48 protein-coding genes (2 of these 48 running past the window's edge) are annotated in these 57,671 nt (G+C 39.0%); 2 read left to right on the top strand and 46 right to left on the bottom strand.

What is annotated here, in order from left to right:
* Positions 1-1,705: the 5' portion of a heavy metal translocating P-type ATPase gene (locus VPAR_RS02890; protein ID WP_012864097.1), read on the bottom strand. Its footprint begins 470 nt before the window's first position; the window shows 1,705 of its 2,175 coding nt (coding positions 1-1,705); the start codon lies at positions 1,703-1,705; the stop codon falls past the left edge of the window.
* 411 nt (positions 1,706-2,116) lie between these two features.
* Here VPAR_RS02890 and VPAR_RS02885 point away from each other — a divergent pair, with 411 nt between their 5' ends.
* The gene (locus tag VPAR_RS02885) at positions 2,117-2,779 is read left to right on the top strand and encodes a YigZ family protein (RefSeq protein ID WP_012864096.1); all 663 of its coding nucleotides are present in this window, start codon (positions 2,117-2,119) and stop codon (positions 2,777-2,779) included.
* A gap of 14 nt (positions 2,780-2,793) precedes the next feature.
* Here VPAR_RS02885 and VPAR_RS02880 read toward each other — a convergent pair whose 3' ends face one another.
* Positions 2,794-2,979, bottom strand: a complete 186-nt coding sequence (locus tag VPAR_RS02880) for a hypothetical protein (protein ID WP_004695548.1) — start codon at positions 2,977-2,979, stop codon at positions 2,794-2,796.
* Between the two features lie 195 nt (positions 2,980-3,174).
* Here VPAR_RS02880 and VPAR_RS02875 point away from each other — a divergent pair, with 195 nt between their 5' ends.
* Positions 3,175-4,065: a LysR family transcriptional regulator gene (locus tag VPAR_RS02875; RefSeq protein WP_012864095.1), complete on the top strand. Its 891-nt coding sequence runs from the start codon at positions 3,175-3,177 to the stop codon at positions 4,063-4,065.
* 188 nt (positions 4,066-4,253) lie between these two features.
* Here VPAR_RS02875 and VPAR_RS02870 read toward each other — a convergent pair whose 3' ends face one another.
* From VPAR_RS02870 to VPAR_RS02655, 44 genes are all read right to left on the bottom strand, one after another.
* Positions 4,254-5,204: a dihydroorotate dehydrogenase gene (locus VPAR_RS02870; RefSeq protein WP_012864094.1), complete on the bottom strand. Its 951-nt coding sequence runs from the start codon at positions 5,202-5,204 to the stop codon at positions 4,254-4,256.
* Positions 5,204-5,971: a dihydroorotate dehydrogenase electron transfer subunit gene (locus VPAR_RS02865; protein ID WP_012864093.1), complete on the bottom strand. Its 768-nt coding sequence runs from the start codon at positions 5,969-5,971 to the stop codon at positions 5,204-5,206. Before VPAR_RS02865 ends, VPAR_RS02870 begins: the two co-directional genes overlap by 1 nt.
* Positions 5,972-5,975: 4 nt before the next feature.
* Positions 5,976-9,176, bottom strand: a complete 3,201-nt coding sequence (carB, locus tag VPAR_RS02860) for a carbamoyl-phosphate synthase large subunit (RefSeq protein ID WP_012864092.1) — start codon at positions 9,174-9,176, stop codon at positions 5,976-5,978.
* 1 nt (position 9,177) lies between these two features.
* The gene (gene carA / locus VPAR_RS02855) at positions 9,178-10,245 is read right to left on the bottom strand and encodes a glutamine-hydrolyzing carbamoyl-phosphate synthase small subunit (RefSeq protein ID WP_008715755.1); all 1,068 of its coding nucleotides are present in this window, start codon (positions 10,243-10,245) and stop codon (positions 9,178-9,180) included.
* A complete protein-coding gene (locus tag VPAR_RS02850) occupies positions 10,245-11,531 on the bottom strand; it encodes a dihydroorotase (protein ID WP_012864091.1) in 1,287 nt (428 codons plus the stop codon). Before VPAR_RS02850 ends, carA begins: the two co-directional genes overlap by 1 nt.
* A complete protein-coding gene (locus VPAR_RS02845; RefSeq protein ID WP_012864090.1) occupies positions 11,515-12,465 on the bottom strand; it encodes an aspartate carbamoyltransferase catalytic subunit in 951 nt (316 codons plus the stop codon). The genes VPAR_RS02850 and VPAR_RS02845 overlap by 17 nt, the downstream gene beginning before the upstream one ends.
* A 352-nt stretch (positions 12,466-12,817) precedes the next feature.
* Complete coding sequence (locus VPAR_RS02840; protein WP_012864089.1) at positions 12,818-15,865, bottom strand: ATPase; 3,048 nt, start codon at positions 15,863-15,865, stop codon at positions 12,818-12,820.
* A 12-nt stretch (positions 15,866-15,877) separates the two neighbouring features.
* Complete coding sequence (gene whiA, locus VPAR_RS02835; RefSeq protein WP_012864088.1) at positions 15,878-16,825, bottom strand: DNA-binding protein WhiA; 948 nt, start codon at positions 16,823-16,825, stop codon at positions 15,878-15,880.
* Between the two features lie 15 nt (positions 16,826-16,840).
* The gene (locus tag VPAR_RS02830; protein ID WP_012864087.1) at positions 16,841-18,190 is read right to left on the bottom strand and encodes a gluconeogenesis factor YvcK family protein; all 1,350 of its coding nucleotides are present in this window, start codon (positions 18,188-18,190) and stop codon (positions 16,841-16,843) included.
* A 12-nt stretch (positions 18,191-18,202) separates the two neighbouring features.
* The gene (gene rapZ / locus VPAR_RS02825) at positions 18,203-19,117 is read right to left on the bottom strand and encodes an RNase adapter RapZ (RefSeq protein WP_012864086.1); all 915 of its coding nucleotides are present in this window, start codon (positions 19,115-19,117) and stop codon (positions 18,203-18,205) included.
* A 12-nt stretch (positions 19,118-19,129) separates the two neighbouring features.
* Positions 19,130-19,942, bottom strand: coding sequence for a Cof-type HAD-IIB family hydrolase (locus tag VPAR_RS02820; RefSeq protein ID WP_012864085.1), 813 nt, complete (start codon positions 19,940-19,942; stop codon positions 19,130-19,132).
* Positions 19,943-20,218: 276 nt separating this feature from the next.
* Positions 20,219-21,424, bottom strand: a complete 1,206-nt coding sequence (locus tag VPAR_RS02815; RefSeq protein ID WP_012864084.1) for a putative porin — start codon at positions 21,422-21,424, stop codon at positions 20,219-20,221.
* 560 nt (positions 21,425-21,984) lie between these two features.
* Entirely contained in the window at positions 21,985-23,190 is a 1,206-nt protein-coding gene (locus VPAR_RS02810; protein WP_012864083.1) for a putative porin, read from the bottom strand.
* A 607-nt stretch (positions 23,191-23,797) separates the two neighbouring features.
* Positions 23,798-25,060: an S-layer homology domain-containing protein gene (locus tag VPAR_RS02805; protein WP_012864082.1), complete on the bottom strand. Its 1,263-nt coding sequence runs from the start codon at positions 25,058-25,060 to the stop codon at positions 23,798-23,800.
* Between the two features lie 577 nt (positions 25,061-25,637).
* Entirely contained in the window at positions 25,638-26,222 is a 585-nt protein-coding gene (lepB, locus tag VPAR_RS02800; RefSeq protein ID WP_012864081.1) for a signal peptidase I, read from the bottom strand.
* Between the two features lie 9 nt (positions 26,223-26,231).
* Positions 26,232-27,101: a YitT family protein gene (locus VPAR_RS02795; protein WP_012864080.1), complete on the bottom strand. Its 870-nt coding sequence runs from the start codon at positions 27,099-27,101 to the stop codon at positions 26,232-26,234.
* Positions 27,091-27,618 carry a RuvC family protein gene (locus tag VPAR_RS02790; protein WP_012864079.1) on the bottom strand — a complete coding sequence of 176 codons (528 nt, stop codon included), beginning with the start codon at positions 27,616-27,618 and terminating at the stop codon, positions 27,091-27,093. Before VPAR_RS02790 ends, VPAR_RS02795 begins: the two co-directional genes overlap by 11 nt.
* Positions 27,619-27,744: 126 nt before the next feature.
* Positions 27,745-28,950 (bottom strand): DUF3084 family protein, encoded by a 1,206-nt coding sequence (locus VPAR_RS02785; protein WP_012864078.1) that lies wholly within the window; start codon positions 28,948-28,950, stop codon positions 27,745-27,747.
* A 33-nt stretch (positions 28,951-28,983) separates the two neighbouring features.
* Entirely contained in the window at positions 28,984-30,075 is a 1,092-nt protein-coding gene (locus VPAR_RS02780; protein ID WP_012864077.1) for an LptF/LptG family permease, read from the bottom strand.
* Between the two features lie 8 nt (positions 30,076-30,083).
* Positions 30,084-30,803: an LPS export ABC transporter ATP-binding protein gene (gene lptB, locus VPAR_RS02775; RefSeq protein WP_012864076.1), complete on the bottom strand. Its 720-nt coding sequence runs from the start codon at positions 30,801-30,803 to the stop codon at positions 30,084-30,086.
* A 9-nt stretch (positions 30,804-30,812) separates the two neighbouring features.
* The gene (locus tag VPAR_RS02770) at positions 30,813-31,535 is read right to left on the bottom strand and encodes an LptA/OstA family protein (protein WP_004698437.1); all 723 of its coding nucleotides are present in this window, start codon (positions 31,533-31,535) and stop codon (positions 30,813-30,815) included.
* A gap of 12 nt (positions 31,536-31,547) precedes the next feature.
* A complete protein-coding gene (lptC, locus tag VPAR_RS02765) occupies positions 31,548-32,084 on the bottom strand; it encodes an LPS export ABC transporter periplasmic protein LptC (protein WP_004698432.1) in 537 nt (178 codons plus the stop codon).
* Positions 32,071-33,003 (bottom strand): lysophospholipid acyltransferase family protein, encoded by a 933-nt coding sequence (locus tag VPAR_RS02760; RefSeq protein WP_004698446.1) that lies wholly within the window; start codon positions 33,001-33,003, stop codon positions 32,071-32,073. Before VPAR_RS02760 ends, lptC begins: the two co-directional genes overlap by 14 nt.
* A 14-nt stretch (positions 33,004-33,017) precedes the next feature.
* On the bottom strand, positions 33,018-33,539 hold the full coding sequence (locus VPAR_RS02755) for a KdsC family phosphatase (RefSeq protein ID WP_012864074.1): 522 nt from the start codon (positions 33,537-33,539) through the stop codon (positions 33,018-33,020).
* The gene (locus VPAR_RS02750; protein WP_004695498.1) at positions 33,539-34,510 is read right to left on the bottom strand and encodes a KpsF/GutQ family sugar-phosphate isomerase; all 972 of its coding nucleotides are present in this window, start codon (positions 34,508-34,510) and stop codon (positions 33,539-33,541) included. Before VPAR_RS02750 ends, VPAR_RS02755 begins: the two co-directional genes overlap by 1 nt.
* Positions 34,511-34,521: 11 nt before the next feature.
* Positions 34,522-35,340, bottom strand: coding sequence for a 3-deoxy-8-phosphooctulonate synthase (kdsA, locus tag VPAR_RS02745; RefSeq protein WP_012864073.1), 819 nt, complete (start codon positions 35,338-35,340; stop codon positions 34,522-34,524).
* Positions 35,341-36,072: a 3-deoxy-manno-octulosonate cytidylyltransferase gene (gene kdsB, locus VPAR_RS02740; RefSeq protein ID WP_004698512.1), complete on the bottom strand. Its 732-nt coding sequence runs from the start codon at positions 36,070-36,072 to the stop codon at positions 35,341-35,343.
* Between the two features lie 44 nt (positions 36,073-36,116).
* A complete protein-coding gene (gene lpxK, locus VPAR_RS02735; RefSeq protein ID WP_004695492.1) occupies positions 36,117-37,229 on the bottom strand; it encodes a tetraacyldisaccharide 4'-kinase in 1,113 nt (370 codons plus the stop codon).
* Between the two features lie 54 nt (positions 37,230-37,283).
* Positions 37,284-38,588 (bottom strand): 3-deoxy-D-manno-octulosonic acid transferase, encoded by a 1,305-nt coding sequence (locus tag VPAR_RS02730; protein ID WP_012864072.1) that lies wholly within the window; start codon positions 38,586-38,588, stop codon positions 37,284-37,286.
* Between the two features lie 2 nt (positions 38,589-38,590).
* A complete protein-coding gene (locus tag VPAR_RS02725) occupies positions 38,591-40,321 on the bottom strand; it encodes an ABC transporter ATP-binding protein (protein WP_012864071.1) in 1,731 nt (576 codons plus the stop codon).
* Positions 40,314-41,456, bottom strand: coding sequence for a lipid-A-disaccharide synthase (lpxB, locus tag VPAR_RS02720; protein WP_012864070.1), 1,143 nt, complete (start codon positions 41,454-41,456; stop codon positions 40,314-40,316). The genes VPAR_RS02725 and lpxB overlap by 8 nt, the downstream gene beginning before the upstream one ends.
* A complete protein-coding gene (locus VPAR_RS02715) occupies positions 41,456-42,292 on the bottom strand; it encodes an LpxI family protein (protein ID WP_012864069.1) in 837 nt (278 codons plus the stop codon). The genes lpxB and VPAR_RS02715 overlap by 1 nt, the downstream gene beginning before the upstream one ends.
* A gap of 321 nt (positions 42,293-42,613) precedes the next feature.
* Positions 42,614-43,426 carry an acyl-ACP--UDP-N-acetylglucosamine O-acyltransferase gene (lpxA, locus tag VPAR_RS02710; protein WP_004695481.1) on the bottom strand — a complete coding sequence of 271 codons (813 nt, stop codon included), beginning with the start codon at positions 43,424-43,426 and terminating at the stop codon, positions 42,614-42,616.
* Between the two features lie 20 nt (positions 43,427-43,446).
* Entirely contained in the window at positions 43,447-43,872 is a 426-nt protein-coding gene (fabZ, locus tag VPAR_RS02705; protein ID WP_004695477.1) for a 3-hydroxyacyl-ACP dehydratase FabZ, read from the bottom strand.
* Positions 43,869-44,708 carry a UDP-3-O-acyl-N-acetylglucosamine deacetylase gene (lpxC, locus tag VPAR_RS02700; protein ID WP_012864067.1) on the bottom strand — a complete coding sequence of 280 codons (840 nt, stop codon included), beginning with the start codon at positions 44,706-44,708 and terminating at the stop codon, positions 43,869-43,871. The genes fabZ and lpxC overlap by 4 nt, the downstream gene beginning before the upstream one ends.
* Before the next feature lie 263 nt (positions 44,709-44,971).
* On the bottom strand, positions 44,972-45,874 hold the full coding sequence (locus tag VPAR_RS02695) for a lysophospholipid acyltransferase family protein (protein WP_012864066.1): 903 nt from the start codon (positions 45,872-45,874) through the stop codon (positions 44,972-44,974).
* Positions 45,875-45,880: 6 nt separating this feature from the next.
* Positions 45,881-46,912, bottom strand: a complete 1,032-nt coding sequence (lpxD, locus tag VPAR_RS02690) for a UDP-3-O-(3-hydroxymyristoyl)glucosamine N-acyltransferase (RefSeq protein WP_012864065.1) — start codon at positions 46,910-46,912, stop codon at positions 45,881-45,883.
* Positions 46,913-46,942: 30 nt separating this feature from the next.
* On the bottom strand, positions 46,943-47,470 hold the full coding sequence (locus VPAR_RS02685; RefSeq protein ID WP_012864064.1) for an OmpH/Skp family outer membrane protein: 528 nt from the start codon (positions 47,468-47,470) through the stop codon (positions 46,943-46,945).
* A gap of 11 nt (positions 47,471-47,481) precedes the next feature.
* Positions 47,482-48,453, bottom strand: coding sequence for a coiled-coil domain-containing protein (locus VPAR_RS02680; protein WP_012864063.1), 972 nt, complete (start codon positions 48,451-48,453; stop codon positions 47,482-47,484).
* Positions 48,454-48,482: 29 nt separating this feature from the next.
* Positions 48,483-48,971: an OmpH/Skp family outer membrane protein gene (locus VPAR_RS02675; RefSeq protein WP_004695463.1), complete on the bottom strand. Its 489-nt coding sequence runs from the start codon at positions 48,969-48,971 to the stop codon at positions 48,483-48,485.
* 106 nt (positions 48,972-49,077) lie between these two features.
* Positions 49,078-51,246, bottom strand: coding sequence for a BamA/OMP85 family outer membrane protein (locus tag VPAR_RS02670; RefSeq protein ID WP_012864062.1), 2,169 nt, complete (start codon positions 51,244-51,246; stop codon positions 49,078-49,080).
* Between the two features lie 176 nt (positions 51,247-51,422).
* Complete coding sequence (locus tag VPAR_RS02665; protein ID WP_012864061.1) at positions 51,423-55,712, bottom strand: translocation/assembly module TamB domain-containing protein; 4,290 nt, start codon at positions 55,710-55,712, stop codon at positions 51,423-51,425.
* A 178-nt stretch (positions 55,713-55,890) separates the two neighbouring features.
* Entirely contained in the window at positions 55,891-57,351 is a 1,461-nt protein-coding gene (locus VPAR_RS02660; RefSeq protein ID WP_012864060.1) for a TolC family protein, read from the bottom strand.
* Positions 57,352-57,393: 42 nt separating this feature from the next.
* Positions 57,394-57,671 carry the final stretch of an MlaD family protein gene (locus VPAR_RS02655; protein WP_012864059.1) on the bottom strand. It continues 982 nt past the right edge of the window, so 278 of the gene's 1,260 nt are visible here — the last part of the coding sequence; its start codon lies beyond the right edge, outside the window — the gene reads right to left on this strand; it ends in the stop codon at positions 57,394-57,396.

Below are 57,671 nucleotides of genomic sequence, written 5' to 3'. Positions count from 1 at the left end.
ATACATCAATACCTTGAGCATGTAACTCTTTTACAACCTCGATAGTTTCTGGACGTAATTCGTCTTCTACAGCCCACAAAGCACTAACAACGCCATCTACAGCTAGAACAGATACGGAAGCACCTTGTTCTTCAAATTGTAAAATATCTTCTTGAACCGCCGTTAAATCATAACCTAGTTCATTCATCCAACGACTGTGCCCAAGTTGTACGGATACGCCTTGGTATGCACCTTGTAACCCTTTACCTGGTACATCAGCAAAACTTTCAAGTTCAACAGCTTTACCTTTATAGCCATGATCTTCACCATAGTAAACCATGGCCTTTGCAATCGGATGAGATGTACCACTTTCAAGAGCCATCATAATAGACATATTAGTACTTTCATCACCATTATAATTTTTAAAAGCCGTCACATCCAATACACCCTGTGTAAGGGTACCGGTTTTATCCATAACAATGGCATCGAGTTTACCCGCTTTTTCAAGATATTCTGCACTCTTGATGAGCACACCGTGTTCCGCACCAAGGCCAGACCCAACCATGATAGATGTTGGTGTAGCAAGGCCAAGCGCACAAGGACATGCGATAACCAGTACCGCTGTTGCATTAATGAGAGCAACGTTAATAGAATCTCCCATAATGAAGTACCACACAAGACCTGTCAAAACAGCAAGGCCAATAACGGTCGGTACAAAATATTGAGCCACGATATCTGCAATACGTTGAATACTAGCCTTGGAGGTTTGTGCCTCTTCTACAACCTTGATAATTTGAGACAACATCGTATCGGAACCGATACGCTTGGCTTCCATGGTAAAAGCACCACTTAGGTTTATAGTAGCACCAATAACTTCAGAACCAACTTGTTTTTCTACCGGTAAGCTTTCACCGGTCAGCATAGCCTCATCTACTGTGGAATATCCCTCAGTAATCGTGCCATCAACAGGGATTTTTTCACCTGCACGAACTTGTAAAATATCACCGGCTACCACCTTAGATGTAGGGATATCAATAAATTCTCCATCACGCAACACATGAGCCGTTGCAGGTTGTAAGGCAATCAATTTTTGAAGTGCTTCGGAGGTACGCCCTTTTGCAATCTCTTCTAAAAGTTTACCAAGAAGGATAAAAGTAATGAGCCACGCAGAGGTTTCAAAATATATTCCATGAGGGCCTAATTCAGGGTGAAATTGCCAGTTATAGATACTGAATAGATAAGCTACCGTCGTGCCCATTACTACGAGTACATCCATCGTAAGCGCCCCATTTTTCACTGCACTCCAGGCGCTCTTATAGAACATAAGACCAGGACCGAACTGAGCAATAGTAGCAAGAACAAACTCTACCCATACAGGCAATGCCTGAATACCAAATCGATGTAAGGTCATATTAATCATCATCGGTACTGCCATACAGGCGGCAATAATAAGTCGTATAATATGAGGTTTTAAGTTAACCTTTTCTATTTCTTGCTTTGTTTCGTCTGCTTCTGTAGCACCAAAACCAATATTCGTAATGGCATCAATAATCTGTTGTGAATCTATAGTAGCGCCATCTTTATATTCAACGCTCCCCTTTCGAGTTAAGAGGTTGACCTTAACAGATTCTACGCCCTCGACTTTAGAAACAACGTTTTCAACGCGTTTTACACAGGCTGCACAGTGCATACCTGTAATATCAAATTCTTGTTTTTTTACGCTCATATTCATAGGCCTTTCTACTCTGTAGATACATATATCTTATCTTACAACTTACTATATTATTACAAATCCGTACTATATTTTGTATCTATATACTTAAATACACGTCTAAACATCGGTCTATAAAAATGATATATACCCTATTGTAAATAAAATAGCCATAAACAGGTTCACTAAGAATGTTTAATATACTCTAAAACTTCAATATTGAACATATTTCATGAGTAACTACTCATATATCTATATTTAATAATAACATAAATTCTCATTACGTCAATATCCTACCAAATATAGGGTGGTATTTCTTTTTTATAAGGGAATTAACCGCTTTTACCTATACATAGCCTTCATAAATAGATTATAATAAAGTGATGATGAATAAACATAAACTTTGATTCCAAAGGAGGTGAATATATGTCTGAATCAATAAGCCCTACGGTGGAATTTATTTCTCTAGCAAAAGAATTTCGCCATGAATATGTTGTTGAAAAATCACGGTTTATAACAACTGTATATCCTTGCAAGACTGAAGAGGAAGCCCAAACCTTTATAAGCCGCATCAATAAAGAATTCTGGGATGCGCGCCATAACTGTACAGCCTATGCATTAGGCCCACAGCAAGAACAACAACGATCTTCCGATAATGGAGAACCATCAGGTACAGCAGGTAAACCAATGCTAGAAGTACTCAAAAAGACTGGCATTACCAATGTAGCCGTCGTCGTAACGCGTTATTTTGGAGGTATTAAATTGGGCGCTGGTGGCTTGATTCGGGCCTATTCACACTCTGTTGCGGAAACCTTACGTCTTGCCCCTAAAGAACTACATACAACACGAACCCGAGTACAAGCAAAGATTGACTATTCGCTGTATGGAGCAGTAGAAAGATATGCCCAAGACGAAAAATTACATTATGAAGCAAGCTTTGGTGAATATGTAGACATTACAATTCTAATACCACCTACTGATGTAGAGCACATACAAAAAGAGCTCCAAGACATAAGTCATGGAGCTGCTACTTGTACTGTATTAGATTCTATTGAGGTGGTACTACCACTAGATAAATCATCTAGTTAGTAGATTCCAAACTTTTAATTGCCGTTATTAACTAAACCGGCTATGCCTTGACCGAGTTCACGACGTTTTTCCTTAGTCATAGGATAAGGCCATACTCGTTCTAATTGTTTTTTCCGGCTAATTTTATTACGAGCCGTCATTAATCTACGTGCTTCCCAATTACGAATTGCTTGACCTAAGGTTCTTTTTACCACGCCCATAGTAGTACCTGCTTTCTTAACTCTTGTTGTATATCAAAATTTGTGATAAGTATAGAAAGATAATTTAAAACTCAATTTACTTTCTATTACTTTGTTGAATTTAGTATATATAGCATTTTATTAAATGTGAAATGACCGTTACTTAGTTCGTTATAATTTTTATTTATCATATTATGTGTATAATAGGGAGATTCTATGGATACATCTTACTACCACAATTTTATTACCCTTGTTCAAACGGGCAATATGACACAGGCCGCAGAGATTCTTCATATTACACAACCAGCGTTAAGTAAGCAGTTGAAATATTTAGAGGCTGAATTTGGGGCTCAATTAATCAACATTAAACGCGGCCAACGAGGATCAAACTTACAATTAACAGATGCTGGTAAAATCTTCTACGAAAAAGCGCAACAACTCTGCTCTATTGAAGAATCTACATATAATGCTGTACAACAATTGAATTCACGCATTGAAGGTACTTTACGTATTGCGACGTCTGCATCTCGTTCAACGCCAATCGTACAGCAATATTTACCAGCTTTTTCCATGAAATATCCATCTGTCCATTTTGAAATTTATGAAGGACTTATGACAAATGTAGTGACCCAACTCATCAATGGTAGCGCCGAATTAGGTATCGCCAATATTCAAATGGTAGATGTCGATAAATTCGATATCCTGCTTACCCAAGAAGAGCATTTATACGCTATTTTCCGTCGTGATGTATTCTGGACAGATCGTGAGCATGATACCATCACGTGGGAAGACATAAAAAAATGTCCTCTATCCCTTTCTGGTGGCTCTGTTCGAATGATTATGCAGTCTAGCTTAACAGATATGGAGCAACTTAATGCAGTAGCTATAACTACAACAAAAAGCTCAGCTATTGAGTGGGCCTCTTCTGGTCGTACAGTTTCTTTAGTCCCAATGGACGCTAAGGAACTTATTAATCATCGCAAAATGGCTCGCATCAAATTGCCAGAATTCTCGGGAGATTTCAAAAAAGCTTTTATCACACTTAAAGGCCATGCACTTTCCCCAGTAGCACAGCAATTTATTGACTTTTACAAAGCCTATGTATAATCATATTTGTACATACTATTACCATAATATGACATTAACAGCTCATATGATTGGTACCTATTTGATTATAGATGCCAATACAATACATAAGAAAAGACCTAGTACAATTTGTACTAGGTCTTTTTGTATCAGATTTTACATTACGGCAAAGCTTATGGTTGCTTAAGTTCACCGTAGATAAGATTGTGTTAAGCTTGATGAACAGCACCTACAATATCAGTGATGCTGTTAAGATTATGTTGTTCTACATATTCGCTCATTTCACGGGCAATACGTGAAATTGCTGTTGGATCTACCATCGTAGCTGTACCAACTTGAACAGCTTGCGCCCCTGCCATCATAAATTCGATAGCATCTGTGCCAGTCATGATACCACCAAGACCAATAATAGGAATAGTTACCCCTTTATAAACTTGATGAACCATGCGAAGAGCCACGGGCTTTACGGCTGGGCCAGATAATCCACCATAAATATTCCCCAATACAGGTTTACGACGGTGAATATCTATAGCCATGCCCAACAAGGTATTAATGAGACTTACTCCATTACCACCACCGGCCTCAACAGCCTTTGCGATTTCTACAATGTCTGTTACATTTGGTGAAAGTTTTACAATAACGGGCTTATCTGTTACTTTACGAACCGCTTTTGTTACCTGTTCTACTACCTTTGGATCTATACCAAAAGCCATGCCTTCACATTCTACATTTGGGCAAGATACATTAACTTCAAGGCCTGCAATACCATCTACAGATAGTGTCTCTGCCATCCACGCAAATTCCTCTACCGTACCAGCAGACATATTCGCTAGCAATGGTACATCATATTTCTCAAGATCCGGTAGAATTTTCCTAACAAAATGTTCAGCCCCAGGATTTTCAAGGCCAATGCAGTTCAATACGCCAGATGGTGTTTCTGCAATGCGAGTGCCAGGATTACCATGACGACCTTTAGGTGTTAAGCCTTTTACAGAAATAGCACCTACTTCATTACTAAGGTCTAAATAACCAGCATACTCAGGGCCATTACCAAAGGTGCCAGATGCAGCAATAATAGGATTTTTCATCTTAATTCCGCAGTAATCAATAGCAAGCTTTGGATTTGGCGTAACAGTGTTATTTAAATCGCGTTCACGCATTAAAAGAACACCTCCTCAGCTGGGAATACAGGACCATCCTTACAAACCTTATAACGTTTGCCACCGGCACCATCACAAGCGCAACCTAAGCAACCGCCCGTACCACATCCCATGCGCTCTTCTAAAGATACTTGGCATGGCACATCGAGTTCTTTAGCCACTTGTGCTACGCCTTTCATCATAGGCATAGGACCACAAGTCATAACAGAAGTAAACGAATTAGCATTAATTAGGTCAGGCATGATTGCTGTAGGGAAGCCTTTTGTACCTACGCTACCATCATCAGTAGTGATGTGGACTTGAACAGGCGTATCTTTAAATAAATCAGCCCAGAAGGTTTCACTTTCATTTCTAAAACCAAGAATAACTTGTGCTTCTTCACCTTTTTGCAAATGAGAGGCGATACATAGCATCGGTGCAATACCAACGCCACCGCCAACGAGAAGCATATTCTTAGATGTTACAAATGGTTCTCCCAAAGGACCTAAGCAATCTAGAGTATCGCCAGGAACGAGACGTGTCATAATTTCAGTCCCCTTGCCTACAACGCGATACAAAAGGGTAATCGTACCCTTTCGGGCATCAAATCCAGCATAGCTAATAGGACGGCGCAATAATGGCGCCGTAGAGTCCGCTACGCGAACATTACAAAACTGTCCTATCTTTGCTTCTGCTGCCTGTTTTGGTGCGTGAATATCCATAATCCACACATCAGAGCCTATTTGCTCATTGCGAACGACTTCGCCCTGTTCTACATAGCCACTCATGGTTTTACTCCAATTCAAAATCTTGTAATGCTTCTACAGTGTAGTTCGCATCATCTTTACGATTCGCCACAACACGCAATACTTCCCGTGCTGTATCGAGACTTGTTAAGCATGGTGTACCCATTTCTACAGCAAGACGGCGCAATTGGAATCCTTCGCGTTCAGGTCGTTTCCCTGCAGTCAATGTATTAAGTACAAGATCGACTTTGTCTTGACGAATGTGGTCAGCACAGTTATCATCACCTTCGGAGATTTTGTTAACTACCTTGCAGTCAACGCCATGTTCTTTGAAGTATTTACCTGTACCACCAGTTGCTTCAATATGATAGCCCAAATCAATAAAGCCTTTTGCTAATTGACTAGCCTCCTCTTTATCGCGGTCTGCAACAGTCATAAGGATTGTACCATCCTCTGGGATACGCATGTTGGCACCATTGATAGCTTTAAATAGTGCTTCAGAATACGTGCGGCCAATACCCATAACTTCACCAGTAGACTTCATTTCAGGTCCAAGAGCGATTTCTACAAGACCCATTTTAGAGAAGGAGAATACAGGTGCTTTTACAGCTACATATGGTTTATTAGGTACAAGACCAAGTGGTAAGCCTAAGTCTTTTAAGCTTTCACCAAGGGCAATGCGTGTTGCACATTCTACCATATTGATACCTGTAACCTTAGAAATGAATGGTACAGTACGGCTAGAACGAGGGTTAACTTCAATAACGTTAAGTTCACCATCAGCCACGATATATTGAATATTAAGTACACCTTTAACATTAAGGCCTACTGCAATACGACGTGTATAATCAACGATTTGATCAATCAATTCTTGGCTCAAATGTTGAGCTGGATAAACGGCCATGGAGTCACCAGAGTGAACACCGGCGCGTTCGATTTGTTCCATAATACCAGGGATACATACATCGGTACCGTCGGAAATAGCGTCAACCTCTACCTCCATACCAACCATATAACGGTCGATAAGAACAGGATGCTCCTTAGATGCTACTACGGCTTCCTTCATGTATACATCAAGCTCTTTATCGTTGTATACGATTTCCATCGCACGACCGCCCAATACATAAGAAGGGCGAACGATTAATGGGTATTTCAACTTTTTAGCTGCTTCTTGTGCTTCTTCATCAGAGGTTACCAGAGCACCTACTGGGCGAGGGATACCAAGTTTCGCCAACAATTCATCAAAGCGTTCACGGTCTTCCGCCATATCGATGCTATCTACGGATGTACCGAGGATTTTGACGCCACGTTCTGCCAATGGGCCTGCCAAATTGATAGCCGTTTGACCACCAAATTGAGCAATGACGCCCGCTGGCTGTTCTTTATTGATGATTTCCATAACATCGTCCACAGTCAATGGCTCAAAGTATAAAGAGTCAGAAATATCAAAGTCTGTAGACACTGTTTCTGGGTTGTTATTAATCATAATAGATTGATAACCCGCTTTACGAAGGGCCCATGAGGAATGTACGGAGCAGTAGTCAAACTCTACGCCTTGACCAATACGAATCGGGCCAGAACCAAGTACCACTACGGATTTTTCGCCTAGTGGTTTAACTTCGTCTTCTTGTGCATAAGCACTGTAATAGTACGGTGTTTTAGATTCGAATTCAGCCGCACATGTATCTACGTATTTATATGTTGGAAGAATATTCCATTCTTTACGTTTTGCACGAACATCTTCTACAGTTGTATTAGCATAACGAGCGATAACAGAATCAGTGAAGGAATAACGTTTTGCTTTGCGCAATACATCCTCTGTTAAACCTTGCTCAGCCAATGCTTTTTCCACAGTAACAATGTTTTTAATTTTTTCAATAAAGAATGTATCAATTTTTGTAATATAGTGGATTTTTTCTACACTAATTCCCTTACGAAGTGCTTCTGCTACAACATAGATACGTTCATCATCTACTAAATGTAAACGTTCGATCAATTGTTCCATAGACTCATGAGCGATTTTCTTAAGCTCAATATGGTCTAAACCAATTTCCAAGGAACGAATTGCTTTGAGCAAGGAGCCTTCCAAAGAACGGTCGATGGCCATAACTTCGCCAGTGGCTTTCATTTGTGTGCCCAAGGTACGATCTGCCAAGTTGAATTTTTCAAAAGGCCAGCGTGGAAACTTAGTTACTACATAGTCAAGAGTCGGCTCAAAGCATGCTTTAGTTTCACCGGTTACAGCATTTGTAATTTGATCCAATGTCATGCCTACTGCAATTTTTGCTGCTACTTTCGCAATTGGGTACCCAGTTGCCTTAGATGCCAATGCAGAGGAACGAGATACGCGAGGGTTTACTTCGATAACAATATATTCGTTGCTATTTGGATTCAAAGCGTATTGTACGTTACAACCGCCTTCGATTTTTAAATAACGGATAATCTCTACAGATGCGGTACGCAGCATTTGGTATTGAATATCGTTCAAGGTTTGGCTTGGTGCCACAACGATAGAATCCCCAGTATGCACACCAACAGGGTCAATATTTTCCATATTACATACGATGATGCAGTTATCTGCACTATCGCGCATTACTTCGTATTCAATCTCTTTCCAGCCTGCAACGGAACGTTCTGCTAGAATTTGATGGATTGGTGAAAGTTTCAAACCACGACGTGTGATTTCATACATTTCATCTTCATTATGGGCAATACCTCCACCAGTACCGCCTAATGTATATGCAGGGCGGATGATAATAGGATACCCAATGCGATTAGCAAATGCTACTGCTTCTTCAAGATCGTTAAATATATCGGATTCAGGAACCGGTTGGTTGATTTCCTTCATCGCTTCTTTGAAAAGCTCACGGTCTTCCGCTTGTTTAATGGCTTCAAGAGTTGTACCAAGAAGTTTTACACCATATTCTTCTAATACGCCAGCTTCAGACAATTGTACCGCCATATTAAGACCTACTTGACCACCTAATGTAGCCAACAAGCCCCAAGGGCGTTCTTTTTTTATAACTTCTGTTACGAATTCAAGACTAATCGGTTCTACATATACGCGGTCTGCAATATCTGTATCAGTCATAATAGTAGCAGGGTTGGAGTTAACTAATACTACTTTATAACCCTCTTCTCGAAGGGAACGGCATGCTTGTGTACCAGCATAATCAAACTCTGCAGCTTGACCGATAATAATTGGACCAGAACCAATTACAAGTACTTTTTTTGCTTCTGAGGTCATATTATTTTCCCTTTCTCATTAAGTCTTCAAATTCGTCAAATAAATATAGGTTATCAGTAGGTCCTGGGGATGCTTCTGGATGGTATTGTACGGAGAAGATTGGCAATTCTTTATGACGCATACCTTCTACGGTACCATCATTTACACTACGATGTGTAATTTCTACGAAATCTGGCAAAGAAGTATCATCTACCGCATAGCCATGGTTTTGAGATGTAATATATACCCGACCAGTACGTAAATCTTGTACAGGATGGTTAGAACCACGGTGACCAAATTTCAATTTGAATGTGGTACCACCATAAGCTTGTGCCAATACTTGATGCCCCATACAGATACCAAAGATTGGTTTCTTACCAAACATTTTCTTTACTTCTTCTACTGCATAGCCAAGATCTTGAGGGTCTCCAGGGCCATTAGATAAAAAAATACCATCTGGATTTGCTGCCAACACATCTTCGGCCTTAGCATCTGCAGGAAATACAGTAAGACGACAGCCTGCAGCTTCTAGAGAGCGAAGGATATTTTCCTTTACACCATAATCCATTACCGCTACGTGGAATTCAGCATTTTTATCGCCACGCATACCTTGCCATTTTGTAGTTACACGCATAACTTGATCTGTTGGCAAGTCTTGTTTAAACAATTTTTGAATATCCTCCATAGGGTAATCAGAGCGTACGAGTACGCCCTTCATTACACCATGGTTACGAAGAACACGTGTAATCGCACGTGTATCTACATCATAAAGGCAAGGGATGCCGTGCAAACGAAGATACTCACTAAATAACCCCTCATTTTGCCAGTTAGATGGAAAGTCACACAGTTCACCTACAATAAAACCTTTACAATATGGCTTAGGACCTTGAGTGATAGAATTTAAAGTACCATAATTACCAATTAAAGGATAGGTTAATGTAATAATTTGATCCGCATAGGATGGGTCAGTCAAGATTTCTTGATACCCGGTCATACCTGTGTTAAATACAACTTCACCTACCGTTGGGGCGCCACCTAATAAGGAACCTTCAAACACGGAACCATCTTCAAGAACTAACTTGCCTTTCATTATAAGACTACGCCCTCCTTCATAACAATTTTGCCATCAACTACTGTGAGTTTAGCTTTACCTGTAACAGTCATACCATCAAATGGGCTAACTTTACCTTTTGTATAAAATTTATTTCTATCTACTGTCCACTTTTCAGTTGTAGAGAATACAGTAATATCCGCTGGCTTACCAACTTCAAGAACACCTGCATCAAGGTGCATCAACTCAGCTGGTCGAGTACTCATATAGTACACAACTTGATCAATGCTAAGTTTATCAGGACTATATGCATTTGTAATAACCGCTGCCAAAGATGTTTCGAGGCCACTGAAACCATTTGGTGCACAGCAGAATTCATGGTCTTTTTCTTCGTATGCATGTGGTGCATGGTCTGTAATAATCGCATCGATTGTGCCATCTTTCAAGCCTTCTAATAATGCTTGGCGATGATCTTCTGAGCGAATTGGAGGAGCCATTTTAAATGCTGGATTATATTCGCGTAGGTATTCATCTGTGAAAGACAAATGTTGGCTTGTAACTTCACAGGTTACATTAAGGCCTTTAGCCTTCGCACGGCGCACCATATCTACAGTATTTTTACTACTTACGTGAGCAATATGGATATGACCACCTGTCATTTCAGATAACAAGATATCACGAGCAACAGCCAAATCTTCAGCTACTGCAGGACGACCAATAACACCTAATTCATAAGAAACAATACCTTCATGCATATGGCCATTTTTAGTCAATGTAATATCTTCTGCATGGTCGATAACCATCTTATTAAACATGGACGAGTATTCTAAAGCACGACGCATAAATGCAGCATTTTCTACATAGTGGCCATCATCGGAGAAAGCTACTACACCAGCTTCTGCCATATCCCCCATTTCAACAAGTTCCTTACCTTCAAGACCTTTTGATACAGCACCAATAAATTCTACCTTAACAACACCAGTAAGTTCGGCTTGCTTTTGCAACCCTCTTACGAGCGCAGCATTATCTACCACAGGATTTGTATTAGCCATAGTTACAACACGTGTGAAACCACCTGCAGCAGCGGCTTGTGTACCGGAGTGGAAATCTTCTTTCGCTTCTTGACCTGGCTCACGCAAATGTGTGTGAATATCGATAAGGCCTGGTGCTACAATAAGACCTGTTGCATCATATATCTCAGCACCTTCAGCATTTAAGTTTTGACCGATGGCTGCAATTTTACCATCTTTTACGAGAATGTCTGCTACTTCGTTTTGTTTTTTCGCCGGATTTACTACCGTACCATTTTTAATAAGCAAGCTCACTACCGTCACCTCCGATAATAGTTAAGTACAATACAGCCATACGTATAGCTACGCCATTACGCACTTGTTCTTGAATTACTGATTGATCAGAATACGCCACATCTGGTGCGATTTCTAGACCACGGTTCATTGGACCTGGATGCATGACCATTACATCGTCTTTAGCTAATTTCAATACATCGTTATTAATACCAAAGATACGTGCATATTCTCTGTTTGTAGGATATAGTGCAGAGTGAATGCGTTCTAATTGAATGCGAAGTACGTTTACAACATCTGCATCAACAACGGCTTCACGAATATCGTGGTGTACGGTAACACCTAATTTTTCAAGTTCTGGATATACCATTGTACGAGGACCAGCCAGATGTACATCAGCCCCCATTTTTGTAAGTCCATAAATGTTAGAGCGTGCTACGCGACTATGCATTATATCGCCAAGGATAACCACCTTTAATCCTTCAATAGATTCCTTTTTCTCTAAGATAGAATACATGTCTAGTAATGCTTGTGTTGGATGCTCATGAGCGCCATCACCTGCGTTAATGATAATCGGATCTACGGCTTTCGTAGCGTATAAAGGTGCACCTTCTGCGCTGTGGCGCATTACGATAGCATCTGTACCCATGTAGGACATAGTTAATAATGTATCGCGGAAGCTTTCACCTTTACCCATGGAAGATCCACTAGGAGAAAGATTGATTACGTCAGCCCCTAAATATTTTCCGGCTAACTCAAAGGAACTACGAGTACGAGTACTTGGTTCCATAAAAAGGTTGATAATGGATTTTCCCTTTAATAGTGGAACCTTCTTGTCATCAGAAAGAACGATTTTCTTCATTTTCTTTGCCACATCTAAAATCAATTTGATTTCTTCAGGTGACACATTTTGCAAACCCAATAAATCTTTGCCTTTTAGGCTAACTTGTCCCATGATTTCCTCCTAACTCACGTAACAAAAAAGACCTTTTGCCCAGGGCAAAAGGTCAAATAGTTTGCACAAAGAAGCCCCTATGGGCACTTCAACTATATTCCTTTCTCAGCCTCTCTGGACTAAATTAAAAGGTATTGTATTATGCAATGGTCTCTCGTACCATATATGCATTTTCTTTATTTATTGTACTGAATCCACCTTTGAAAGTCAATGTAAAACACAAAATTCATATGGATTTTAAAAAGAGGACAAGCATATAAAATTGCTTGTCCTCTCTATATTTAAACAGCTATTAATCCACTTCTATATCTTAAACTTTAATCTAAAATTTCTTTTTTAGAAATTAAGGGTCTTAACCTAATGGATATAATCTTGGTGGGTTTTCTTCATCATTTTGCTGTTCATTTTGTGGAGTATATGGCATTTGATCTTGTTGCGGCTCATTCGCTACAGGATTTATCTGCACATATTGCTGATTTGGCGACAATTGAGGTTGACGTTGCTCACGACGACGTGTATTTTGAGATGCAGTCGGTCTAGGTTTTGTTAACTCATCAATGGATACAGCATTTGGAATAGTTACATTTGATGTATCCCCATGAATATCATCAAGTTCACTGAAGGAAGGAGTCCTCTTAGATGCTTGAGCAGCCTTACGTTCGGCTTCAAGTTGTTGACGGGCAAGTTCTGCACGACGACGAGCGCTTTCTTGTTGATCTCGAACACGTTGAATCGCTTCAGCACGCTCTTTTGCTTTACGCTCTATTTCAGCTTGAGCCAACGCTTGTTGACGGGCAGCTTCAGCTTTACGTTCTGCCTCTAGTTGCGCTTTATATCGTTCCTCAGCAAGGCGTCGTGCCTCGGCTGCTTGACGTTCTGCTTCAGCTCGTTCTGCAGCAAGTCGCTCTTGCTCTGCCTTACGAGCTTCCGCCGCTATGCGAGCCGCCTCTTCTTTACGAGCCTCTTCGGCACGTCTTGCTTCTTCTATGCGACGAGCTTCTTCGGCTCTACGCACTTCTTCGGCACGTTTAGCCTCTGCAGCAATGCGAGCTTCTTCGGCACGGCGCGCTGCTTCGAGTCGTTCCTGTTCAGCTCTACGTTGTGCCTCAAGTCTAGCTGCTTCTGCTTTCCGAGCTTCTTCTGCTCTACGTGCTTCTGCTTCTAAACGAGCTTGTTCAGCTTTACGCGCCGCTTCAATTCTCGCAGCTTCAGCTTTGCGTGCTTCCTCTGCTCGTTTTGCTTCTGCTGCTACGCGAGCGGCCTCAGCTTTACGTTCCGCTTCAATTCGAGCTTCTTCTGCTCTACGCGCTTCCTCCGCACGACGAGCCTCTTCTGCTTTTCTTGCTGCTTCCATTTGTTGTGCTTCCAAAGCAGCCTTAGCCTCTGCCGCTCTACGAGCGTCTTCTTGGCGCTTCGCTTCAAGAGCGGCTTGCTCAGCAGCACGTTGTGCTTCTAAAGCAGCTTTCGCTTCTGCTGCTTTACGAGCTTCTTCGGCACGTCTTGCTTCCAATGCTTCCTGCTCAGCTTTACGTTGTGCTTCTAAACGAACTCTAGCCTCAGCAGCCAAGCGTTCCTCTTCGGCCTTTTTGGCCTCTAAAGCAGCTTTTTCTGCTGCTCGTTGCGCTTCAAAGCGCGCCTTAGCTTCGGCCGCTTTTCTTTCTTCCTCCGCTTTGCGTGCGGCCTCAATACGAGCAGCTTCAATTCTACGTTCTTCTTCAAGACGTTTTGCTTCCGCTGCTAGTCGAGCTTCTTCTGCTTTACGAGCCGCCTCTAGCCGATCTGCTTCCGCTTTTCTCGCTGCCTCGATACGTGCCATTTCAGCTTTACGAGCCGCTTCCGCCTTGCGAGCTTCCTCTGCTTTACGCTCTGCTTCGGCTTTTTCAGCCATCTTGCGCTCAATTTCAGCATGCTTGGCCTCTGCAGCCTTTCGCAACATTTCGGCTTTTTCTGCAGCTAGTCGAGCCTCTTCAGCTTTTTTACGAGCTAATGCTTCTTTCTCATCTTTTGCCTTTTTAAGTTGTGCTTCTTTTTTTACATCTGCTGCAGCTTTATCGCTTAACTTTTTAGTTTCTTCATGAGCAATTGTTTCTGCCCGTTTAGCTGGACTTTCAACAGTAGATTTTTTAGTATCTACGGACCCTTTATCTCCATCTTTACCACCTACAGGTCCTACAGGTATTTGTGTTCCCCCTTGAGTTGGGTTCCCTAAAATATCTTTAACATCTTTTGGTACATTAACAGCAATAGTTTGATGTTTTTGTGGATTTGCAAGAGATTCAGGAATCAACAAGAAACGAATTGGCAAATTCGATGCACCAGCTGGCATAAAGTTTAATGTTAATAAATCGCCCGCATTATAATTCCCTAATAGACGACTATCTAATATAGTACCTTCCCCTAATGCGGAAATACCATCTTCACCACCAATGTGATAAGTTCGTGTATCAGTCTGTCCCCGTCTAGCACCTTGTTGATGCAATGCTTTTACCATAAAGGAACCAGAATAAGGTCCCCCAAGAGGGTTAAAATACAGTCTAAACGGTTCATTCCCCTTTGTAGGAATTTTTAACGTATACGATACCCCATAGTTACCACGATCTCGAACAAATGCTTTATTTTGCATTTCGTCTACACCATTAATAAACGTATCTTCTCGGTCATTACCAATTTCTACAAAGGCACCACCTAAAGAGGTATCGAATGGTGTAGTAACCTCCATATTACGCTTAGCACCAGTATAAGTACCGCGTAATTGTATTTCATCAATAGGAAGGTTTTTCACCCAATGTGATGCATCTACAGGGTCCATCCCCATAGGCAACATCATGACACGCGCAAATATAGGCCCTTCTGTTTTAATATCTACAATACCCGTAAATAATGCATCTCGATTTACCGGTGTATTTTCTAAGTCACTAAAGATTAATTGGCGCCCTTGTGGTGGGATGCTAAGAGAATATAATGGTCTTGCATCTGGGCTTTCATTAAGAGGTTGCTCCAAATCCTTTCGAGACAAATCACGACCTGCTGCAAAATAATCAGGTGTAGCTACAGATTTTAATTGTCTCATGACATGTACTGAAGTTGGATAAGCCGTTTGGTTTTCTAAGACGATAGCAATCTTGTGAGGTAAATCCATTTCATTTACATGATAGAAATAGATACGACCATTGCCATTAATTGTACCTGCACTTAACGTACCTCCTACAGGTCCTACATATTCAGGACTATCCGATAGGAGCAATGTATCCGTTTGAGACACCAACGATGGTGGCAACGGAGAAAACTGAAAATATCCAATTGATTGTAAATCTATATCACGAGCTTCTACATGGCCTGTAAGGGCAGCCATGGCAGCCATAGCCGCAGCTACACAATATCTTGATTTATAGGAAAACATATATTATTACCTCTATACTTCTTCGAGCCCCAACGGGTCATACGTAAGTGCTAATGCTTCAATCTTCTTTAGTCGATGGCCAATTCCAGATTTAGATAGTTTCCCCTCCATCAACTCTTCAAGTTCTTTTAAACTCGCTTCAGGATTCTCCCACCGAAGTCTTGCAACGACGCGCAACTTTTCTGGTAATTCTTCAATGCCGATTTCTCTATCAATAATACGGATTGCTTTTACCTGACGAACTGCTGCATCCACAACCTTCTGTAAATTTGCAGTCTCACAGTTGACTTGACGATTAATTTGATTCCGTACGGTTTTCATAATCCGCACATTTTCAAATTCCATAAGCGCCGATTGAGCACCCATGATTTGCAAACAATTTGTTACTGCATCCCCTTCTTTAAGATATACTACATACTCTTCCTTCCGCTCCGTTAATCCTGCATGAATGTGAAAAAGCCGTAATACATGGATAATTTCTCTCGCAAAAATCTCGTTTCCCGTCATAAACTCAAGATGGTAATCACTTTGTGGTTTATTAACAGAGCCTCCTCCTAAAAAAGCTCCCCTTAAAAAGGCACGGCGCGCTTCCATTGATTTGAGCCAACTGCGAGGGATTTGTTCGGTTACAGGCCATAAAGCGAGATCCTCTAAAGCCTGTCTCCCCTCTATAGAAGGTTCCACAGAGAGCGTATACATATTTTTTTTACGCAGGTTTAAACCTTGTCGTACTAATACATTTGTAGGTAATTCGTATTGCTTTTTCAAAATACCAAGCAACCGACGAGCTACTGCATTATTAGCCGTAGCCAAACGAATGCCAACGGCACCTTTCATCCCCAAAATGATAGATCCGCTCATACGCAATAAGCAAGACGCTTCAATTTTCATGGCCACATCCGCATCACTAGAGGCTTCATATTGGCATAATTCATTTTTTACATCTTCTGCAAATGACATGGACATCCCTTCTCATTAATGATCATCTCGTTGAAGATAATATTCTAAGATATGCGGTTCAGTGTTAGATTGCATAGCATGAATGATATCCATAATAACTTTACCTAACCGTTCAGGATCGTGAACAGCTGGTTTTTGAGGGTTAATTAAGGTAGCTCGTATAGTGCGGATTCCTTTGTCTTGTAACTTTTTAGTATCTAATACCAATGGTTCAGATCCTACAGCACTATATTGTTCAACCATTTGAATTGGCAACGGCCCATCATTGGCAAGAACAGTATCTATAATTCCTTCTCCGCCATGAGCAATTAAAGCCTCTACATGGTCATTTAATGTGTAGCCTGTGGTTTCACCCGGTTGTGTCATAACATTAGCAATATAGATTTTATTAGCCTTACTGGCACGTACATGAGAGGCCAATTTATCAGTTAGTAAATTTGGGATAATGCTTGTATATAAACTACCAGGACCTAAAATAATCACATCCGCTTCATCAATGGCACGTAATGCAGCCCCCTCTGGCTTAGGCAATGCTGGATCACTATAGATATGACGAATCCGTTTACCCGAGTGTGGTATATTACTTTCACCTTCTACAATAGTGCCATCTGTCATCTCTGCACGCAATTTAATGAACTCTGTAGAGGAAGGAATTACACGACCACGGACACGCAACAATTTACTAGCCGCTTCAAGAGCTTCTTCAATATCTCCATCGTAAACTTGAGCAAGAGCAGTGATAAAGAGATTACCAAAGCTGTGTCCAGAAAGCTCATTTTCCCCTTCGAAGCGGTAACGGAATAAGTTCTCCATTACCCCTTCTTGTTCAGCTAGTGATACTAAACAGTTTCTTAAATCACCAGGTGCTATCATTTGAAAATCTTCTCGCAAGCGGCCAGAAGAACCTCCATCATCAGCAACTGTTACAATCGCAGATAGGTTTGATGTATGTGATTTCAAACCACGCAATAAATTTGATAAGCCTGTACCCCCACCGATGACTACAATTTTTGGCCCCTTATCGAGTCGGATATTTTGAAAAATAATATCCGATACCTTACTGTCAGGATTAGGTAGTACCGCACGAATAATCGTTTTTATAACTTTACTCGTACCGATGAGCATTAATAAAGCGCCAATCGATAATACTACAGCCCCTACAGCAATGAGTACATTATAATTGTAAAAGCCCGTCATATTATAAGAAAAGGCAAGTACAATATCTTCAAGAACCGCAAGCCATTGATAGTTAAAAATCAAAGAAATACCAATAATTAAAAGACCTACACCACAACTAAATAGGGCAAGCCAACGTTTTATATTTAGACCCGGAATTAGCCACCGGAACCATCCTTTTCGCAACATAATCCCCCCTATCTAGTTATCAAGTGTTATAATTTCATGAGGATTATAATCTTCTTCTACATTATTTTTCATCATATCTCTATGTTCAACAGTTACACGATATCCTTTTTCTAACAAGTGGGAGTATAGAGTCTCTGCCATAGCTACAGATCTATGCATACCACCTGTGCAACCTACTGCCACAATAAACTGAGATTTCCCTTCTTGTTCATAATTTGGTACAAGGAAATCCATGGTATCAAAGTAACGTTTTTTAAATTCCTCGGTTACTTCAAAGGAATGGATATATTCATTCACTGCTTTTACACGACCTGTTTTATGACGAAACTCAGGAATATAAAATGGATTTGGTAGAAAACGAACATCCCATACCATATCTGCATCGAGAGGAATACCATATTTAAAACCAAAGCTCACTACAGTAATAGCCATACCATGAGCTTCATCAACCTGAGCAAAGCGCGTTTTTAAATACTCTTTCAAGCTAGCTGTTTTCATATTAGTGGTATCAATAATAAAATCTGCTTTATGGCGCACAGAGTTAAGAATTTGGCGTTCCTTCTTTAGCCCTGTTGTAATCAGCCCATTAGGAGCCAATGGATGACTCCGTCGACTTTCCTTATATCGACGAATCAAAGTCTCATCTGTAGCATCCATAAATACAATTTCAAAATCTACCTTCATATCTTTTAATGTATCTAAAGATGAAGAAAGAGCTTCAAAAAATTCGCCACCCCGAATATCTACAACAAGAGCAACGCGATTAGTCCGTTCTCCACCTTGTCGGCAAATTTCACTTAATTTAGGGATCAGCACAGGGGGAATATTATCAATACATAAATACCCCATATCTTCTAAAGCTTGCAATACCTGAGTTTTGCCGGCACCTGACATACCTGTAACTATTAACAAACGAAATGCTTCCATAGTTTTACTCCATTATAAAAGATTATCTTCAATCCAATGGGCTACGCCATCGTCATTATGGTGGCCACAAATTGTATGAGCCACAGATTTTACATGATCTGTAGCGTTTTCAACAGCTACAGAGTAACCTGTTTTACGTAGCATAGAAATATCATTTTCTGCATTACCAAAAGAAACGATATGTTCTAAACTAATATGATTATCTAAAGCTAGTTGTGTCAAAGCACGCCCCTTTGACACATTAAGGGCAACGATTTCTAAAAAGTCTTTTTGGCTACGAACTAGAGTCACCATATCACCAACTCTAGGAGTTAAAATTTCAATAATTCTGTTAATTCCTTCTACTGTATCTATGGCAATTAGCTTATTCGGTTCAGAGTTTAAACTATATAACGTATCACCTAAAAATTCTGCCGTAGCACCAGTCTGTTTTTCATAGAGAGCGGACTGCCACGTCTTATGATGACATAATAAATGATCATCCACATAAGATTGTATATGCCAATCATATTGTTTTGCTAATTCATAGATACGACGTACGGCTACAATAGGAACAGTCTGTTCAAATAGTTTATATCCTGTTTCTAATTCTTGAATGAGGCCACCAGAAAATAAAATCAGTGGCACATTACCAAGCTTTAACGCCTGACCAATGGGCTTAGCCGTTTGGTACATACGCCCCGTAGCAATCGTAATAGCAACACTCTTTTGCTGCAACCGATGTAATACATCTACTGTATAGTCAGATATAGAATTATCGCTACGCACCAAAGTTTCATCACAATCGATGGCAACCATTTTGATATGAGAAAAAGAAGGATTCATGTTTGTCGCCTTTATAGAAATTTTAAATACTCTTTATTATACCATTAATAGTGGCACTATAGATAGAAATAAGCGGTAATAACCCTAATAATGATAAGAAAGTTTACTCATGGAAATTTCATTAAATGCAAAATCCTCTATTATCGACAAATCATTCTATATTAATTGAGTAGACAGCATTAATGAAACACTATAATAAAAAGCCTCATATAATTTTATATTAAACACAAAAAAGAGACCCCCGAAGGAGTCTCTTTCATATGAGTAACTATCAAATTAGAATTTGTAGTTAAGGTCTGCACGGTAGAAGTCAGCTTTATCATTACCGTTTTGATCTTTCCAATCAAAACCGTAGTTAGCTGTTAAGCCTACGTTGTTTTGCAATGCATAGTCAACAGTTGCCATCCAACCTTTAGCATCTGTAGTGTAGATGTGGTTGTAAGTAGTATCAATGATAGGAGCATTTTCTTTTGCGTTGAAGTATTGACCTTTTACGCCCCAAGTACCTTGTTTTTTGATGTCGTAGTTACCATAACCTACGCCAGCTGTCCAAGCTTGAGATTCTTCAAGGCTAGAAGCTTTCAACCATTCGCCACCAACCCAAATTTTATCGAAGTTAGCATCAGCATTGAAACCATATACGTTTCTAACATCATCATCTTGGTTAATACGGTCATAGAAACCACCAACCATAGCATGTTTACCAACTTTACCATTAACATTTACGATAAGATCAGTAACATTTTCCTCTTTAGTCAAGCCAGCTGCATCGCCAGATACCATGTAACCATAAGCTACTTGTGCATTAACTTTGTCATTACCAGCATTGAATTGAGCACCATCAAAAGTACCATCAAATGCTAAGCCACCACCAACAACTTGACCGAAACGGCCAGCTTTCAAGGATACGCGTTCACCGAATTTATGGTTAACATATGCGCGATCGATTGTAGCATTTGCTTTACCTTCAGTTCTGGAGTCACCTAATTCGAAGTTACCAGATGTCAAACGAACAACTGCATCAGTGCGATCGTTTACTTTTGCGTTGAATTGTACACGTGCACGAGCGTCGAATTTGGATTTAGCATGTTCAGCATCTTTATAACGAAGACGAGCATCACCAGTAACTTTTACGTTACCAACGCGGTCTTCCAAACGAGCTACACGAACGCCCAAGTTGTTCAATTCGTTAGAGAATTCATCAGCTAAACGGTTGATCATAGCTTGTTGTTCTGCGTTAGCGCGGTCTTGGTTAGCCATAGCTTTAGCTACCATTTGAGCCATTTCGTAACGAGTGATGTTGTTTTGGCCTTTGAAAGTACCATCAGGATAACCGTTAACGATACCAGCGTTTGCCAATTGAGAAACTGCTTGGTATGCCCAAGAATCTGGAGTTACATCGGAGAATGGGTTAGCTGCGAAAGCTGTAGTTACACCCAAAACTGCTGTTGCTGCAAAGATTGCTGCAAATTGTTTTTTCATAGTTAAATTCCTTCTTTCTGAAAAAAATAGAAAATAAAATGTTACAAGTCATAACATTCACATTCTACTCGTTCTTCAGATTAAGAATGTATAGGAGTGTCCACGTTTCCTCACCATATTCTACATCGAAGATCTTCGTTTCATGTATGTATCATGACCTGTACGGTGATAGTATCACAACCTTTTTTCTATGTAAAGCCTTAACACCTATATTCAGCCTTATTACTGAATACTCTCTATTTTAAAAATTTCATGAATGCAGTAAAAATCTAACTTCATGAACATTTTTTCATTTTATAGTTTTATACAAAAAAATTTTTTATCAGATTTAAAAACCTAAAATTATATTAATAAAACTAATTATATTAACATTCATTTATTAATATAAAAAATGAAATTATAAACTATATTATCATTATATTTATTTGCTAAAAAAGAATATCCTACTTACGCTCTATGTTAAATTGATAATACTCTAGGATGTTCACCGTGTATATTAATCTTCAAACTACAAAAAAGAGACTCCCGAAGGAGTCTCTTTCATATGATTAACTATCAAATTAGAATTTGTAGTTAAGTTCTGCACGGTAGAAATCGCTAAGATCGGAACCGCTTTGAGTTTTCCAGTCGAAACCGTAGTTAGCGGACAAACCAACGTTGTTTTGCAATGCATAGTTAACAGTTGCCATCCAACCTTTAGCATCTTGAGTGTAAAGATGATTATAAGTAGTATCTACGATAGGTGCATTTTCTTTTTGGTTAAAGTATTGACCTTTCACATCCCAAGTACCTTGTTTTTTGATGTCATAGTTACCAAAACCTACGCCTGCTGTCCAAGCTTGAGATTTTTCAAGGTTGGAAGCTTTCAACCATTCACCACCAACCCAAACTTTATCGAAGTTAGCATCAGCATTGAAACCATAGATGTTTTTAACATCATCGGATTGGTTTACACGATCATAGAAACCGCCTACCATAGTGTTTTTACCAACTTTACCAGTTAAGCCAAGGTAAGTATCAGTTACGTTTTCTTCTTTAGTCAAGCCAGCTGCTTCACCGGATACCATATAACCGTAAGCTGCTTGAGCTTGGATTTTGTCGTTGCCAACGTTCAATTGAGCACCGTCGAATGTGCCGTCGAACATCAAGCCGCCACCGATAACTTGACCGAAACGACCAGCTTTCAAGGATACGCGTTCGCCGAATTTGTGGTTAACATATGCGCGATCGATTGTAGCATTTGCATTACCTTCAGTAGTGGAGTTACCCAATTCGAAGTTACCAGAAGTCAAACGAACTACAGCGTCTGTACGATCGTTAACTTTTGCGTTGAATTGTACACGTGCACGAGCGTCAAATTTAGATTTAGCATGTTCAGCATCACGGTAACGAAGACGAGCATCACCAGTAACTTTTACATTACCAACGCGGTCTTCCAAGCGAGCTACACGAACGCCCAAGTTGTTCAATTCGTTGGAGAATTCATCAGCCAAACGGTTAATCATAGCTTGTTGTTCAGCGTTAGCGCGGTCTTGGTTAGCCATAGCTTTAGCTACCATTTGAGCCATTTCGTAACGAGTGATGTTGTTTTGACCTTTGAAAGTGCCATCTGGGTAACCATTGATAACACCAGCGTTAGCCAATTGAGAAACTGCTTGGTACGCCCAAGAATCTGGAGTTACATCGGAGAATGGGTTAGCTGCGAATGCAGTAGTTACACCCAAAACTGCTGTTGCTGCAAAGATTGCTGCGAATTGTTTTTTCATAGTTGAATTCCTTCTTTCTGAAAAAAATAGAAAATAAACTGTTACAAGTCATAACATTCATATTCTACTCAGCTCTTCAGATTAAGAATTTCAGGAGTGTCCATGTTTCCTCGCTATATTCTACATCGAAGTTCTTCGTTTCATATGTTTGCTACTTCTTGTACGGTGATATTAGCACAACCATTTTTTCATGTAAACCCTTTTTTCTCAATTGTATTCTCAATATCTTATTTTTATAACTTAAAATATCTTCAAGATTAGATTATATCTAGTTTTATAGGGTATAACTTTTTTCATAAAAAAATTTAATTTTATATCCCTTTCTATTAATTGAGAATTTTTATTATATTTTTCATTAAGTTAAACTTATTAATACATATATAATTAATAAGAAATTTATCGTTCTATACAGAAAGATTTTATAAATATATCCTACAATATAAGGGATATAATTCTTGATAACCACTAAATTATTCGATTACTATTAATATTATGTATTTATAAAACATTTTACTATATATATACTATTATATATAAAATAATTCATAATACTTTTATGCAACAAAAAAAGACTTCCGAAGAAGTCTTTTTTTTGTTTGTGAGGGAATTAGAATTTGTAATTTAATTCTGCACGGTAGAAATCGGAAAGATCATTACCGCTTTGGTCTTTAGAGTTGAAACCATAACCAGCGGATAAACCTACGTTATCTTGTACTGCGTAGTCTACGCTAGCCATGTAACCTTTGTAACCATTAGATGTATTTGTTAAATCATATGCTTGATCCCAAGTGGAACTTACGATTGGTGCATTAGCTTTTTGGTTGAAGTATTGACCTTTCACATCCCATGTACCTTTTTTAGCGATGTCGTAGTTACCATAGCCAAGACCTGCTGTCCAAGCTTGAGAATTATCTACGTTGGAAGCTTTCAACCATTCACCGCCAGCCCACAATTTATTTTTACGGAAGTCCGCATTGAAACCGTAAACATCTTGTTTATCGGAATTAACTGTTACACCATTGTGGTTCAAGTTGCCGCTAGATAATCTGGAGTAGAAACCACCAACAGAGGATTCTTTACCAACTTTACCTTTTAAGCCTACATAGGATACAGATGGGTTATCAGATTTGGAGTTGCCATCAGCAGCACCATCAATCATATAACCATATGCACCTTGTACTTGAACTTTATCATTACCTACGTTCAATTGTGCACCATCAAATGTATCATCGTACATCAAACCGCCACCAATTGTTTGTTGGAAACGACCAGCTTTAGCAGATACGTTGCTACCAAATTTGTGATCTACGTAAGCACGATCGATTGTTGCTTGAGAACCTTTAGTAGAGTCACCAAATTCGTAATTACCTTTTACACGAACAACTGCTTGTGTTTTATCATTTACATTAGCATTGAATTGTACACGTGCACGGCCGTCAGTTAAAGATTTACTATTAGCTTTGTAAACACCTTTGTCTTCAGAACCTTGGTAACGGATACGAGCATCACCAGTTACCTTTACATTACCTACACGGTCTTCTAAGCGAGATACTCGAACGCCAAGGTTGTTCAACTCGTTAGAGAACTCATCTGCCAATCGGTTAATCATAGCTTGTTGTTCAGCGTTAGCACGATCTTGGTTAGCCATAGCTTTAGCTACCATTTGAGCCATTTCATAACGAGTGATATTGTTTTGGCCTTTGAAAGTGCCATCTGGATAACCATTAACGATACCAGATTGTGCTAATTGAGATACTGCTTGGTATGCCCAACTATCTGGAGTTACATCGGAGAATGGATTTGCAGCAAATGCTGTTGTTACACCTAACACTGCTGTTGCTGCTAACATTGTTGCGAATTGTTTTTTCATAATGAATTCCTTCTTTCTTATAAATAAGAATTTATATTTGCAGAAGACGTTCACTACATAAGTAGTATCACTATGAAAGATGTATTAGGAGTGTCCATGTTTCCTCAACTAAATTATCTATCGTAGCTCCACTTCTTTGTAGCGTAGCCTTTCTGTTGATGTGAATATACCACCACCCCAAAACTTTGTAAAGCATTTTACACAACTAAATTTTATGAAATTTCTTTCATGAATAGAAATTATACCGAAAACATAGATTATTACTGCATTTTTAAAAATTTAATTTTACAAAATTTCATTTTATAGTCTAAAAAAATAGATAATTTTATTATCTACAGCCACAAATTTAATAATTATCACTTATTAAATTTACCTATACTTATAATTTATATTAATTCATTTGTTTGAATTGTTTATTTTCTATAAGATTACTAAGTGATATATTTAGATTCAACCTAGTCGTCTTGCTATATTTATTTAGTATACATTTCACAAGATACGACGTAACTTAATCCTTCTTAACTTATAAAAAAGCCTATCTATGATGTATTTCATCATAGATAGGCTTTCACGATTATTAAATTGCGTAAGAAACAAATCCTAAAATATGGTCAACAGGAACTGGGCCGATAAACCGACTATCACTAGAATGATTACGATTATCCCCCATCACAAATACATGACCTTCAGGAACTGTTACAGGTGTAGACCGAGTATAATTCATTTTTGTATCTTTTGTATATGGCTCTTGTAATTTCTCTCCATTACGCCATACATACCCATCTTTAAACTCTAGTACATCACCAGGTCTACCTATTACACGTTTTACCCATACATCATTTGTTTGAGCGGATTTATTAAAAACAGATGCATAGTTCATCAGTGGTTCTTTTACATCATCCACCCATGTACGAACACGATTAACACGACTATCAATAATAACGATTTGTCCATATTCGGGCATATCATTCATAATATGATGCCATTTGGTAACAATCAAATATTGTCCATTGTGTAATGTATCATCCATTGATTCCCCAGACACTCTAGTAGGTTGAATCAAGAAAATATGAATTATCATAGCAATGATTAATGCCAATGCAATAGCATAAATCCAATCTAATATTTCTTTTACTATTGTATTACCTAACTTATTACTCATAGTTTCCTCTTAATGACCACCTTTCGTAAATCTCCCACCAAAGACATCATGTACGTCTTGGATCGTAATAAATGCTGTAGGATCTACTTCATAAACGGTATCCTTTAATCTTGTAATTTCTAGCCGCGTTACTACAGAATATAATACATGTTTCGGTTGTTTTAAATACCCACCTTCTCCGTACATAATAGTAACACCACGATTAAGATTAGCATTTAATGCATCAGCAATAATCTTGGAATTATCTGCATCGGTAATAATCATAACCCCTTTAGATTCTTCAAGTCCAGTGATGGTCACATCAATCATCTTATAAGCAATAAAATAAGCAATTAAGGAATACATGGCACTATTCCAACTATATACAAAGCCCGCTGCTCCAAGAATAACTAAATTCATGGCCATTACAATTTCGCCTACAGAAAAGGTGGACCGTTTATCAAAGATAATAGCTACAATTTCAGATCCATCTAATGAGCCACCATTACGAATAATTAGCCCTACCCCAATACCTAAGATTATACCACCAAAGATTGACCCTAAAAATGGGTCAGTTGTAATAGGTGTAAAGCGGTGTGCAATGGTAGAAAATATTGCCATCCATATAATAGAGAACAAAGTAGACAAGGTAAATCCTTTACCAATTACTTTATAGCCTAAATATAAAAAGGGTAAGTTGAAAAGTACTACGAAAATGCTAAAAGAAATACCTGATAGTTCCGCAGCCATCAAAGATATACCAACTACCCCACCGTCAATGATACTATTGGGTACTAAGAATAAATCTAACCCTATCGTATATATTAAGGCACCTAGAGTCATCATTACACAGCGCATAATAAGATTTGACCAGTTACGCATTGAAGTTTCATTCGTCATGATTATCTCCTTTTCCGTATAACTGCTCCATAGCATGTAATCTTTTCTCTTCTAACTCACTTGAACTCATAGTTTCTTCTTTGATTGCCGCTTCGTTCTGAGCTAACTGCTTCGTATAGCGCAAGCCAATAACGAGAGCCGTCAAATCATCTACAGGTTCTGGTGGAAATTGCATAGATGTAGGAATAATCTTGCGCCACCCTGTAGGAGGATTATATTGCCAATATAATTTACGGGCCTCCTCTGTACTGTGAGATTCGTCGATTAAACTAGTTGTAATTTTATGATTACGTCCAATTTGTTGAAGAGAAGGATACAAGTGTTTATGATTTGTACCATTTCCACAAACAATATGAACAATACCATAATATTCAGTTAAAATACGCTCAATATCTTTATTGAAAGTATTTGAAGAAATAATTTTACGGCATATCATCTCACCGGAAGGTGAAAGTATAGCTACGCCAGTTTTCTCATTTCCTGGATCCACTGCTAAAATATATGTATTTTCAGTCATTTGATTATCCCCTTTGTAAGTACAGTAGTTATATTTTAACATAAAAAGAAGGTCTTATGTTGAAAATTACATAAGACCTTCTTTTATAATGTATGAAAACAGCATACCTTCATCATATTAATTAGTTTACATTTTTGCCTTATCATTGAAATCTGGCATTTGAGTAATACGCAACTTGAGGTGAACAGGACCAGATGAATATGTGTCGCCATCAGTATAAGCTTCCACATGAACCTTGCCACGCATAGTACTTATTCTTTTAATGGCTGTAAACAAATCATCACCAGGTATCGTTCCAATATCACCTGATAAGGAATCAGGAATAATACCCTTTGCCTTAGCACGTTCATTTACTTGTTTCAAGAATTGAAGCATAGACGATTGAGCATTAGTACCCCCATCAATTACTGTAGAGTGAATTACCTCTCCATTTTTATAGATAAATTGTTGTGGATATACTTGAATAACTGCAACTGCAGGTTCACCTGAAATAATATTTCCGGCTGCCACAACTTGAACCACCATAGGAGTCTTGGAATTGATTAGCTTTTGAGTAGCTACCTCAACATTTTGTCGATCTACATACACAACGGATTGACCATTATCTTCTATACCTAAGCGACGTAAAACAAGTTTATTTGTATCATCGATAATATGTTTAATAGCATTATTACTATCTTCTTCACTTAAACCAGGTCGTACAACAGCTTGTGCTAATAACTGATCTACTTGGAAGAGAATGGTTCCTTCCCGTAAATGAATGATGCCATTCTGCAATTGTTCTTGTGTATTTTGTAGATTCTTAATATGCGCTTCCATCTTAGCACGTGTTGCTTCAAGCTCAGCTACCTTTTGAGACACCTCTGCATAAGAGGCTTGTAAAGATGCCAATTCGGCTTCTGTTGCGTCTTTAGCAGCTTGTGCACTCGCCAATTCAGCTTTTGTAGCCTCTACTTCACGGCGAATTTGTTCAATCTCAGCCATCCGTTCTTCAAGCTCTTGTTTATTTTGTTCTAACAAAGCCTGCCCACGAATCAGTTCTTGCGTCTTTGCAGCAACCTCATTATTCAGCTGCTTCATATCAGCTCGCAACTGATCCATACCGAACAATGCGGTTCGCACACTTTGAGACGTAAAGGTTAATACCCCAACCGTAGCTGCTGCAACTAAAAGGCCTGTCACAATAGTAACTATAATAGATGTGTGCTTAGGTCGTAATCCAAAGAGGGACATACGACGTTTACCAATTTTAGTGCCTAGCTTATCCCCCATGTAAGCAATGAGACCACCCATAAGAGCTATAATTATTAAGATTTTAACACCTACTAACATCATGTCCCTCCTTTCTCCTAAGAATACAATCTGTTATTTCGATACACGCCAATTCAAATACAGCCCTGCAATAATACCTAATGTATCCGGTATTAATGCAGCCAATAAGGTTGGCAATGCTCCACCTTTCCCTAAAGCACCAGCAAAGGTCATCACCCCATAATAAATAAAGATGATGAGAATACTAATACCAAAGCCGATAGATGAGCTAGAGCGTTGCTTTTGAAGGCCTAAAGGTGCACCTACGAGAGCAAATACAAAACTTGCCAACGGAATTGTAAAGCGTTGGTACATTTCCATTTCAAGTTTATTAGCATTAGTATAAGCAGCCTTATAAGCTCTGATTTGGTGACGTAACTCCTTAATCGTCAATTCCTCAGGCTTACGTTGATCTTGTTGAATATCTTTTGGGGCAGACTTAATCGGCAATGATTGCTCCTTAAATTTCATGGTACGTTCAACACCATTACCAGCTGATAAATCATAGATGATACCATTCTGCATCACCCAATATTGACCATTCCAGATAGCTGTATCAGCATTTTCAACTTGTTGTAACTTGCCGCCCTCCCCAAATTGTTGAACCGTAATCATGGACAACTGTTTGGTTTCAGCATCATAGCTCTTAGCATACATCAATGTGCCTAGCTCATCACCATTCATCGTTTTTAACACAATATGATTTTGTGTTTGAGGTGATGCATTTTTCATAATTTGTTCGCGCACAATCGTTTGATACATATGATTTGTACGAGGTACAACAAATTCATTAAATGCTACTGCCCCAATGGAAATGATGAGGGCAATAATATATACAGGCATGGCCAAGCGTAAAAAGCTTAGACCTCCAGCACGCATAACAACGATTTCACTAGTGCTACTCAAACGACTAAAAGTCATAAGAGAAGCCAATAGTACTGACATTGGGAATGTTAAAATAACAATACTTGGTAAAGCCAAGACAAATGCTTGCATAACAAGCAACAATGGTGCTCCATATTCAGTAATATATTGAGCAATCCTAAACAATGTGCCTGTACCAATAAAAATACTAGTAAAAGCAAAAACCCCAAATAGGAATGGGCCTACAAAAGCTTTTAAAATATATTTATCTAATAATCGCATAGCCCCTCCTATAATTTAAAGTTATCCCCTAAATAATGTTCACGAGCGATTGGATCATTCGCAATTTCATCAGGGGTACCCTCTAGGAGGATTTTACCATTACTCAAAATATAAGCCTTATCTACAATCCCCAATGTTTCGCGAACATTATGGTCTGTAATCAAGATACCAATACCTCGGTTCTTAACGTGTAAGATAATTTGCTGAATATCAGCAACCGCAATTGGATCGACACCTGCAAAAGGTTCATCAAGAAGGATGAAATTAGGTTCTAAGGCGAGGCAACGCGCAATTTCTACACGACGTCGTTCACCACCAGATAATTGCATCCCCATACGGTCACGGACATGTCCAATATGAAATTCTTCAATCAATGATTCCACGATAGCTTCAATCTCATCAGATTTTTTTGCCGTAATCTGTAGCATGGCACGAATATTGTCCTCTACAGACATGGAACGAAAGATTGATGCCTCTTGCGGTAAGTATCCAATCCCTTCAGCCGCCCGCTTATACATAGGAATATTTGTTATATCCTTGCCATCAACGGTAATGATACCAGAACTTGGTCTTTCAATGCCTACAATCATATAAAATGACGTAGTTTTACCGGCCCCATTAGGCCCTAATAGACCTACAACTTGGCCTTTATCAACGCGTAGACTTACACCATCTACCACATTGCGTCCGCTAAAGGTTTTAACTAAGTTTTTGGTTTCTATATACATATATTATCCTTATTTATTCGGAACAATGACGAGTGTACTACGTCCACCTAATGTTTCAGCAGAATCATCAGCTAAACGAATTTTCAGTTCCGGTGCATTCAGTACATTACCATTTTGAACGGCATGCGCAGAACCCGATAAGAGTACCACTCCATCATTTTGGTTTGGCGTTTGTGTATATGTAGCTCGGTCAGCAGAACCAGACACGTTTCGTTCAGGATTAGAGAAGGTAACATTACCTTGCGCTACAGCACGAACTTCCTTCATCCATCCTTCTACCTTATCACCGGTTAAGGTTGTCCCTTCAGCAATCAAACGGGCATTGCCTGTAACAAGACCGTATTCAGAGTCAGTACTATACTCAACACTGTCGCCAAAGATTTGGCGATCAGCACGTTGTAAATGAACGCTACCATTAGCAGTGAATTTATTATTATTGTAACTGTGAACCGCTTGAGCAGACATGGCCATATCAGAACCAATCATAGATACACCACCATCAAGATTTGCTTCTTGAGTTTTTGTATTGTACCAACCCTTGGCACCAGTCATAGTTTTATCCGCTTGGGTAATAACAACATTACCTGTTGCATCTGCACGACCTGAATTGCCATCATAAGACAATGTATCAGCGCTGATAGTCAACGGATCATTTGCAGCCCAAACTGTAACAGATGCGGTCATGAGTACAGCTAATATAGCCATACCAATCTGTTTTTTCTTATTCATCATATTTCCTCTCAATTACTTCTTTGTTAATTTCGCATGTCCAATGGCTTTAATAATTTTTAAAGACATATTGCCCTCAAGCTTGTCACCTGTGAGGGTTACATCCTTACTGTTATAAGTGAAAGCCGTTTTAGATGTCAATGTTTTCGTTTTGTTATCAAAATGAAGGGCCTCAGTTTTAAATTCTGCACCTTCCGTATTGGTAGCAGTAACGCCTTGATCAATATCAAGAGAGTTTCGATCACCCGTCAGTACAGCATGAGGAGCTGTAATCGTAGTAGTCACATCATCTTGATAGAACAGACCTTTCAAATTGGTCAGAACGATAGCTTTTGTACGCGGGTCATATTCAATCTTCTCAGCCGATAATGCCCATACTAACTTGCCATCCTTTTCCTCTTGCAAGTCCGCACCTTGGAAATTAACGAGTTGTCCACTTTGATTTTGAGTGGAATTAGCCTCATTAGAGTCTTTCATAATAAATACAATAAGACCGATTAGAGCTAATACTATAGCGACCACAATGGCAATTAACTTTTTATTGTTTTTCATGCGCTCTCTCCCGTATAGCTATCTTCTTATCGTAATCAATAATTTGATCCATCTTAGTCATCCAACGATGTTGGAACCAAAGCCACTCATCTGGATGTTCACGAATAAATTCTTCCGTAACACGTACACAGGCTTCAGTTAGACGATACATATCAACATCTTCATCACCAGTTTCCTCATAATGTAATGCTGGCAAGATATGAACGATATGTCCTCCTTCAGGCTTACGAGATGCAAAAATAGGTACTACAGGAGAGCCAAATTTCTTTGCAAATGTTGCTGGTCCCATAACAGCTGATGAATCTTGTCCCAAAAACGGAACTGGTAAACCATTTATATATCCATCTTGGTCAGCTAAGAATCCAAGAAGTTTTTTCTTTTTTAAAGCCTTAGCAGCAGAAACGATTTCGTTGCCACCACTAGCAAATACGTCAAGCCCCACCATCTCACGATATTCATTCATAAGGCGTGTAAATTGAGCATTAGGTTGTTTCTTAACAATTGTAGTGGAAGGATATCCATGAGCTGCCATAGCAGCCCCCATCCATTCCCAGTTGCCTACATGGCCAGTAAGAACGATAACTCCCTTATCTTCAGCAATGGCCTTTTCTAAATGTTCAACACCACGCATCTCTATGTGTTTATTGATAAAGGATTTCGTCAGGTTTGGCATGTATAATACTTCCATAACACTGCGACCAAGATTTTTAAACAACTTATTAATTAATTGTTCCGCCTCTTGATCGTTCATATTCATGCCAATTTTAATATTATTTATGCCTCTAAGTTTTTGCTTCTTCGCTATTAGCCCATATACAGGACCTAAACAAGCGCCTATGAGCAAAATGAGCTTGTATGGTAGTCGACAAACAAGCCAACTAATGCCTTTAACTAAATGGTATTGCCATTCGTTATTCATTCTGCCCACCTCCTTTATTGTCCATGAGCATGGGCCTCTCGCGCATAATCTGCAACAACAGAATCCCATAAACCTTGATTCTTCAGGATATATTCTACAGCCTCTCTAACAGCACCATGTCCACCATTGACGGTAGAAATAAATTTAGCTATTGATTTAACCTCTAATACCGCATTATTTGGTGCCATCGGCAAACCTACGAGTTGAAGAGCCCCTAAATCATTAAGATCATCCCCCATGTAAGCAACCGAATCTAAGTCGATTTGATGTTTTTTACAAAGAGTTCTTAATGCTTCAGTTTTATTAGTATGCCCCATAAGAAGTTCATCAAAATCTAACTCCTTCGCACGATGCTCTACCATCGGAGATACGCGAGCCGTGATAATTGCTAACTTTATCCCTGATTTACGAGCCGCAGTCAAGCCTAAACCATCTTTGACAGAAAAGGCTTTGAGCTCTTCTCCAGTCGATGTGTAAATTAGAGTTCCATCTGATAAAACTCCATCAACATCGAGAACAATCCATTGAATATTCATTATACAATGCCTCTACGCAATAAATCCGTGATGTGAACAATGCCAAGACATACATTATTAGTATCAACCACTGGTAATACGGTAATAGGGCGGGGTTGATTTTTCTCCATCAAATGAAGCGCTTCTGCGGCCAGTTTATCCTTTGTAATCGTACGCGGCATAGACGTCATCATATCCTCTACGGGCCATTCTAAAAAATTGCTGCCAGAATCAAGTCCACGACGCACATCACCATCAGTAACTAGACCTAACAAATGTCCTTCTTCATCAATAACATTTGTAGCACCTAACCCTTTTTCTGTCATTACAAAGAGTGCATCACGAACGGTAGCCCCTTTAAATACTGTTGGATTATCCTCGCCACCATGCATGATATTTTCTACAGTCAACAATAATTTGCGACCTAAAGAACCACCTGGATGGAATACAGCAAAGTTTTCTGGAGTAAAATGATGGCGTTCCAATAAACATACCGCTAACGCATCACCTAGTGCTAGAGCAACAGTAGTACTTGTAGTAGGTGCTAAACCCAATGGACAAGCTTCTCGTTCTACCTCTGCCAACAATACAATATCAGAATTTTTTGCTAATGTAGACTCTGGTTTCCCTACAACACAGATTAATTTAGCTCCTATGCGGCGCAGAGACGGCAAAATACTAATGATTTCTCCTGTTTCACCACTATTAGAAAATGCTAACACTACATCATCTTCAGTAATCATACCAAGATCACCATGCACGCCTTCACCAGGATGCATAAAAAGTGCTGGTGTCCCTGTACTAGCCAAGGTAGCCGCAATTTTACGACCAATATGACCAGATTTTCCCATTCCTGTACATACTACACGGCCCTTACAGGCCAAAATCATATTTACAGCATTTACAAAATTGTGATCCAAACGAGAACTTAATTCTTCAATAGCACGAGCTTCCTCATGAAGCACCTGTGCCGCTTGTTCTAAAATAGTCACAAATACCGCCCCTAACCTTTTACGATTTTATCAATAGCTACTAAATCACGAAGCAAATCTTCGAATTGATCTAAATACAACATATTAGGACCATCAGACAATGCTTCCTCAGGATTATCGTGCACTTCAAAGAATAACCCATCTACACCACTAGCCACAGCCGCACGTGCCAAATTTGGTACAAATTCACGGTTACCACTAGATTTAGTCCCTGCACCACCTGGTAATTGAACGCTATGAGTAGCATCAAAAATTACTGGATAGTCGAAAGAACGCATAATTGGGAAGGATCTCATGTCAACTACGAGATTATTATAACCAAAGCTAAAACCACGTTCGGTAAGCATAAGATTTTCATTACCTGTTTCTTTCATTTTATTAAGAACATTTTCCATGTCCTTAGGAGCCATGAATTGACCTTTTTTAACATTTACGCATTTACCAGTTTTAGCAGCGCCGTAAACAAGATCAGTTTGACGGCATAAAAAAGCTGGAATTTGTAGAATATCTAATACTTCAGCTGCAGGTTCAATTTGCTCGATAGAGTGAATGTCACTGACAACGGGCACATTGAGTTCCTTCTTAATAGAAGCAAGCATTTTTAACCCTTCCTCAAGACCTGGTCCACGGAAGGAACTAAAGCTAGAGCGATTAGCTTTATCAAAGGAAGCTTTAAAGATATAGGGAACACCTAAACGTTCGCATATCTCTTTTGCTCGTTTACCGATAGCTAATGTGCGGTCATAGTCCTCAATAACACATGGACCTGCAAGGACAAATAAACCCTTGCCGCCACCCACAGTAATATCTTTAATTTGAACTGTTTTCATTTATTTCTCCTCTTGCTCGTAAATTGCATTAACACGAGCTAAGTCTTCAGGTGTATCAACACCGATAAATCGTTTATTTGTCAAAATAACACGAATTGTATAACCGTTCTCTAGAGCACGTAATTGTTCTAGAGATTCTGTTCGCTCCGCCGGAGTTGGCTCCATCTTAGCGTAGTTTAATAAAAACTCTCTACGATATGCATAGATGCCAATATGTTTTAGTGGCGGACGCACAAAATCATGGCGAGGATATGGGATTAAAGATCTAGAAAAATACATCGCATCATTACGATTATTTAAAATGACCTTTACCGCTGATGGCTCCTCGTACTCTTCCTCTAATAAAGGAGTAGCTACTGTGGCCATCTGCAAGTTTGGATCTTCCTCAAATAGACGTGCCAAGTCATCAATAAGATTTGGATCAATCATCGGTTCATCACCTTGGACATTGATAACAACATCCAAGTCTGTATAATGACTCGCAACCTCTGCTAATCGATCCGTCCCTGTAGGGTGATTAGGATCTGTCATCATAACAGTTCCCCCAAACTGTTGTACTGCAGAATATACGCGGTTATCATCAGTGGCTACAATTGTACATACTGTCTTTGTAGCTTGTGATACCCTTGCATAAACCCGTTCAATCATAGGTTTACCTGCAATATCAGCTAATGGTTTGCCCGGTAATCTTGTAGAACCATAACGCGCAGGAATAACACATCCAAACTTCACGATAAAACCCCATTTCTGTTATTCGTGTATCTTATTATTATACACTAAATCTCTAAATTTTCTATGAATTCTTGTTTTCCAGAAACAAATTCAATCCCTATAGATAGCACCAGAATCGGTATTTTCAAGTCTTCAATTGCATGCAACTGACTTAACTTAACTGCATCCTTTTCTGTAATGCAAATAGCATCAGCTTGATGAGCAAATGCTTGTTTCCAAATCTCAACTACATCATCATTTGAAAAGTCATGATGATCTCCAAATGGCAAGGTATGAACAACGTTATACCCTACATCAGTTAACGTTTGTGTAAAGGATTGAGGGTTTCCAATTCCACTCACAGCCATAATGCGTTGTTCCTTGTAAGCATCTACAGAAGCCCCAACAGAACCATTAGCCCACTCATCTAAGGTGTACATAAATTGCGGCTTATGTGTTGTTTCATAGACAGGTATATTGGGAATCATCTGAGTTAATCGCTTTCGAATGCCGGATACAATACCTGGTGCTACTTGATCAACCTTAGTAAGAACGATAATATCCGCACGCTGTAAACCACTAAGGGGTTCACGTAATAGTCCCCGTGGCAATACATGTTCATAGCCAAACGGATTGGATGCATCGATTAGTACAATATCAATATCTCTTGCTAGTGCACGATGTTGAAAGCCATCATCCATAATAAGACAATCGGCACCTAGCTCATTAATAGCGATTTCTGCAGATTTGGAACGTTCACGTCCAATGATTACATTAGATTTTTGTAAAACCTTAGCCAGTAACCAAGCCTCATCACCACTGATAGATGGCTCTACAAGCATTGTTCCATCTTTAGAAATAATAATATTTTTGTTATTATCTTCTGCACGGTATCCACGACTAAGAACAGTAGGATGAAGGCCCTTCTGAGTAAGCACATCACAAATAAATCGCACCATCGGTGTTTTTCCAGTACCACCAGCCGTAATGTTGCCAACGCTGATTACAGGCACTGTAACTTTCGTAACGCCTTTACCCTCATCAAATCGAGCATTGCGTATTGATACAGCTTTCTCATAACCTTTACTCAAAAGGCCTAAACTGGAGCGAGCTATATCACCTAATACGGATTGATCTTCACCACTAACGATGGATTTGAATAATGCTTCCCCACTCATAGGTGACGCCTCCTATTATGTAATACAGTAAACTAATCTACAAATTTAGTCTTACTACGGAATAATTTGATGTTTCTCAAATAGCAAACGTAACTCTTGTGTATTACGCCGCGTAGCACCACGATTTTCTTTAATGATATCCAGGCAGTTTTGCCCCATCTTTTTAGCCAAGTCTCTATCCTTACATAAACGCAAGACCATAGCGGTTAACTCTTTTCCATTCTTCACTTGCTCACAAGCATTTCGAGAGTTTAATAAGGCGAAAATTTCTTTAAAGTTAAACATATGAGGCCCAACCAAAATTGGCTTACCATGTGCAGCTGGTTCCAAAATATTATGGCCTCCAGTTTTAACAAGGGAACCACCAACAAAGATAATATCGCCTAAGCTATACAGTCGGCCAAGTTCACCAATGGTATCTAAAACGACAACGGGAATACCTTCATGAACAGGCTCCTTCATATCGCTACGACAAATAGCACTCAATTCATAACGCTTTGCAATATTTTGCACATCATGACCGCGATAAATTTCACGAGGCGCAATCAATAAACGAGCTTGTGGATACTCTTTCAATACTTGCTTGAAGGTTTCAAAAATAGCCTCTTCTTCACCTTTGTGAGTACTACCTGCAATAATGATAGGATGATTATTTCCAAAGCCAAATTCATCGAGAAGAGCTTGTTTTTCTTCATATGATACGGTGGCATATGTTTGATCGTATTTCATATTACCTGTTACGGTAATATCAGGTGTATGAGCACCTAAACTTTCAATATACGCCGCATCAAATTTGGACTGCATGCAGAAACGCTCAATAGAGCGTAACATTTCACGCGTAAAAGCACTGATATACTTATAACGTTTCATACTGCGATCTGAAATGCGTCCATTAACCATCATAACTGGAATGTTTTCCGATTCGGCGATACGCAAGAAGTTTGGCCAAATTTCAGTTTCTACGAGTAAAATAGTAATCGGCTTAATAATATGTAAAATTTTACGAGTTAAATACGGCAAATCAAGGGGAAAGAATATAATTCCTTCTGCTTCAGGAATGATACGATGAGCCATAGCATGACCAGTAGCAGTAACTACTGACACAACCACAACAGCTTCAGGAAATTCCTTTTTAACCTCTTTTACCAATGGACTGGTAGCCACAATTTCCCCTACGGAAGCGGCGTGAATCCAAATAGCACGACGCCCTTCAATTTTCTTTAATAGCGAAGCGGGCATATAGCCTGCACTTTGTTTGATACGCTCATAAAAGCCATCTTCAAAGGCAAGTCGGTATAAAATAACCGGAATCAAGCCTATCCAATAAAATATGAGCAATACGTTATATATCCAGTACATGGTTATCCTTTATTGGAGAATTGAACGGAATAAAGATGATTGTACAATCCGCCGTCAACAGCTAATAGCTCTTGGTGAGTCCCCTGCTCTACCAAGCGACCTTGATTAAGTACAACAATTTGATGAGCATTTTGAACGGTGCTCAATCGATGGGCAATGACAAATGCCGTACGCCCTTTCATAAGGCGATCTAACGCCTCTTGTACAAGCTTTTCGCTCTCAGTATCTAAAGCAGATGTGGCTTCATCTAAAATTAGAATTCGAGGATCTTTTAAAATAGCACGTGCGATAGCAACGCGTTGACGTTGTCCACCAGATAGCGAACTGCCTCGTTCACCTACAATCGTATCGAGACCATCAGGCATTTTCTCAACGAACTCAAGTACATTAGCCGCTTTAGCCGCTTCATACACGTCTTCATCAGTAGCATCTAAACGACCATACAAGATATTCTCTTTAATTGTAGCATTGAACAATACGGTTTCCTGTGGTACAAGACCAATTTGTTCACGCAAAGATTTAAAAGTAACATCTTTCACGTTATAACCATCTATTGTAATAGAGCCACCTGTTACATCATAGAAACGAGGTAGTAAGTTAGCGAGAGTTGTCTTACCTGCACCAGATGGACCAACAAGGGCTACACTTTCGCCAGCCTTAACTGACAAGGTAAAATTTTCTAAGGCAGCCTTTTCTCCATCATAGGAGAAAGAAACATCATTAAACTCCACATTGCCGGTAATAGCAGGCAATGTAATAGCATCAGGTTTCTCCACAACATCTGTTTTAGTATCTAAAATTTCAAATACACGATCGGCAGCAGCCAACGCCTTTTGAATATTACCATATACTTGACTCAAACGTTTTACGGGATTTGACAAGTTAATAGCATAAATCAAGAAAGCAATCAAAGAACCTGCAGTAATAGCACCTGTTACTACGGAGTAACCGCCGTACCAAAGGATGACCGCTACAGCGATTGCCGCAGAAAATTCAACCATTGGGCTTAACAAGCTAGTCAATTTAGTAGCTTTGATAACTGCTTTAAAATTGCGATCATTTTCATCTTCAAAGCGCTTACGCTCAAAATCTTCACGAGCAAAGGATTTTACAACGCGAACTGCACTAATTACCTCTTGTAAAAGTGCCGTAATATCAGCTACACGCCCTTGGACATCATGCCCCGCCACGCGAAGCTTCTTACCAAAAACATTGATAATCACTAAAACTACGGGAACCGTAATAAAAGTAACTAACGTCAATTTCCAGTCAATGAGAAGCATGGACACCAAGGAACCGATAAGTGTTACAGATTCAGTGATAAAAGAAATCAAGTTATCTACCACGGCCGTTTGCAATGCAGCTACGTCATTTGTAAGATTACTCATGATAACGCCCGTCTTACGACGATCGAAATAGGATAAGCTTAATTTTTGTAGATGATTAAAAATAGCCTCACGTACATCGATAATCACGCGCTGTCCGATGTAGGACATATTATAGGTTTGACCATAGGTAGCAAAGCCACGAATTAGGAAAATGAGTATAATAGCACCTACAATAAGGTTCAACATAAACATATTCTTTTCATCTAATACTTGGTCTACTACATTCTTAATTAGCCAAGGTACTACCAAATAGGCAGCAGCAGCGACAATCATGCAGAACACTGCAAAAAGCATTCGCTTATAATAAGGCTTTACAAAATATAAGAGCCTAGAATAACTATTCATTACATTTCTCCTTACCGAGATTGTACACAAGATGTGCTACTCGTTTTACTGCACCAGGCTCACCTAATTTATGACGTACTTCGCGCAATTCACTACGCATAGCTTCATTTTTCTCTACATCACTAATCAATGGTTCCACCAAAGATACAATCGTTTCTGGTGTGACAGCATCCTGTAATAATTCAGGAATAACCTCTTTACCAGCTACAATATTAGGCAAGCCCACATGTGTTACATTCACAACCATCTTACCAATACCATACGTAATTGGAGATACACGATACAATAATACCGTTGGCAATTCCATCATCGCCGTTTCTAATGTAGCCGTTCCTGATGCAGCAAGGCACACATCACAAATCTGCATCAAGTCATATGTATGGTCTTCCGTAATCGTAACAGGTACCTTATGAGCATCGATAAAAGCTTCTAGCTCACTTCGATCAATCGTATGTGCTCGAGGCAAGAAGAATTGAACATCTTCATGTTTCGCCATCAATTGCTCACCACTTTTTAGCATCGTATCAAGCAAGGATAAAACCTCTTGTTTACGACTGCCAGGCATGAGCAATACTTTTTTAGCCTCTTTACGAGCCCCAAAGTATTCTTCGGCCGCATCCTTAGTCATCGTAGGATGTACAATATCGAGTAAAGGATGACCTACAAAATCTACATCACATTTGTACTTGCGATACGCTTCAGCTTCAAATGGGAAGATAGATGCTACCTTGGTTACATACTTACGAATTGTATTACCACGACTACTGTGCCAAGCCCAAATCGTTGGAGCAATATAATATAAAACAGGAATCTCCAATTCATGAGCCACCGCAGCTAATTTCATATTAAAACCTGGATAATCTACACAAACGAGAATATCCGGTTTCTCCTTCATCATGACGCGTTTCAAATACGTGCGCAACTTAAAGAATTTTGGCAATGATTTCACAATCTCTACAATACCAATGACACCAAGATTCTTAATATCATACACGATACGAACACCAGCACGCTCCATCAAGGTGCCACCCATACCAAACATTTCTACAGAAGGATCTATTTCTCTCAATGCATTGGCTACACTTGCCGCATGAGTATCGCCGGAAGCTTCACCGGCGGAAAACATGACTTTCATTATGCATCCTTTCTGGAATTTACAAATTCTTGGTCAACAGCACAGATAACAATACCATGACGATCTGCCATATCAAGCACGTCTTGTTGTTGTACGAAAATAGTCTTTTCCGCTTCTACAGCTAGTACCTTACAACCACTATCAATCATAGACATGAGCGTTTTTATGCCTACTGCCGGCACATCAAAGCGTACATCTTGATTTGGTTTTTCTGTTTTAACAACAATCGCATCTCCGCGCCCCAGTTCTCCACCTCTCAAGATACACTTGTCAGTCCCTTCAATGGCTTCAATTGCCATGACCGCCTTATGTTTAACAACAACGGTTTGACCAATATCAAGGGCCCCCATTTGTTTAGCTAGTTCAAAACCAAAACAAATGTCAGCCCATTGCTCATCTGTAGGTTGTGCTTTTGAAAGCACTCCTACCTTTGGCATAAATGGTTTCAAGTATGCTGTTTGATCTAATACTTTAAAGCCTTCTCGTTCGATTTCATCAACGATGGCAAGCATAATCGTATCATCTTTACGATTTTTGAGCCGCTTTAAAACGCCTAATGTTTTTAAATCAGGAAATGTAAGGCCTTTAAAGAGAATCTCTTTAGTGACTTTTCCAAGCATGGTTAACTCTTGAACCTCTTCTTTTTTCAAGGTTTTAAAGATTTTACCTAGTTTAGCAACACCAATATCATAGAAAGCATCAGCCTCAGCCTTTAGAGCTGGGTCTATATCAGGTACTACACCGATAACAACCACCTCGTGGCCCAATACATGAGCGGCACGCATGAATTCTACAGGCAAAACACCAATGCCCGCAATTAATCCTACCTTTGCCAAGACTATACCTCCTAGATGACCTCACGGCCTATATATCAATTAGTAATTTCAAGTTCCCTATGAAAATGCCTAAAAATAGACATAATCATATACAATATATTTTACTATAAATAGCTACTTTTTACCATTAAAAAGCCAAGCTTTATGCCCTTTTCTTCATCATTTTATTAAAATTTCCTTATTACTTTTAACTACTAAAACATCTACGAATATATCTATCAAAACTTTTCTATAAATATAATGTAAATTATCATTGATATAAAACTCAACTAGTAATAATGCACACAAAAAGACCTCGTACATTGTACGAGGTCCTCATAATTAGTCGCGACGAGTACGCATAATGCCTCTATCAGCATTACGTAGGAATCGTAATAAATTTTCAATTTCTACGGAAGAATCCAATTGTAATTCCATTTCTTCAATCGCCTTAGATAAGCTGAATCCAGAACGATAAATAATACGGAATGCTTGTTTCAAATCACGTCGTACATCTTCGGAAATTCCTGCACGAGATAAGCCTACAGAGTTTAGACCAATAACACGTGCTGGTTGACCATCGGCAATCACGTAAGGGGGGATATCTTGTACCACCTTAGCCATCCCGCCAACCATTGCATTACGACCGATTTTAACAAATTGATGAATACCTGCAAGGCCGCCAATAACCACGCGATCTTCAACGATAGCGTGCCCTGCAAGACCAGCACAATTACTCATTATTACATTATTACCAACGATACAGTTATGAGCCACATGTGTACAGGCTTGAAGTAAACAATTATTGCCTACACGTGTTTCTTCACCTTCACCAGTAGCGCGGCTAATAGTTACGAATTCACGAATAACCGTTTCATCGCCAATATTACAATAGCTTTTTTCGCCTTTAAATTTTAAATCTTGCGGTTCCAACCCAATAGATGCGTTAGGATAAATTTCACAACGCTTACCAATGGTTGTCCAACCACCAATTACAACATGTGCACCGATTTGTGTGCCATCGCCAATCTCGACATGTTCGCCGATAACAGCGCCAGGACCTACGATTACATCTTTGCCCAATTTAGCATTTGGATGGACTATGGCTGTACTATGGATGTTGGATTCCGCATTTTCCATGCCTACAACTATCACTACAATCACTCCTCATTCTATTATACAAGGGCAAACATGTATTCACCGCTAGCGCACAATTTGTCGCCAACATAGGCACGGCCTTCAACCTTGCCCATTTTACCTTTAATTTTAACAATATCTACCTCCATGCGAACTTGATCGCCAGGTTTTACAGGATGGCGGAAACGCACTTTATCAATACCTGTAAACATAGGAGTAAGACCACGATTTTCCTCAGGGTACAATAATGCAATACCACCAACTTGAGCAATAGCTTCAGTCAATAATACACCTGGCATAACTGGGTTCCCTGGAAAGTGACCTTGGAAGAACAATTCGTTGAATGTAGCATTTTTAATACCCACAGCACGTTTCATAGGTTCTAACTCAACAATACGATCAACCAAAAGCATTGGGTAACGATGAGGTAAAATTTCTAAAATATCTTCGTGATTAAGAATCATGGCTGTGTCTCCCTTATTTCTTCCATTATACTGCGAGCCAATCTTGAATTTAATTCATGACTCGATTTCAAAGCAATTACATGGCCTTCAATCGGTCCTAACAAGAATAAATCCCCTATAACATCTAATGCTTTATGGCGAACTAATTCATCCTCAAAGCGTGGTATAGATAGACATTTCTCATCATCATAGACTAATGCATTATCTAGGCTACCGCCTTTTGCAAGCCCCATGGCCTGTAATTGTTCCAATTCCTTCATAAATCCGATAGTCCTAGCCGATCCAATGTGGGCTTTGAAATACTCAGGCGATACTTCAAAATCACATTGTTGCGTACCAAGCAACGGATGGCTGTTAATTGATGTAAAAGTCATGCGATAGCCATCATATGGCAAAATCACAATAAAACGATCCCCATCATAAACAGCATGAGATCGAGTCACTTTGTATATATGACGCAACGCTATTTGTTCTTCAATGCCAGCCTTTTCAATAAGATTGACAAAAATAGCACTACTACCATCACCTACAGGAGGTTCTGGAGAATCCATTTCAATATAACAGTTATCAATATTCATAGCACTGAACGCTGCCATCACATGTTCAACAGTAAATACCTTTGCTTCACCATTTTCCAACGTGGTAGCGCGCATAGTGTTCGTCACATTATCAATGTGTGCTCGCACAGAAGGATGCCCTTCAATGTCCGTGCGGACAAACACAATTCCTGTATCTTCAGGTGCAGGCTTAAAAACCATATGTACTGGTTCACCGCTATGAAGGCCAATCCCTTGATATGAAACAGCCTTTTTTATTGTTTGTTGTGGCTTACTCATAAGAATGTCCTTTCATAATCCGAATTCACGTTTACTATACACCAATATGTATTATACCCTATTTGCATAGGGGTTACAAGAAATTTACCATATATTACGCTAATTGGAAAAACTATTCTTAGTCTTTAAAATTTTAATAGATTATTTTTAAACACTAAATTATAAGTTACAAAATAAAAAGAGATTTCATCCATGCTAATAGGAATCAGTTTCATCTTGGATATTCCACAATCGCATAAACAAAATCTCTTTAAAATTATTAACTATTGAAAAACATCAGGTGGTGTATCTATTTGTTCACCATAAAAACGACGAGTCCATTTCCAACGGTTATGAAGCCAAAACCAATCTTCAGGATATCGCCGAATATAATCTTCAATAAACTCATTTAGACGAGTTGTTGTTACCGCTATATCACGCTTTTTATCATCTGTGCGTTCCACATAAATTGGTGGATGCGCTTCAATCTCATGTTTCTCAGAAAACGGACTATAATGTATGGTTACAAAAATAATGGGCACATCTTGCATACGAGCCAATACAGCTGGTCCCGCAGCCGTCAATGTTTCATAACCAAAGAATGGTACAAGAAGGCCATCATCACCAGGGTCCTGATCCATAATAAGGCCTAAAAATGCACCTTTTTTTAGTTCATTAATCATTTCACGAACACCTGTTTTATAGGTCACATGTTGATGCATAATCCGACGATATTCATTGATAAACTTATCGGCATCACCATTTTGTTTCATAGCCACAGAAATCAACGGATACCCTTCAGAAGCAAGAACGGCACCTAGGAGTTCCCAGTTACCACTATGAACAGCGGCTAAGATTGCACCTCGACCATTTTCTAAGGCATCATCTAAGTACTCTCGATTAATAAACTCCACCATATCTTTGTATGCACCATCTTTAATTTCAGGATAGCGCAATACATCAATAATCATACGGCCAAAGCGTGTAGTGCTAGCTTTCGCAATACGTCGAGCTTCTTTAGGATCATCTGTAATATTACAGAATAAAATTTGGCCTATCGCTAGGCGCTTGCGTTTAGGTGGCACCACTAACCACGCAATTTCACCTAGCAATGTACCAATAGCATATTGCAAACCTTTAGGTAATAAGCAAATAAAGGCACTAAAGATTTTCATAAACCTATACATGGATTATTAGCTCTCCTTAAGCTGTGCTTTCAAAGCGTCAATTTCTTTTTGTAATTGTTTTACAGTTTTCACCATTTCTGGCAAACGATTCTCGTAAGCAGCCAATTTTAACCACTCTTTATGAGGTCTCATTGGATACCCAGCCATAACAGAATTAGATGGTACATTGCCAGTAATTCCTGTTTTACCTGCAAATTGTACATTATCTCCAATTGTAATATGACCAGTACAGCCTGTTTGTCCTGCAAAGATTACATGGTTACCACATTTTGTACTACCTGCAATCCCAACCTGTGCAATCAAGAAACAATCTTCTCCAATCTCAACATTGTGGCCAAGGTGAACAAGATTGTCAATTTTTGTACCGCGACGTACCAAGGTAGATCCCATTGTAGCATTATCAACAGTAGTGCAAGAACCAATTTCTACATCATCTTCAAGAATAACATTGCCTACTTGAGGAATATGCGTATGAATACCATTTTCTGTGGCAAAGCCAAAACCTTCACCACCGATAACTGCTTTAGCACGCAATACAACGCGTTTACCCAAAATACAGTTCTCATGTACGATAGCACCTGCATAGATATCAGAATCTTCCCCAATTCGTACATTATGACCAATATATACATAAGGTCGAATTGTTACATTATCACCGATAACAGCATTATCATTAATAACACAATAGGCACCAATAGCTACATTTTTACCAAGTGTAACATTCTTGCCAATAATAGCTGTACTATGCACTTCACGGGGAACTACAACAGGTGGATGGAATACTTCTAGCACTTGGGCGAATGCAGCTTTTGCATTATCAACTACGATTTGTGCCATCGGTGCATTCTTTACTTCCGATTCAACGATAACAGCACCCGCTTGGCATAATGCAATATGTTCAACATATTCACCTATTGCAAAAGTTATGGATTGTTTTACTGCTTGCTCAAAGCTACGTGTCTCAGTAATGACAATAGACTCATCCCCTATAAGTTGACCGCCTACTAAATTTGCGAGTTCCTGTAAAGTTTTTTCCAAGGCAAACTCCTCCCCCGTGGTAATCTTCAATTATTGTGCAGCTTCAGTTGTACTTGTTGCAGCTTGATCTGCTTGTTGTGCATTTTGCTGAGCATCTTGTTGCTCTTGGGCTTTAGCTGCATTTTCAACTTCTTTGATTTGGTCGTCAGAAGCTTTACCCATTTTTGTAATCAAATCATCAGTTACATCAGAGCCACCGCCAACAACAGCGCCTTTCTCAATAATAACATCAAGTTTTTTCTCTTTCACAAGTTCATTGATTTTTTGTTCTTGATATTGACGATATTCTTGCGCTTTTGCATTCGCAAAGGCATTTAATTCTTGATTCGCTTGATTAAATACATTTTGTTTAGATGCTTCATCGGCAGCAGCAATTTTAGCATCTAATTCCGCTTTTTTAGCATTGATTTCTTTAGTAATTTCAATGCCTTTTTCAGTACTGTTTGCCACTTTCACGCTATCAACATAACCAACATTATTAGAACCACAACCACCTAAGATAGCCATAGAAGCTACTAAAGATGCACCTAATACTAAAGATTTAATACGTTTATTCATAATATAACTCCTTATTGAACTCGATAGGACGCCTTCACTGCATCAGTAATATCAAGCCCTTTAATATTACCACCATCATCGATGATAACTAAATCCAAATGTTGTTCCTCAGCAATAATTGCTACGCGCATACGAACATCTTCTAAAATAGCCTCATGAAGTGCACTTACCTCAGCTTCTTTATCTGAAAGCTTTTTTGCCCATGTATCATTCCACTCTTGAGCCACAGGCAGGTTATTATTAGCAATGATGGATTGTGCTTGTTGTTGTACCATGGAGTCTCGTTTCTCAGCTAATTCCTTCTGTAGGGATGCAGCGTATTGATTGAGCTCTTCCTGCCCTTTTTGTTGCATTGGAGCAAGCTCTGCCTGTACCTTTGCTTTAATTGAATCTACATCGAAATCCGATGGTTTTCTCTTAGCTAATAAGTCCTTTAATCTTTCTTCTTTTTTAGCTTTTTCAGCCATAGCCGCTGCTCTTTGTGCATCATCTATATATACACGTGCATCATAGGCATATAAGTCTAGTTGAAGGTTTACGATTTCCAGATCATATTCATTAGTACTAACCTTTAACTCAGCTAAATACTTTTGAGTCAATTCATTGCGTTTCGCATTTAATTGCTGATTTAGTTCATTCTCTTTTGTTGCAATACGAGTTTGCAATTCGACCGTAAGAGCATCTGACAAGGTTGAATCCAGTGCAAGCGTTTTCAACTGTTTATCTTGTGTCTCTGACTTGGCATTTAAGGCTTGTTGTTCAAGTTCATATTGACGTTGTAAAAGTTCCAATTCATTTTTGGCTTGTTTATAATCCGCATAGGATGGATTAAACTCTAGTACATCATCAATGCGTACAACACCTATTGACATGCCATCAGGACCCTGTTGGTGATTTGTTACAAAACCATAGGCCCAAATCATAGCACTTATTGCAGCAACGAGAAATATGACTAGTCCTATATATCGTTGTTTCCCGTTCATTGTCGTTCTCCCTTACATAGAACTACAGTTTATTTTTTTGCATCAGTAGCTAGTTTTTTCAATACTTGATCTGTAATATCAACACCACCGTATAGTACAGTGTCTTTAGTCATAACAACGCTAAGACCTTTAGCATCACCAACCGCTTTTGCAGCCTCCATAGCTTTATCTTGAACGGATTTAGCAATTTCTTGATCTTTTTTAGCTAGGTTTTGACGAGCTTCTTCAGCAATTTTTTGTTTAGTAGCATCATCTTGTGCTGCATCAATTTTAGCTTGCGTTTCTTGTTGTAATTGGCTTTGATAGCTCATATATTCTTGAGCTGCAGAGATATAAATTGGATTATCTTGAGACAACATACGAGATGTATCGATAACCCCAATAGTACTAGTCCCACTATTACTACTAGGCGAAGCCATTTGCGTATAAGCTAACGCACCAATACCAACAATAAAAATAGCAGCAATGACGATGGAAAAAATCTTTACATTCGCCTTGTTGTTCATCATTCGCATCATAATAGAGTGCCCTCATTTCTTTAAATCACTGCATCAAAGGATGCCATATAGAGATATTGGTGAAAGCCTCTTTAAAAAGAGGCCTTCACCATATACATTTACTATATTAGAATTGTGTACCGAAGCTGAAGTGGAATTTATTTTTGTGTTTACCCACACCATAGTCAAGTTTAACAGGACCAATTGGGGTCGTAATACGAACACCAGCACCAACGCCATAGTTAAAGGATTTTTTGCTGTTATACCATGTAACATTTGGTGCATCCCATGCATCACCAATATCACCGAATAACACACCGCTAACTTTCTTAACAATTGGGAAACGGAATTCCAATGTAGCATTGTACATCTTCTTACCACGGAATTGATCATCTTCATAACCACGTAAGGAATCAGCACCGCCCAATGTGAACAATTGGCTATAAGGAGCATCACCTTGGATGAAACCAGCACGTGCACGGAATGCCAATACATTCTTAGCGCCCAATTTCTTGTACATACGAGTTTCAGCTGTGAATTTGTAGAAGTCGAAGTCACCGCCCAAGCCATGACCAGCCCATTGTGTAGTATAAGAAATACGACGACCACGAGTTGGTTCATAGATATTATCACGAGAATCGTATACTTTTTGCCATGTTACGGAGTTAATGCGACCGAAGTTATTTTTTACATAGTTGTCAGATGCGAAGTTATAGGAACCATTATCCCAGTTTGTACCTTTACCCGCATTTTTATCATAACGGAAGCCAGAACTATCATCATCATCCCATTTATAAGAATCTTTACGAGATTCTAATGTCAAGTAATCACGAGTATATTCCCCAGTTTGACGACCGAAGGAAATATTGAAACCACGAGATTTCTTATTGTATTCTGCTACTTCATTACCATCTTCATTGTAATCTGTGTATTCATCTTCGCGGTTGAAGAAGGAGAAGCCAAGGGATGTACCTTTGCTATCGATCCAAGGTTTCAAGTAGGAGATTTGGTAGTTCTTATATTTTTTCTTACCACCGATTTCCCAGTGAACTTTAAATTTATCGCCAGTACCACGGAAGTTATCTTCACCGAATTCAACAATACCCATCAACCCATCAGATTTAGAGTAACCAGCACCTAATGTGATGGTACCAGTCTTATGTTCCAATACATCGATTTCAATAATTACATTATTTGGATCTTGTTCACCTGGCAACATACGAACGTTTACGTCATCAAAGAAACCTAAGTTATATACGCGTTCTACAGAACGACGTACCAAGAATTTATTAAAAGGTTTTCCTTTCTTTTGAACAAATTCACGAGTAATAACTTTATTGCGAGTTTTCTTGTTACCTGCTGGAATGATATCTTCTACGATACCTTCAACAATGTGTATATGAAGTACGCCTTGGTCATCTACACGGACACCATCAACGTGTGCTAACATATAGCCATCACGAGCATATGCAGCATTAATACCTTGGACTTTTTGCCCTACAGATACAGAGTTAAGAACTTGACCTGGTTGAATATCCATGAACTTAGTCAATACTTCGGAGGAATATACAGTATTACCTTCAAAGGAAACGCCAGTAGTAACTGGATTTACGGTTACGGCAAAGTCCAATTTTACGCCTTCAGGCACGGAAGTAAATACAGGATTTACTTCAGAGAAGTACCCAGTATTACCAAGATTAGTTACATCTTTAAATACGCCATCAACAGATACGGCATCGCCAACTTTTTCAGTTAAAATTGGCAACAAATTTGCTTGCTGTTCAGCTGTAACGCCAGATATAGATAAACCGGTAATCAATTTACCTACGTAAGGATTAACAGATTCTGCACTAGCAGATGTGACATATTGTGCTTCTACTGTTGTAACAGCTTGAGTTTGGCCATTTTCAGCAGCCTTATCAAGATCAGTACCACCAGTAGTTTTAGATACCATTTTTACTTGTTTATCATCAGTTTTTAAAGCAGCATTATTGACTGTAACAGTTCCATCAGAACCTTTTACTACAGTGCCGTCACTAGATATAGTCGTATCACCACGAGCAGCTAAGATAGCTGCATCAGTTTCATCTTGTATAGTTGTAGTAGTTGCATCAGCATTATAAACAGCTTGTGTAGTAGCTGCATCATTTGCTGTAGCAGCATTAGTCGTCGTTGTGCTATTTAAATCTGGAGTATAGCCAGCTTGTACCTCAGCAGCAAATACACTGCCTGTCCCCATGACAGCGGTCAACACGGACGCTGCAAGCATACTTTTATAAGCTTTTGGTTTAAACATAAATTCCTCCTAGAACTCATCCCCATAAAGAGTTTACATCTTATTTATAAAGACTAATAAATCTTTATCATTATAGCATAAATTGCTTGGAATGAGTACTATATTAAACAAATTTTATGAAATTAATATGACTAGAATGTGCATACCTAAGGGGTTTACACATTCTAGCCATACTCTTAAAAGCTACGTGTCCAACGACCACCTATATAATTGTTCCCTTTTGATGTATGCCATCCCGTGAACTTAAGGTTTCGTTTAACAGAATATTCTATACCATATTTATTTTGTTTGTTATTAATACCTTGAGAATAAGTCAACATGACTCTCGGTAATACATATTTACCGATTTCAATATTATAATTACTTGCCGTATCCCTATTGGTTGGCTCATCGGGATCAATTGACCCTGTTGTAATATTGATGCGGTCTAACCCAAGTGTATTTTGTAATGCATCTTGTACATAGCCAAAAGCAAACATTTGAAGCCCTGCTGTAGCCACAGCATTCACATCTTCATTTGTCAAAGTACTACTATTTGAATCTGCACCGCGGCCGAAGGTCAACATGGAAATGATTTGCTTTCTAGACAATGTAGGATTAGAGGACAATGATAAGTCCATATGATCCACTGTCCCTTTTACGCCAAGCATAATAGTGTAATTACTTACATTTGTTTCAGCCTCTAATTGTAAGTTTGGTAAATAAGAGCCACCTACGAAATGGGCATTCCCTTTTGTAATATTAAATACATGGCTCAAATACTTAAACGTGCCATTTCTAACATCGAATTGACCACTAGCAGTTGGATTTTGTAAGGATCCACCAAAATGAACATCGCCACTGATAAACATGTTGTATAAGGTGCGATCATATAAGCGTACTCCTTTACCGGCATGAACAGTAACATCCACCCCCATATCTTTGGTACTTTCACTAGATTGTAAGGAAAGAGGAATTTTGAATTGAATCTTTTCAAGATTTAAAGTACCAATAAGGGTCGGCAATCCATCTCGGTCAGCAATATAAAGTTCACCATTCAACGGTCCTCTTACATATTCACTGCGAACCTCTAAGTCTTCTAGCTGAACTGCCGCCTTATAATTAGTAAGAGTATGTCCAGACCAATTTACTTTAGCAGCCAAACCAGCTGAGCCTTTGCCCATATTAATACGGGATTGAAAATCACCTTGTTGACCAGAGAAAATTAAGTCACCATCAATACCAGTAATTTGATTTTCTACACTTGCCAATTTCATCGTACCATTACGTACCGATACAGTACCATATGCTTCAGGCTGATCAATAGTGCCTGTAATGTGAACCGTGCCTTTTAACGGACCTGTTGCCTCCTTAACACTAGTTGTAAGAAGAGGGATAACAGCCATATCTGCTTCGTTAAAATCAATAGTTACATCCATAGATTTGCTATCATTTGCTGGAATATACCCAGATGTAAAGATTGCCGCTAATGGAATCTTACCATAGACACTTAGCTTATACCCACTTTTGGCACCTTGAATTCGTTGAATCTGAATAACTTGATCTTGCATTGTAGCCAATACAAAACCTTCATCAATGCCAACACCATTAAAGGACCCCGACTCTATAGCACTGGATAATTCTACTTTAGGATTCTTAGTTTCTCCAGTAATATTCACAACACCAGTCACCCAACCAGTAGCTTGAATATCCTTACCCATAAGTGGCAAGAACGGTACTATATCAACATCCTTTAATGCAACCTGTAAATCTGCTTGACCATCAAGATCCATCGTACCGCCTATTGCAATAAGACCTTCACCAACAGGTAGTTTCAGAGTTGTAACTTTGAATTTACGATTAGCAAAACTTGCATTGATAGTTGCATCACCAACAATCTTTTCATCAATACTTACATCATTAATCTTGCCTGTTACATTAACACTTGGATTGTCGCGTGTACCTCCAATTTCAACAGAACCATTTAATTTACCATCAATATGTTCGTTGGACCGGTCTAGCAAGTTTAGTAAATTCTTTACGCTACCATTAGTAACATCTAATACACCAAATAGTTGTCTACTGTCATCAAACTTCATACCACCTTTAACAGCATAGCGACCACCATCGGCTTCAGCAAAGGTGAAATCTTGTACATTTACAACCGATTTATCTGCATAAACACGACCATGAATATCGTTCAATAATTCTCCATTAACTGATAAGGCATCAGATGAAATATAGCCATTGAATTGAGGGTTATCCATAGATCCAGTAATTTGCCCTCGACCAGATAGCAACCCATCAACTTTGTAACCCGTATTAATGAGCAATCTGCCCATATCAATATTTTTACCTTCAAAATCAACATTAATTGCTTCTTTAGATACTGTACCTCCACCTGTGATAGTTGCACCATAACCTGCAATATCAAATCTATAAAGCTCTAATGTATTATTCTGATAGTTATATTTTACAAATGCATTAGTCACGAGTTTTCCATAAGCAGAACCATCCCACAAATGAGCACGACCTTCTACAATCGGATTTGCAGCCGTTCCTGTAATATGATTGTCCGTTTCAAACCAACCCGTAATAGGAACATCTGTAACAGTACGAATCACATTTTCAATACGAGCAGTCCGAGCCCTAGCATTTAAATCTAACGCATCCGTATCAAGATTATACCAACCATTAACATCATAGCCCCCATCGCCATCACCAATATGTCCATTGGTAATAGTGAGAATATGGTTATCTAGCTTAATATCACCATGGATATTATTGAATCGAGCCCCTTTATAATGTACCTCTTGACCCCATACAGTGCCCGTTACATTTGGATTATCCAATGTACCTTGTATCGCAAAAGAGGTATTCAAGGTGCCATCAACCTCTTGACCAATAATAGGACTTAATGCGGTCAACGGCAATGCATTACCTGAAATAGTGGCATCTACGTTACCATTCTGGATATAGCCATACCCGCTAAGCGTCCCATCCCCCATAGTACCTACAACGGTTATGTTTGTACGATTATCAGCATGCATAAAGTTAGCTTTTACAGTATCAACCACAACGCCGTGAATACCTATTTGGCGACCTTCAACAGCGCCTACGGCATCTGTAACTTGATTATTTTTTCCTAAAATACGAATCTCACCATCGATATTACCTGTAATCGGTGTGGTCATATCTTTTGTGAAAGTGCCTAAAGGTAAATCTTGAGTATTTATAATAGCATCAAAATCCCCTGTATCAGCTACATATTGACCCTTAATCTTTGCGCTACCTTCACCTATAGACAAGTGCGCATCATCAGTACGAACTAAACCGTTATCATATACGATATTCCCTTGTAAACGATCAATATAGTAACCTTTATAAGAAATACCATCACTAGCAATCGTTGCATCTACACGAGGGGCTACTGTCGTACCACCAATATGTGCACGCCCACCTACAATGCCAGTAACACCGACATCTGTTATCGCTTCTAAAGCTACTTTATCGGCTACAACATTAAGATTTAAATATTCTTCATCTTTACCCAGTGTAACTAATCCATTGATCTTTGCTACTTGATCATTTACTCTCCAAGAACTACGACTAATAACGATTTGATCATTATTAAGCATAATGCGACCCGTACCATCGGTAATATTATAAATTGTATTACCCCGTTTATAAGTGCCGGTTAAGCCTTTAAAGCCTACATTACCACTCATGATATATTTGCCATCTTCACTTTTAAGATTTAAATGTATATCTTGTAATTTACCACTCGTTACAGATAACTCCTTACGAAGTGGAACAAAACGCATAATACCAGCTGTATCAATTTCGTTAGCTTGTACAAAGAGATCAAAATTAGATACATTGTTCATATCAATTTTGCCATTCATGGTAATTGCGGAACCATCTACATCCGCAGTAAAGGCGCCTTTAGACATTCCACTCATATTAAGCGCCATAGTCCCATCAAGATTTTCTACATTTCTCTTTATTCCATCTTTAGTACGTAGAGCTACACGACCATCATTAATAGTTACAGAGCCATCAAAAGTACCCGACTTATTTGGATCGGATGGTTTTACTAACTTAGTTATACTCCACGACCCATCAGCTAGTTGCCATATATGAAAATCTGGCGTCTCGACGATTACACTAGAAATAGCCGTAGCCCCTGATGTGTTGCCACCAATAATCTTCGGTAAAGAAGATAATTTAACTCCTACAGCTACCTCTTGAGCAGTTCCAACTAAATGTCCATCTCTATCTTTGATAATCACATCTGTTAGAACAACATCACCATTCCAATTAATTCGGAGAGAATCATAGTCTATAGAACCGTTTATGACATTATTTACTTGTTCTTTAACCATAGGTGCAATGTAAGTTTGAGCCATAGGATTAATGCTGGCACCAACAATACCAGACAAACCTAAAATCGCTGCACCGATAAGGAGCCACTTTTTACGGGTCATAATGATACTCCCATACACATTATGAATAATATAAATATATATACTAATCTTACCACAGACACAGTAATAACTATAGTATTTTCAGAGTGAATTTTATAAAACCTATCAGGAACACTCATTGTCTATAATGTTCATTACAAGAAAAAAGACGACCAAAGTCGTCTTTTTAAAGATCATATTATTGATTGCCGCCTAGTTTTGACAATTGTTCAACAGCACCACTATTAGCGATAACTTCAGCACCTTGACCTACAGATGTAGACAATGGAACGCCTGTTAATTGTTCAAGAGCCGCAATGCTAATATTGTAATTGTAAAGAGCTTCTACATAGTTATTACGAGCTGTTGTCAACTTAGTTTCTGCATCAAGTACATCAAGGTTCGTACCAACACCTGCACGGTAACGAAGCGTAGCAATACGGAAACTTTCTTGACCTTGTGCGACTGCAGTTTGTGTACTTTGAATTGTTTGTTCAGCAGCTCGTAAATTCAAGTATGCTTTTTGTACAGCTAACAATACAGCATCAACAGTTGCCAAGTTAGCTTCTTTTGCTTGTTCAAGTTGTGCATTTGCTTTTTTAATAGCATTTTGTGTTGCACCACCATCCCATAAGTTCCAAGTAGCACTAGCGCCAACACTCCAGGACTTTGTGCTTGTACCAAAGTAACCATCTGGATCACCATAGCCACGACCAGCTTTTACAGCAACCGTAGGCAAATAACCGGCCTTAGCAGATTTTACAGCTTCTTCTGCAGATTTTACATCAAGAGCTGATTTAACAAGAGCGGAACGATGAAGCATAGCATATGCTTTCGCTTGCTCCAAGGTTACATTATATGGTTTATATTGTAAATCACGCTCTGCTGTAGTAATAGCTGTTTGTGCAGGGTATGCAATAACTTGATTTAAGTTCGCCTCTGCTAAATTTGCAGCATTTTGCGCTTTTACAAGAGATGTTTGAGAATCATCAAGATTTGTTTTAGCTGCCAATACGTCGGAGCTCGCCACTAAACCAACATTATACTGTGCCTCTACATTGGTTACATGACCTTGATAATCTTTAACAGCTTGTTGTGCTACATCTACCATATTGCGGCTCATAATCAATGTATAATAACCGTTAAGAGCATCATATTTTGCTTGTTGTAAAGCCTCTTCATAGCTAGCACCAGTACCTTCACGAGTATAACGTGCAGAATCAATGCTCGCATCAAGTTGTGGATTGAATACAGGCGCACTAATGGAGAAGTTATGACTTCCAGATTTGCCACTACCTGTGTCACCGCCCGTTTTTTGAGCACTCCAACCATAACTAACACTTGGATTCTTACCAGCTGCTACTTGGCTTACTGCAGATTTAGCAGCTTCATAACCCCATTTAGTTTGCTTAGCTGTACGATTATTAGCTAATGCTAAATCAACCGTACGGGCTTCGTTTAAAGCTAATGTACGTTCATAGGTTTTACTGTCTAAAACAGATTTTTCTGCTAATTGCTTTTGTGTTAATTGAATAGCTTCTTTTTGATATTTGCTTAATTGGTCTCCGTTGTTAACGGATGTAGTTACTACATCAGCCGCGAATGCACCAGTAGTAACTAAAGAAAGCATTACACCTAAGGAAAGAACCTTTTTATTCATAATATGTACCTCCATACTCATATAGAGTAAATGTGTTAGTCATTAGAATACTTGTTTAATACCGAAATAGGTACCTCCATTCGTAGAACTGAACGGTCTGGTCATTTGAATAACGCCATAGGTATCTTTATGCAAACGTATATCACTACGAATACGATATTTACGATGATTAAGGTCATATAGCGCGGCTGATAAGGACACAGGACCACGGAGGTTATAATCCACCCCGAGACCCAATTCACTTTCAAAAATACCACCACGCACCAACCATTTAGAACTAATAAATCGACCTGCATTCAGATCAAAAGTAGTATCATCAC

Origin of the sequence: Veillonella parvula DSM 2008 (assembly GCF_000024945.1) — a bacterium.
Classification (GTDB): domain Bacteria; phylum Bacillota; class Negativicutes; order Veillonellales; family Veillonellaceae; genus Veillonella; species Veillonella parvula.
The sequence above is the reverse complement of the archived record's forward strand: the minus strand, read 5'-3'. Positions and strand labels throughout refer to the sequence as shown.

What these genes read in the sequence shown, in the direction of transcription:
- VPAR_RS02875 (WP_012864095.1), top strand. Translation starts at nt 3,175, where the DNA reads ATGGATACATCTTACTACCACAATTTTATTACCCTTGTTCAAACGGGC.
- carA (WP_008715755.1), bottom strand. Translation starts at nt 10,245, where the DNA reads ATGAAAGGCAAGTTAGTTCTTGAAGATGGTTCCGTGTTTGAAGGTTCC.
- VPAR_RS02785 (WP_012864078.1), bottom strand. Translation starts at nt 28,950, where the DNA reads ATGTTAGTAGGTGTTAAAATCTTAATAATTATAGCTCTTATGGGTGGT.
- VPAR_RS02725 (WP_012864071.1), bottom strand. Translation starts at nt 40,321, where the DNA reads ATGAATAGTTATTCTAGGCTCTTATATTTTGTAAAGCCTTATTATAAG.
- lpxC (WP_012864067.1), bottom strand. Translation starts at nt 44,708, where the DNA reads ATGAGTAAGCCACAACAAACAATAAAAAAGGCTGTTTCATATCAAGGG.
- VPAR_RS02675 (WP_004695463.1), bottom strand. Translation starts at nt 48,971, where the DNA reads ATGATGCGAATGATGAACAACAAGGCGAATGTAAAGATTTTTTCCATC.
- VPAR_RS02865 (WP_012864093.1), bottom strand. Translation starts at nt 5,971, where the DNA reads ATGAGTGGCTATGTAGAACAGGGCGAAGTCGTTCGCAATGAGCAAATA.
- VPAR_RS02840 (WP_012864089.1), bottom strand. Translation starts at nt 15,865, where the DNA reads ATGTTTTCCTATAAATCAAGATATTGTGTAGCTGCGGCTATGGCTGCC.
- carB (WP_012864092.1), bottom strand. Translation starts at nt 9,176, where the DNA reads ATGACCTCAGAAGCAAAAAAAGTACTTGTAATTGGTTCTGGTCCAATT.
- VPAR_RS02665 (WP_012864061.1), bottom strand. Translation starts at nt 55,712, where the DNA reads ATGACCCGTAAAAAGTGGCTCCTTATCGGTGCAGCGATTTTAGGTTTG.
- VPAR_RS02880 (WP_004695548.1), bottom strand. Translation starts at nt 2,979, where the DNA reads ATGGGCGTGGTAAAAAGAACCTTAGGTCAAGCAATTCGTAATTGGGAA.
- VPAR_RS02760 (WP_004698446.1), bottom strand. Translation starts at nt 33,003, where the DNA reads ATGAATAACGAATGGCAATACCATTTAGTTAAAGGCATTAGTTGGCTT.
- VPAR_RS02660 (WP_012864060.1), bottom strand. Translation starts at nt 57,351, where the DNA reads ATGAATAAAAAGGTTCTTTCCTTAGGTGTAATGCTTTCTTTAGTTACT.
- VPAR_RS02885 (WP_012864096.1), top strand. Translation starts at nt 2,117, where the DNA reads ATGTCTGAATCAATAAGCCCTACGGTGGAATTTATTTCTCTAGCAAAA.
- rapZ (WP_012864086.1), bottom strand. Translation starts at nt 19,117, where the DNA reads ATGGAAGCATTTCGTTTGTTAATAGTTACAGGTATGTCAGGTGCCGGC.
- VPAR_RS02770 (WP_004698437.1), bottom strand. Translation starts at nt 31,535, where the DNA reads ATGATGAATAAGAAAAAACAGATTGGTATGGCTATATTAGCTGTACTC.
- lepB (WP_012864081.1), bottom strand. Translation starts at nt 26,222, where the DNA reads ATGAGTAATAAGTTAGGTAATACAATAGTAAAAGAAATATTAGATTGG.
- kdsA (WP_012864073.1), bottom strand. Translation starts at nt 35,340, where the DNA reads ATGAAAACAGTTCAAATTAAAGATATTACTGTGGGTGGCGGCAAGGGT.
- VPAR_RS02845 (WP_012864090.1), bottom strand. Translation starts at nt 12,465, where the DNA reads ATGGGACAAGTTAGCCTAAAAGGCAAAGATTTATTGGGTTTGCAAAAT.
- VPAR_RS02815 (WP_012864084.1), bottom strand. Translation starts at nt 21,424, where the DNA reads ATGAAAAAACAATTTGCAGCAATCTTTGCAGCAACAGCAGTTTTGGGT.
- VPAR_RS02680 (WP_012864063.1), bottom strand. Translation starts at nt 48,453, where the DNA reads ATGAACGGGAAACAACGATATATAGGACTAGTCATATTTCTCGTTGCT.
- lpxB (WP_012864070.1), bottom strand. Translation starts at nt 41,456, where the DNA reads ATGAAAGTCATGTTTTCCGCCGGTGAAGCTTCCGGCGATACTCATGCG.
- VPAR_RS02795 (WP_012864080.1), bottom strand. Translation starts at nt 27,101, where the DNA reads ATGACGAATGAAACTTCAATGCGTAACTGGTCAAATCTTATTATGCGC.
- VPAR_RS02870 (WP_012864094.1), bottom strand. Translation starts at nt 5,204, where the DNA reads ATGCGTGAACGCGATTTAAATAACACTGTTACGCCAAATCCAAAGCTT.
- VPAR_RS02755 (WP_012864074.1), bottom strand. Translation starts at nt 33,539, where the DNA reads ATGAATATTCAATGGATTGTTCTCGATGTTGATGGAGTTTTATCAGAT.
- whiA (WP_012864088.1), bottom strand. Translation starts at nt 16,825, where the DNA reads ATGTCATTTGCAGAAGATGTAAAAAATGAATTATGCCAATATGAAGCC.
- VPAR_RS02790 (WP_012864079.1), bottom strand. Translation starts at nt 27,618, where the DNA reads ATGACTGAAAATACATATATTTTAGCAGTGGATCCAGGAAATGAGAAA.
- lptB (WP_012864076.1), bottom strand. Translation starts at nt 30,803, where the DNA reads ATGTATATAGAAACCAAAAACTTAGTTAAAACCTTTAGCGGACGCAAT.
- VPAR_RS02820 (WP_012864085.1), bottom strand. Translation starts at nt 19,942, where the DNA reads ATGAATCCTTCTTTTTCTCATATCAAAATGGTTGCCATCGATTGTGAT.
- lptC (WP_004698432.1), bottom strand. Translation starts at nt 32,084, where the DNA reads ATGAAAAACAATAAAAAGTTAATTGCCATTGTGGTCGCTATAGTATTA.
- fabZ (WP_004695477.1), bottom strand. Translation starts at nt 43,872, where the DNA reads ATGATTCTTAATCACGAAGATATTTTAGAAATTTTACCTCATCGTTAC.
- VPAR_RS02810 (WP_012864083.1), bottom strand. Translation starts at nt 23,190, where the DNA reads ATGAAAAAACAATTCGCAGCAATCTTTGCAGCAACAGCAGTTTTGGGT.
- VPAR_RS02730 (WP_012864072.1), bottom strand. Translation starts at nt 38,588, where the DNA reads ATGTACTGGATATATAACGTATTGCTCATATTTTATTGGATAGGCTTG.
- VPAR_RS02685 (WP_012864064.1), bottom strand. Translation starts at nt 47,470, where the DNA reads ATGAATAAACGTATTAAATCTTTAGTATTAGGTGCATCTTTAGTAGCT.
- lpxK (WP_004695492.1), bottom strand. Translation starts at nt 37,229, where the DNA reads ATGAGTGGGGAAGCATTATTCAAATCCATCGTTAGTGGTGAAGATCAA.
- VPAR_RS02780 (WP_012864077.1), bottom strand. Translation starts at nt 30,075, where the DNA reads ATGCGATTATTAGATAAATATATTTTAAAAGCTTTTGTAGGCCCATTC.
- VPAR_RS02695 (WP_012864066.1), bottom strand. Translation starts at nt 45,874, where the DNA reads ATGTATAGGTTTATGAAAATCTTTAGTGCCTTTATTTGCTTATTACCT.
- VPAR_RS02830 (WP_012864087.1), bottom strand. Translation starts at nt 18,190, where the DNA reads ATGTTGCGAAAAGGATGGTTCCGGTGGCTAATTCCGGGTCTAAATATA.
- VPAR_RS02805 (WP_012864082.1), bottom strand. Translation starts at nt 25,060, where the DNA reads ATGAAAAAACAATTCGCAACAATGTTAGCAGCAACAGCAGTGTTAGGT.
- VPAR_RS02670 (WP_012864062.1), bottom strand. Translation starts at nt 51,246, where the DNA reads ATGTTTAAACCAAAAGCTTATAAAAGTATGCTTGCAGCGTCCGTGTTG.